Source organism: Alteribacillus persepolensis, assembly GCF_900099605.1.
Taxonomy (GTDB): Bacteria; Bacillota; Bacilli; order Bacillales; family Marinococcaceae; genus Alteribacillus; species Alteribacillus persepolensis.
In genome coordinates this window covers 1-43,598 of the sequence record NZ_FNDK01000024.1, presented here as the reverse complement: position 1 = coordinate 43,598, position 43,598 = coordinate 1, and the positions used below count along the sequence as shown (strand labels likewise).

Annotated in this window: 70 protein-coding genes; 11 read left to right on the top strand and 59 right to left on the bottom strand. The window is 39.8% G+C overall.

The window, feature by feature from the left end; translation table 11 throughout:
• Window positions 1-90: 90 nt before the first annotated feature.
• The 5 genes from BLT18_RS15115 to BLT18_RS15095 all read right to left on the bottom strand — a co-directional run bounded on the left by BLT18_RS15115 (window position 91) and on the right by BLT18_RS15095 (window position 3,343).
• Complete coding sequence (locus tag BLT18_RS15115) at window positions 91-765, bottom strand: DUF3862 domain-containing protein (protein WP_091275844.1); 675 nt, start codon at window positions 763-765, stop codon at window positions 91-93.
• Between the two features lie 144 nt (window positions 766-909).
• The gene (gene sda / locus BLT18_RS15110) at window positions 910-1,050 is read right to left on the bottom strand and encodes a sporulation histidine kinase inhibitor Sda (RefSeq protein ID WP_245705283.1); all 141 of its coding nucleotides are present in this window, start codon (window positions 1,048-1,050) and stop codon (window positions 910-912) included.
• 313 nt (window positions 1,051-1,363) lie between these two features.
• Window positions 1,364-1,960 carry a replication-relaxation family protein gene (locus BLT18_RS15105; RefSeq protein ID WP_091275840.1) on the bottom strand — a complete coding sequence of 199 codons (597 nt, stop codon included), beginning with the start codon at window positions 1,958-1,960 and terminating at the stop codon, window positions 1,364-1,366.
• Entirely contained in the window at window positions 1,957-3,090 is a 1,134-nt protein-coding gene (locus tag BLT18_RS15100; protein WP_091275838.1) for an FtsK/SpoIIIE domain-containing protein, read from the bottom strand. The genes BLT18_RS15105 and BLT18_RS15100 overlap by 4 nt, the downstream gene beginning before the upstream one ends.
• Window positions 3,091-3,100: 10 nt before the next feature.
• A complete protein-coding gene (locus BLT18_RS15095) occupies window positions 3,101-3,343 on the bottom strand; it encodes a hypothetical protein (RefSeq protein ID WP_091275836.1) in 243 nt (80 codons plus the stop codon).
• 357 nt (window positions 3,344-3,700) lie between these two features.
• Here BLT18_RS15095 and BLT18_RS15090 point away from each other — a divergent pair, with 357 nt between their 5' ends.
• Window positions 3,701-3,901, top strand: coding sequence for a helix-turn-helix transcriptional regulator (locus BLT18_RS15090; RefSeq protein ID WP_091275834.1), 201 nt, complete (start codon window positions 3,701-3,703; stop codon window positions 3,899-3,901).
• A 7-nt stretch (window positions 3,902-3,908) separates the two neighbouring features.
• Here the strand turns inward: BLT18_RS15090 and BLT18_RS15085 are convergent, their stop codons facing one another.
• From BLT18_RS15085 to BLT18_RS14870, 49 genes are all read right to left on the bottom strand, one after another.
• Window positions 3,909-4,697, bottom strand: coding sequence for an N-acetylmuramoyl-L-alanine amidase family protein (locus BLT18_RS15085; protein WP_091275831.1), 789 nt, complete (start codon window positions 4,695-4,697; stop codon window positions 3,909-3,911).
• A 2-nt stretch (window positions 4,698-4,699) separates the two neighbouring features.
• Window positions 4,700-5,134 carry a phage holin family protein gene (locus tag BLT18_RS15080; RefSeq protein WP_322787577.1) on the bottom strand — a complete coding sequence of 145 codons (435 nt, stop codon included), beginning with the start codon at window positions 5,132-5,134 and terminating at the stop codon, window positions 4,700-4,702.
• A gap of 11 nt (window positions 5,135-5,145) precedes the next feature.
• A complete protein-coding gene (locus BLT18_RS15075; protein WP_091275829.1) occupies window positions 5,146-5,424 on the bottom strand; it encodes a hypothetical protein in 279 nt (92 codons plus the stop codon).
• A complete protein-coding gene (locus BLT18_RS15070) occupies window positions 5,421-6,548 on the bottom strand; it encodes a hypothetical protein (protein WP_091275826.1) in 1,128 nt (375 codons plus the stop codon). Before BLT18_RS15070 ends, BLT18_RS15075 begins: the two co-directional genes overlap by 4 nt.
• Window positions 6,549-6,753: 205 nt before the next feature.
• Window positions 6,754-7,542 carry a GAF domain-containing protein gene (locus BLT18_RS15060; protein ID WP_091275820.1) on the bottom strand — a complete coding sequence of 263 codons (789 nt, stop codon included), beginning with the start codon at window positions 7,540-7,542 and terminating at the stop codon, window positions 6,754-6,756.
• A gap of 136 nt (window positions 7,543-7,678) precedes the next feature.
• Window positions 7,679-10,672 (bottom strand): fibronectin type III domain-containing protein, encoded by a 2,994-nt coding sequence (locus tag BLT18_RS15055; protein WP_407639934.1) that lies wholly within the window; start codon window positions 10,670-10,672, stop codon window positions 7,679-7,681.
• Window positions 10,669-15,744 (bottom strand): phage tail tape measure protein, encoded by a 5,076-nt coding sequence (locus BLT18_RS15050; protein ID WP_091275813.1) that lies wholly within the window; start codon window positions 15,742-15,744, stop codon window positions 10,669-10,671. The genes BLT18_RS15055 and BLT18_RS15050 overlap by 4 nt, the downstream gene beginning before the upstream one ends.
• 14 nt (window positions 15,745-15,758) lie before the next feature.
• Window positions 15,759-15,884, bottom strand: a complete 126-nt coding sequence (locus tag BLT18_RS18700; protein WP_281242365.1) for a hypothetical protein — start codon at window positions 15,882-15,884, stop codon at window positions 15,759-15,761.
• 38 nt (window positions 15,885-15,922) lie between these two features.
• Window positions 15,923-16,228: a phage tail assembly chaperone G gene (gene gpG / locus BLT18_RS15045; RefSeq protein ID WP_091275811.1), complete on the bottom strand. Its 306-nt coding sequence runs from the start codon at window positions 16,226-16,228 to the stop codon at window positions 15,923-15,925.
• 41 nt (window positions 16,229-16,269) lie between these two features.
• Window positions 16,270-16,668, bottom strand: coding sequence for a hypothetical protein (locus BLT18_RS15040; protein WP_091275808.1), 399 nt, complete (start codon window positions 16,666-16,668; stop codon window positions 16,270-16,272).
• A 94-nt stretch (window positions 16,669-16,762) separates the two neighbouring features.
• Window positions 16,763-17,338, bottom strand: coding sequence for a major tail protein (locus BLT18_RS15035; protein ID WP_091275805.1), 576 nt, complete (start codon window positions 17,336-17,338; stop codon window positions 16,763-16,765).
• A 40-nt stretch (window positions 17,339-17,378) separates the two neighbouring features.
• The gene (gene gp17 / locus BLT18_RS15030; RefSeq protein WP_091275801.1) at window positions 17,379-17,702 is read right to left on the bottom strand and encodes a tail completion protein gp17; all 324 of its coding nucleotides are present in this window, start codon (window positions 17,700-17,702) and stop codon (window positions 17,379-17,381) included.
• A complete protein-coding gene (locus BLT18_RS15025) occupies window positions 17,699-18,064 on the bottom strand; it encodes an HK97-gp10 family putative phage morphogenesis protein (protein WP_091275798.1) in 366 nt (121 codons plus the stop codon). Before BLT18_RS15025 ends, gp17 begins: the two co-directional genes overlap by 4 nt.
• A gap of 1 nt (window position 18,065) precedes the next feature.
• Complete coding sequence (locus tag BLT18_RS15020; RefSeq protein ID WP_091275797.1) at window positions 18,066-18,386, bottom strand: phage head closure protein; 321 nt, start codon at window positions 18,384-18,386, stop codon at window positions 18,066-18,068.
• Window positions 18,367-18,696, bottom strand: coding sequence for a hypothetical protein (locus BLT18_RS15015; RefSeq protein WP_091275794.1), 330 nt, complete (start codon window positions 18,694-18,696; stop codon window positions 18,367-18,369). Before BLT18_RS15015 ends, BLT18_RS15020 begins: the two co-directional genes overlap by 20 nt.
• 1 nt (window position 18,697) lies before the next feature.
• Window positions 18,698-18,970, bottom strand: a complete 273-nt coding sequence (locus tag BLT18_RS15010) for a head-tail connector protein (RefSeq protein ID WP_091275793.1) — start codon at window positions 18,968-18,970, stop codon at window positions 18,698-18,700.
• A 12-nt stretch (window positions 18,971-18,982) separates the two neighbouring features.
• Window positions 18,983-19,156 (bottom strand): hypothetical protein, encoded by a 174-nt coding sequence (locus BLT18_RS18410; protein WP_175487549.1) that lies wholly within the window; start codon window positions 19,154-19,156, stop codon window positions 18,983-18,985.
• A gap of 21 nt (window positions 19,157-19,177) precedes the next feature.
• Window positions 19,178-20,365 (bottom strand): phage major capsid protein, encoded by a 1,188-nt coding sequence (locus BLT18_RS15005; RefSeq protein ID WP_091275848.1) that lies wholly within the window; start codon window positions 20,363-20,365, stop codon window positions 19,178-19,180.
• 4 nt (window positions 20,366-20,369) lie between these two features.
• Window positions 20,370-21,119 (bottom strand): head maturation protease, ClpP-related, encoded by a 750-nt coding sequence (locus BLT18_RS15000; RefSeq protein ID WP_091275791.1) that lies wholly within the window; start codon window positions 21,117-21,119, stop codon window positions 20,370-20,372.
• 18 nt (window positions 21,120-21,137) lie between these two features.
• Window positions 21,138-22,367, bottom strand: a complete 1,230-nt coding sequence (locus BLT18_RS14995) for a phage portal protein (protein ID WP_456061445.1) — start codon at window positions 22,365-22,367, stop codon at window positions 21,138-21,140.
• A 4-nt stretch (window positions 22,368-22,371) separates the two neighbouring features.
• Window positions 22,372-24,129 carry a terminase large subunit gene (locus BLT18_RS14990; RefSeq protein ID WP_245705285.1) on the bottom strand — a complete coding sequence of 586 codons (1,758 nt, stop codon included), beginning with the start codon at window positions 24,127-24,129 and terminating at the stop codon, window positions 22,372-22,374.
• Window positions 24,092-24,415 carry a phage terminase small subunit P27 family gene (locus BLT18_RS14985; RefSeq protein WP_091275786.1) on the bottom strand — a complete coding sequence of 108 codons (324 nt, stop codon included), beginning with the start codon at window positions 24,413-24,415 and terminating at the stop codon, window positions 24,092-24,094. Before BLT18_RS14985 ends, BLT18_RS14990 begins: the two co-directional genes overlap by 38 nt.
• Before the next feature lie 124 nt (window positions 24,416-24,539).
• Complete coding sequence (locus BLT18_RS14980) at window positions 24,540-24,842, bottom strand: HNH endonuclease (RefSeq protein ID WP_245705284.1); 303 nt, start codon at window positions 24,840-24,842, stop codon at window positions 24,540-24,542.
• Window positions 24,829-25,092: a hypothetical protein gene (locus tag BLT18_RS14975; RefSeq protein WP_091275780.1), complete on the bottom strand. Its 264-nt coding sequence runs from the start codon at window positions 25,090-25,092 to the stop codon at window positions 24,829-24,831. The genes BLT18_RS14980 and BLT18_RS14975 overlap by 14 nt, the downstream gene beginning before the upstream one ends.
• Window positions 25,093-25,118: 26 nt before the next feature.
• Window positions 25,119-25,634: a hypothetical protein gene (locus BLT18_RS14970; RefSeq protein WP_245705282.1), complete on the bottom strand. Its 516-nt coding sequence runs from the start codon at window positions 25,632-25,634 to the stop codon at window positions 25,119-25,121.
• Between the two features lie 103 nt (window positions 25,635-25,737).
• Window positions 25,738-26,289 carry a site-specific integrase gene (locus tag BLT18_RS14965; RefSeq protein ID WP_091275774.1) on the bottom strand — a complete coding sequence of 184 codons (552 nt, stop codon included), beginning with the start codon at window positions 26,287-26,289 and terminating at the stop codon, window positions 25,738-25,740.
• A gap of 71 nt (window positions 26,290-26,360) precedes the next feature.
• Window positions 26,361-26,819: a helix-turn-helix domain-containing protein gene (locus BLT18_RS14960; protein WP_091275771.1), complete on the bottom strand. Its 459-nt coding sequence runs from the start codon at window positions 26,817-26,819 to the stop codon at window positions 26,361-26,363.
• Complete coding sequence (locus BLT18_RS14955; RefSeq protein ID WP_217635749.1) at window positions 26,812-27,351, bottom strand: HNH endonuclease; 540 nt, start codon at window positions 27,349-27,351, stop codon at window positions 26,812-26,814. The genes BLT18_RS14960 and BLT18_RS14955 overlap by 8 nt, the downstream gene beginning before the upstream one ends.
• A gap of 78 nt (window positions 27,352-27,429) precedes the next feature.
• Window positions 27,430-27,624, bottom strand: a complete 195-nt coding sequence (locus tag BLT18_RS14950; RefSeq protein ID WP_091275765.1) for a hypothetical protein — start codon at window positions 27,622-27,624, stop codon at window positions 27,430-27,432.
• 135 nt (window positions 27,625-27,759) lie between these two features.
• Window positions 27,760-27,945 carry a DUF3954 domain-containing protein gene (locus BLT18_RS14945; RefSeq protein WP_245705281.1) on the bottom strand — a complete coding sequence of 62 codons (186 nt, stop codon included), beginning with the start codon at window positions 27,943-27,945 and terminating at the stop codon, window positions 27,760-27,762.
• A 67-nt stretch (window positions 27,946-28,012) separates the two neighbouring features.
• Complete coding sequence (locus BLT18_RS18405) at window positions 28,013-28,186, bottom strand: hypothetical protein (protein WP_175487558.1); 174 nt, start codon at window positions 28,184-28,186, stop codon at window positions 28,013-28,015.
• Entirely contained in the window at window positions 28,173-28,370 is a 198-nt protein-coding gene (locus BLT18_RS14940; RefSeq protein ID WP_091275759.1) for a hypothetical protein, read from the bottom strand. Before BLT18_RS14940 ends, BLT18_RS18405 begins: the two co-directional genes overlap by 14 nt.
• Before the next feature lie 44 nt (window positions 28,371-28,414).
• Window positions 28,415-28,648 carry a hypothetical protein gene (locus BLT18_RS14935; protein ID WP_091275756.1) on the bottom strand — a complete coding sequence of 78 codons (234 nt, stop codon included), beginning with the start codon at window positions 28,646-28,648 and terminating at the stop codon, window positions 28,415-28,417.
• Between the two features lie 106 nt (window positions 28,649-28,754).
• Window positions 28,755-28,979 (bottom strand): hypothetical protein, encoded by a 225-nt coding sequence (locus BLT18_RS14930; RefSeq protein WP_091275752.1) that lies wholly within the window; start codon window positions 28,977-28,979, stop codon window positions 28,755-28,757.
• A gap of 9 nt (window positions 28,980-28,988) precedes the next feature.
• Entirely contained in the window at window positions 28,989-29,516 is a 528-nt protein-coding gene (locus BLT18_RS14925; protein ID WP_091275749.1) for a Holliday junction resolvase RecU, read from the bottom strand.
• Window positions 29,513-29,914 carry a hypothetical protein gene (locus tag BLT18_RS14920; protein ID WP_139184752.1) on the bottom strand — a complete coding sequence of 134 codons (402 nt, stop codon included), beginning with the start codon at window positions 29,912-29,914 and terminating at the stop codon, window positions 29,513-29,515. Before BLT18_RS14920 ends, BLT18_RS14925 begins: the two co-directional genes overlap by 4 nt.
• Window positions 29,865-30,104 carry a hypothetical protein gene (locus BLT18_RS14915; RefSeq protein WP_091275743.1) on the bottom strand — a complete coding sequence of 80 codons (240 nt, stop codon included), beginning with the start codon at window positions 30,102-30,104 and terminating at the stop codon, window positions 29,865-29,867. Before BLT18_RS14915 ends, BLT18_RS14920 begins: the two co-directional genes overlap by 50 nt.
• A gap of 4 nt (window positions 30,105-30,108) precedes the next feature.
• A complete protein-coding gene (locus tag BLT18_RS14910) occupies window positions 30,109-30,405 on the bottom strand; it encodes a hypothetical protein (protein WP_091275741.1) in 297 nt (98 codons plus the stop codon).
• Window positions 30,398-30,568: a hypothetical protein gene (locus tag BLT18_RS18400; protein ID WP_175487557.1), complete on the bottom strand. Its 171-nt coding sequence runs from the start codon at window positions 30,566-30,568 to the stop codon at window positions 30,398-30,400. Before BLT18_RS18400 ends, BLT18_RS14910 begins: the two co-directional genes overlap by 8 nt.
• A complete protein-coding gene (locus tag BLT18_RS14905) occupies window positions 30,565-30,885 on the bottom strand; it encodes an SANT/Myb-like DNA-binding domain-containing protein (RefSeq protein ID WP_091275739.1) in 321 nt (106 codons plus the stop codon). Before BLT18_RS14905 ends, BLT18_RS18400 begins: the two co-directional genes overlap by 4 nt.
• Window positions 30,885-31,034, bottom strand: coding sequence for a hypothetical protein (locus tag BLT18_RS18395; RefSeq protein ID WP_175487556.1), 150 nt, complete (start codon window positions 31,032-31,034; stop codon window positions 30,885-30,887). Before BLT18_RS18395 ends, BLT18_RS14905 begins: the two co-directional genes overlap by 1 nt.
• Window positions 31,035-31,094: 60 nt before the next feature.
• Entirely contained in the window at window positions 31,095-31,280 is a 186-nt protein-coding gene (locus tag BLT18_RS14900) for a hypothetical protein (RefSeq protein ID WP_091275736.1), read from the bottom strand.
• Entirely contained in the window at window positions 31,277-32,581 is a 1,305-nt protein-coding gene (gene dnaB / locus BLT18_RS14895; RefSeq protein ID WP_091275734.1) for a replicative DNA helicase, read from the bottom strand. Before dnaB ends, BLT18_RS14900 begins: the two co-directional genes overlap by 4 nt.
• On the bottom strand, window positions 32,568-32,903 hold the full coding sequence (locus BLT18_RS14890; RefSeq protein ID WP_175487555.1) for a hypothetical protein: 336 nt from the start codon (window positions 32,901-32,903) through the stop codon (window positions 32,568-32,570). Before BLT18_RS14890 ends, dnaB begins: the two co-directional genes overlap by 14 nt.
• Entirely contained in the window at window positions 32,893-33,624 is a 732-nt protein-coding gene (locus tag BLT18_RS14885) for a DnaD domain-containing protein (RefSeq protein WP_091275729.1), read from the bottom strand. The genes BLT18_RS14890 and BLT18_RS14885 overlap by 11 nt, the downstream gene beginning before the upstream one ends.
• A 316-nt stretch (window positions 33,625-33,940) precedes the next feature.
• Complete coding sequence (locus tag BLT18_RS18390) at window positions 33,941-34,105, bottom strand: hypothetical protein (RefSeq protein ID WP_175487554.1); 165 nt, start codon at window positions 34,103-34,105, stop codon at window positions 33,941-33,943.
• 53 nt (window positions 34,106-34,158) lie between these two features.
• Window positions 34,159-34,317, bottom strand: coding sequence for a hypothetical protein (locus tag BLT18_RS18385; RefSeq protein WP_175487553.1), 159 nt, complete (start codon window positions 34,315-34,317; stop codon window positions 34,159-34,161).
• A gap of 328 nt (window positions 34,318-34,645) precedes the next feature.
• Window positions 34,646-34,921: a helix-turn-helix domain-containing protein gene (locus BLT18_RS14875; protein ID WP_091275724.1), complete on the bottom strand. Its 276-nt coding sequence runs from the start codon at window positions 34,919-34,921 to the stop codon at window positions 34,646-34,648.
• 127 nt (window positions 34,922-35,048) lie between these two features.
• Window positions 35,049-35,291, bottom strand: a complete 243-nt coding sequence (locus tag BLT18_RS14870) for a hypothetical protein (protein ID WP_091275721.1) — start codon at window positions 35,289-35,291, stop codon at window positions 35,049-35,051.
• Window positions 35,292-35,349: 58 nt separating this feature from the next.
• Here BLT18_RS14870 and BLT18_RS14865 point away from each other — a divergent pair, with 58 nt between their 5' ends.
• Complete coding sequence (locus BLT18_RS14865; RefSeq protein WP_091275720.1) at window positions 35,350-35,604, top strand: helix-turn-helix domain-containing protein; 255 nt, start codon at window positions 35,350-35,352, stop codon at window positions 35,602-35,604.
• Between the two features lie 13 nt (window positions 35,605-35,617).
• On the opposite strand, the gene BLT18_RS18380 is transcribed toward BLT18_RS14865, so the two are convergent.
• Window positions 35,618-35,767, bottom strand: coding sequence for a hypothetical protein (locus tag BLT18_RS18380; protein ID WP_175487552.1), 150 nt, complete (start codon window positions 35,765-35,767; stop codon window positions 35,618-35,620).
• 80 nt (window positions 35,768-35,847) lie between these two features.
• On the opposite strand from BLT18_RS18380, the gene BLT18_RS14860 reads away from it, so the two are divergent.
• Window positions 35,848-36,063, top strand: coding sequence for a hypothetical protein (locus BLT18_RS14860; RefSeq protein ID WP_091275717.1), 216 nt, complete (start codon window positions 35,848-35,850; stop codon window positions 36,061-36,063).
• Here the strand turns inward: BLT18_RS14860 and BLT18_RS18375 are convergent.
• A complete protein-coding gene (locus tag BLT18_RS18375; protein WP_175487551.1) occupies window positions 36,056-36,229 on the bottom strand; it encodes a hypothetical protein in 174 nt (57 codons plus the stop codon). The two genes, BLT18_RS14860 and BLT18_RS18375, sit on opposite strands and share 8 nt — an antisense overlap.
• Window positions 36,222-36,494, bottom strand: a complete 273-nt coding sequence (locus BLT18_RS14855) for a hypothetical protein (protein WP_091275715.1) — start codon at window positions 36,492-36,494, stop codon at window positions 36,222-36,224. Before BLT18_RS14855 ends, BLT18_RS18375 begins: the two co-directional genes overlap by 8 nt.
• A gap of 79 nt (window positions 36,495-36,573) precedes the next feature.
• Here BLT18_RS14855 and BLT18_RS14850 point away from each other — a divergent pair, with 79 nt between their 5' ends.
• Complete coding sequence (locus tag BLT18_RS14850) at window positions 36,574-36,801, top strand: hypothetical protein (RefSeq protein WP_091275712.1); 228 nt, start codon at window positions 36,574-36,576, stop codon at window positions 36,799-36,801.
• On the opposite strand, the gene BLT18_RS18370 is transcribed toward BLT18_RS14850, so the two are convergent.
• Both BLT18_RS18370 and BLT18_RS14845 read right to left on the bottom strand, forming a co-directional pair.
• A complete protein-coding gene (locus BLT18_RS18370; RefSeq protein ID WP_175487550.1) occupies window positions 36,778-36,921 on the bottom strand; it encodes a hypothetical protein in 144 nt (47 codons plus the stop codon). The two genes, BLT18_RS14850 and BLT18_RS18370, sit on opposite strands and share 24 nt — an antisense overlap.
• Before the next feature lie 13 nt (window positions 36,922-36,934).
• A complete protein-coding gene (locus BLT18_RS14845; protein WP_091275709.1) occupies window positions 36,935-37,162 on the bottom strand; it encodes a helix-turn-helix transcriptional regulator in 228 nt (75 codons plus the stop codon).
• 156 nt (window positions 37,163-37,318) lie between these two features.
• Between BLT18_RS14845 and BLT18_RS14840 the strand changes: the two genes are divergently transcribed.
• The 7 genes from BLT18_RS14840 to BLT18_RS14800 all read left to right on the top strand — a co-directional run bounded on the left by BLT18_RS14840 (window position 37,319) and on the right by BLT18_RS14800 (window position 43,575).
• Window positions 37,319-37,777, top strand: a complete 459-nt coding sequence (locus BLT18_RS14840) for a helix-turn-helix domain-containing protein (RefSeq protein WP_091275706.1) — start codon at window positions 37,319-37,321, stop codon at window positions 37,775-37,777.
• 886 nt (window positions 37,778-38,663) lie between these two features.
• Window positions 38,664-38,930: a hypothetical protein gene (locus BLT18_RS14825; protein ID WP_091275700.1), complete on the top strand. Its 267-nt coding sequence runs from the start codon at window positions 38,664-38,666 to the stop codon at window positions 38,928-38,930.
• 26 nt (window positions 38,931-38,956) lie between these two features.
• Window positions 38,957-39,388 (top strand): ImmA/IrrE family metallo-endopeptidase, encoded by a 432-nt coding sequence (locus BLT18_RS14820; protein ID WP_091275697.1) that lies wholly within the window; start codon window positions 38,957-38,959, stop codon window positions 39,386-39,388.
• A gap of 155 nt (window positions 39,389-39,543) precedes the next feature.
• Window positions 39,544-40,788, top strand: a complete 1,245-nt coding sequence (locus BLT18_RS14815) for a hypothetical protein (RefSeq protein ID WP_091275696.1) — start codon at window positions 39,544-39,546, stop codon at window positions 40,786-40,788.
• Window positions 40,709-41,113, top strand: coding sequence for a hypothetical protein (locus BLT18_RS14810; protein ID WP_139184750.1), 405 nt, complete (start codon window positions 40,709-40,711; stop codon window positions 41,111-41,113). Before BLT18_RS14815 ends, BLT18_RS14810 begins: the two co-directional genes overlap by 80 nt.
• Before the next feature lie 8 nt (window positions 41,114-41,121).
• Window positions 41,122-41,877 (top strand): hypothetical protein, encoded by a 756-nt coding sequence (locus tag BLT18_RS14805; protein ID WP_091275691.1) that lies wholly within the window; start codon window positions 41,122-41,124, stop codon window positions 41,875-41,877.
• A 114-nt stretch (window positions 41,878-41,991) separates the two neighbouring features.
• Window positions 41,992-43,575, top strand: a complete 1,584-nt coding sequence (locus BLT18_RS14800) for a recombinase family protein (RefSeq protein WP_091275688.1) — start codon at window positions 41,992-41,994, stop codon at window positions 43,573-43,575.
• Window positions 43,576-43,598: the final 23 nt, after the last annotated feature.

Here is a 43,598-nt window from a genome sequence, read left to right as displayed (position 1 = left end):
TCATTCCCCATATGATGTTATACATAAAAAAGTTATGTTGTTTTTTGTCTATTAGAAAAGAGCAGAGGAGTACTCCCCTGCTCTATAATCTTATTCTAACCCCGTTTGCGACTTGCTCATAAGTTTTCCTCCTTGGAACATTAATGATGCATTTGCACCAAAGCCATTTTCTCCGTAATACGTATAGCTGACAGTATGAAACTCAGTACCTTCTTCCCCAGTTTCTGAAGAAAGCTCTCCTTCTCCCCCAACAATATCAAAAACCTCTTCTGTGGTCATTCCGTTCTCAAGTTGGTTAAATTCATCCAAGGTTATGGTAACTTCTGAAGAATCTCCAAGTCCTGCCTGTGCTTTACTAGTCAGTTCGCTACCTTGAAAGGTGAAGTTTGCGTTTCCTAGAACACTGTCAGTTGCATCCCACATGTACATTTCAGTGTGAAATTCAGTACCTTCCTCACCGGTTTCAGAGATTAATTCCCCTTCCGATCCGATAATTTCTACTACTTCATCGTATGTCATTCCGCTTTGAATCTGCTCAAACTTTTCTTCAGTTAACAGTCCTTTTTCTGTTTCCGCGGAATCCTCAGAGGTTGATTCCTCGTTCTCGCTGTTTTCGTTTCCATCTACGTCTTCTACTGACTCATCAGGCTCAGAGCCCGTCTCTTGATCTGTTCCTTCTCCGCCCCCTGCAAAAATAGCAATAATAATGATAAGTGCAACCACCGCTATGATAACGGTTAGACACCCTTTAAAAAGTTTCCCCACTATAAAACCTCCTACATAGTATATATGACCCAATTGTATATAATTTTCCAAGTGTGTACAATAATTGTGTACTTACTAATTCTTCAATAGTTCGTGTCTAACCAGCAAAAAAGCAGCGTAACCTACGCTGCATCGTCATAACTGTCATGCACTGCTGGATGCAATGACTGTACGTTCGCTAATAGCCTCTTCAAGAATATTAATAAAACCTTCGTCCAGACCTAAATCTTTAGCCTTCTGATATGCTTCCAAAAGTACATCAATTGATAGTTTTTCGAACAACACAATTCTTTCCTCCCATGCGATTTTGCCTACACATTATTTTAAACGAAATGCTCCAAAATCGAAAGAATAATTGGAATGATTTCACATTCCCGTAATTACTTTTAGATGACAAGGTTATAAAGTTAAATGTTTAATAATATTTAGTATCTGTTAAAAATGTAAAGCTTTGGTGTTCTTTCATCAAGACTATAGACCCTCATACAAAAGTAATGTAAGATTAATTTGTGCTCTTTTATAGAGCCTCTCCTGTATGATGTCGCAACACAAAAAAGCAGGTTCCCCCTGCTTTTTTGTATGTTTTTAGACGCTGAAGTTAACTTACCTTCTCCATTAACGCTTTCACATCTTCACTTTGCATGATACGAAATACATCGGAATTAACATCATATCTGTGTGGTGTGATAAACCATATGGTTGGAAAGAAAGGTTCTTTCGCTTGCCACGGTTCAATTTGCCACTCCCCACTCTCATAGTACGCATGATACCGATTCATTTTATCCTGCATCATTTTCGACGAATAGATATTGCGCTGAATCTCCACAAAGAAAGGTGCTCGTTTCCATATCATGAAAACATCCGGCTCCATTAATCCTTTTTCGTATTTTGGCTCTACAGTAAATATACGTGGTTTCTCATACTGACACAGCTGGTGATAAAAATCAGCAATAGCCAAATAATGCGGAATCTTTTGGCTGTCCTTGCGAATGGGAGGTGGATCAGCGAAATAAACATAAGGTTGTTGTAACGTATTAGCTGTAATATACCCTTGCAGCCGTAACCGTTTCAGCACGTTGTTTGCTGTGGCCACAGGGTATTTTAAATTCGAGAAATGTATGTGAACAATATCATCACGAGACAGGCAACGAAACTTTTGCAGGCTTTCTAAGATAGCTTTATCACGCTCTCTCATTCATCCAACACCCCGAATATTTGGTTTTTGTTCGTCTCTTCTCTTATCGACTCTTTCTCCTCTTTTCTCTCCACTTTATACCGTTCAAGCACTTTCTTTGCTTTGTCATCTTCTAAGAAAGGTGCCTGCACTTCTTGTAACTGTTCCAGTTTCATTATCATTCGTCCTGCCTCGGAAGCTAAAATATCCTCTGAACCCGGCGTTCCTACAATACGGCTGTTGTAATCATCCGCACAACGAAACCCCATTCTTACTGTTAGATTAATCTTTAACTTGCCGTCCAACACCTTAGCATCCGGACGCTGCATAGAAAGAATGAGAAAGATACCAAGCGCCCTCCCTATGGAGGACACCTCCTCCACAATGTTCATTATTTCTTTATCCTTTTTCAAAAGAGCCACTTCGTCAATGCACAACAATACATAAGGGAGCTTTCTCGGCAAATCATCCACATGCATCACTTCGTTTTCGTCTAATAAATCACCACGTTTTTGTGCCTCTCTCTTTAACTTCTGCAATATAACCATTAACTCAGACGGTTTTGTACATACCTTCTCTACATGTTCTACTCGTCTAAATAAGTGGAATTCAGAACGTTTCATGTCAGCAAGGTACATGTGCAGGTCATCAGGTGATAACGTCTTAATTAAAGTAGTAAGGATAGATCGAACCTGTGTAGATTTCCCGCTCCCTGTTTCTCCAGCTATAAGCAAATGCGGATGCTTTACCATATCATAAGACATCCACTCACCATTTTTGTCTTTACCGCATATAATAGGAAGTTTGTAATCATATACCACAGGCGCGATGTCATCATAACTCCATTGGAAAGCCTCTTGATACGCACCGTCGTAGACAATAAGTGTGAACTTCTTATTCTCCTGCAACACATCAACGCGTGGACCGAATTGTTGCTGGAACACCCATTTCTTTTTGTGTATCTCCTTTGGATCTAACCCTGTAGGGATAGAAAACACATAAACCATTTTGCTTCTTTTCTCTATAACGGCGTGGATTTTAGGCATAATAAAATACTCTGTTTTTCCATTTTTGTATGTCAGATGGAGCTTACCGCTTTTGAATGCCTGCATTAACTGCCCTTTTGCTTTTTGTTTCTTAAAAAAATTCATGGTTATCCCCTCACAGCAACGGATTGTGCCACACAAACAAAATCAATACAGCAATTAAAGCAATCGGCAGGACTCCTTTACATGTTTTATAAATTACTTTTGCAATATAAGTGTAGTTAGACACAGCCAAATACTTTTCAATTAAAGCAATACCAATTAAGACAACCCCGGCAACCACTACAACGCCATACGCTTCCCAAACAATCGGCGGTGGATTAAAGATACTTGTTTTCGACACAAACGCTAATTCCATTTTTCTCTCCTCCTCACTCTTGCTTTCAGCCGCCGGCCCACACGCCCGCTTCGCTCCCTCCCCTCGCTTCGCTTGCTGTTTAAACAAATTTCAAAATCTTTCTCTAGCAGCGTTTATAAAGCGATTAATGAATTAATGATACTTCATTAGCAAATGAATTAATGACTGCATTAACTACTTCATTCAATCGCAATCATTTCAAGTAATGTCGAAAGGATTTCTACTTCATTCGATAAGTCATTTCCTGATTCATTAGATACTTATGTAGTCCTGCTTGTCTGTTATATCTTGTCCTTCAAAATTAATGGAAAAGGGTTTTATTAATGAAAGGAGAATTATGTTCATGAGGTGAAACAAATGAAGTATAAGTGCAGGTTAAGAATTATTTTTGCAGAAAAGGAAATAAAGCAAAAGGAGTTCGCTGAAAAGGTGGGGATAAGTCCGGCGGGAATTAGTGCGCTGGTGAACAACAGGGCGCTTCCTTCTTTTGAGAACGCCTATAAAATATGCAAGGAGTTGGATATGCGGCTGGATGAGATATGGAAAGAGCAGGAATAAACCTGCTCTATTTTAAGCCGCGTAATCGTTCATGGCCTAACAATCGGATAATGTCTTTGCATTCTAATTCGTCGTTCTTGATTCGTTCCAGCCATACTTTGCCGATGGGATTGTGTTGTTTTTCTTCATCCGTCCAACGCTCAATGACTGGTTGCCATACTTCCTTTGTAGCTTTGTCCAGTTTTTCACTCATCCAGTCGTCCTCCTTATATACTGATTTCATATTTTGCTGATCGGCTTTCTTTTTCAATCCCAAGAACTCTGCCAAACCTTCCACTACCCCGCGGCAGTATGCTTCCGAGAACTCTTTCTTCTGCAAAAGGTTGTTATCTGCACGATTATCAATGAATGCTTCTTCCAGGAGAATAGCGCTCATTTTCGTGTTTCGTAGGACGCTAAAGTTGGCTTGCTTGGTTCCACGATCAGGGATGTCATATTTCTTTATTTTGTTATATACGCTTCTGTGAACGATATTTTGTAGGGAACGAGTAGCAGCACCCACACCGCCATTCCAGATAAACGATTCAAACCCTCTGGCTTTTCCATTGAATGCATTTTTGTGATCGGATATAAACACATCAGCTCCGGCCCGGTTAGCTATCTGGGCTCGCTCTCTAAGTTCAAGGAAAGTATCATCAGAACGGGTGAGAATGATTTTAACATTCTCATACTCGTTTTCCAGGATTATTTTCATGCGTTTCACTCGATCCTCGCACAAATCTTTTTCATATAAACCGAAGCCATTTGCACCATTGTCATGTCCTCCATGTCCAGCGTCAAATACGATAGTTTTCATTATTACGCACTCCTGTCTTTATCGTTCTTATCGTCACTTCTGCTTTTCAATACCTTAATAGCTTGTAAAAGTTTATCTGGAAGAGGCATGCTCATACGCCCAGCATTTTCGGTAATGCTAATTGCTTCATTCACAATGTAAAACACAATAGCAGCAGTAAATACAATCGGTTCATCTCTTGCACCCGTTTCCATCAAAGCCACATCAATGAGATTAGCGACGGCGATAATGACAAAAATAAAGACCTTCTTGGCTATTCCAAAAAGGCCGGCACTACTATTCAATTCACCGCTTTTCCATGCTGCGGATAATCCCGTGACGTAATCAATAATAACCAATGCTAACAATACATTTAGCAACATGGACCATTCCCCCCATAAAAAAGAAACGACTGCTGTTCCTCCAGCAGCCATGACCTTGACTCCATTCTCCATCATTTTATCTCTCCTTATTCAATCTTGTCTTCAACAATATATTTTCCTTTCGCTCCAGCTCTGGCCAAATAAACACGGTCGCCTGGAGATAAAGAAACAGACGCTGCTTTCGGAAACGGACCAATCGGCGTTCGGCTTGGGTCATCATCCATAATTATCATCGGCCGACCGCCTGTGTAATCAGGTGCAACTTCCCCTAATACGTGGGGACGCGGCACTCTCCTTCTCCTGCCTCCTGCCATTTGGTTTCTGATTTCTTGCCTTATCATCTGTACAAAATTACGGCTGCTCAAACATCAATCACCTCCTTAATAGTGTGGGACATAGTGCCTCCCGCTGAAAGAGGCATAGACCATGCCACTTCTTGAAACTTTGCATCTATTCCTAATTTGTCGTGTTTCACACGGATAATGTCATTGTAGGAGTGCATGGGCATGATCGCTGTATTGAGTTTCATTTCTGCTGCAATTTGGCTGTCTTGATAAGCTTGTTTTTGTACCGTTCCTTGAAGGGCCTCTAAGTCTACAGAATCCGTATCAATGTATTTCGTGATGGTCCTGCCTCGGCTGGGTATGGATGTTGGGCTGTCTTCCTTCGTATTTTCATAGGTGTATGTGAGAGGAACACGGTCCGGCTCTGATACAATCCCCACCCACTGGTTAGGAACGCTAAAGTAATCTTCTGTCGATGTAGCACCCGGTGTAATAACAGATAGATGATTCGTTTCATACGTGTATTCTGCTGAACGCTGTGCCGGTGTACGGTAGGGCCTTGATACAAAGTAGCCGTACTCATCTACATAAAGATTCTCATAGTTAATCACGTCCAGAAGCTCATTTATGACTTCCAACCTTGAAACATCAGGGTCCCATGATAACCAAGTAGGAAACGTTTTATCAGAGCGCTCAATGTTTATTTTAGTGATCCCTGCATCTTGTAACAAAGAAATGATGAAGTCGGTCACAAGCTCTCCTTCGTCTGCTACAACTCGTGCTGTGAACCCATCGTCTACAAGGATTTGAAGTTTATCGTAAGCATCGATATTTCGATAAATGTTATCTCCTTCGTACTCTTTTTGTGGCGTGGACAATAAAAAAACACCGAGTGGAAACTCGATGCTACCGTTTTTCATATGAAGTTCTGCAAAAGGTTGAATTCTTTCTTTGAGAAAGTCAATTTCTCCGGTGTCTCTTACTCTTAATTTAGCTGTACGATGTATTTCAGCTTCACTGTCCATGCTAACTTCGGATGAGTCCGCTATAACAAGATGCGTTATATCGCCAATGCTTCGATCGTTTTCATTTAAAAGGGCAAAAGAAAAGTTTAATTTACGACTTCCAAACCCACCATGGAGCATAGCTTGTACAATTTCTTTAGAAAAACCACGGTTAAGGGACTGTATGATAACCACCTCCATAAAAAAAGAGCCTCTTCTTTTGAGACTCTTTAAATAGAATTATTTTGATTAAGCTTTCTGGAGGGACTTTGTAGTTTTCGAGTTCTTCTCCTCTATTCTTTTTCTTTTTCTATCCGCGTCATTAGAATTGAAAAGTTTATCCAAGAATTCCTCTGCACTTAATTCGCCAGCCTCATATTGTCTACGTAACTTTAAGTCGTTCCTTTTAACTACTTTTTTCTTTTTCTTCATAATACACCTCCACCTGGGATAGGATTTCATTGTATTTTAACTCTTTATTCAAAAGAGGTGCTAAAGAATTTGCGAAGAATGTAAGATAATCTATGTCATCTTTGTTAAATGAGTTTTTTTTAACACCATCTATATTTAGAACCCCTAAAGACTGCTCGTTAAATACTATGGGTATGCACAAAAGTGAATTATATTCTTTTGATGACTCGATATTTCGATTAAATGAGGGATCTTGTGATAAATCTGGGTTATAATATGTTTCTCCTTTGGTAAAGCATTCTCCTGCTTTACTTTCACGAAAACCCAGTTTCAATTCTTCTCCCCCGTTTGGATAATATCCAAACCCATGGAGCACCTTTAAATATCCCCCGGCATCATGAAAAACAGCTATTCTGTGTGAATTATCTCTTTGCTTAGTTATTAAGGAAATTATTCCTGGTAAGAAGAAGTTATAAAAGCGTTGAACGTTTTTTTCGAATTCTTTTCCTTGTAAGTTTTCCCAAACTGAATACGTTATAATCGATTGATTAAGCAGTTTTAAGACTTGAGACTTTAACTGACTATGCTCATTTAACTCATCAAATTGGGTTTGAATTTTTTCTACTTCCCGATTGTTTTCCATTTTGAATCCCCAAAATGACACGTTCGATTTACCCGTGGCTACTCTTATAATTATTACTATAAGCAGTACTATGAGTAATGTTAATAAAATGTATTTTAAGAATGGCGGAAAATTAGATAGGAAATTGTTGATTTCTTCCATCAAAGCACCTGCCTATTAAACATAATTATTATTAGTCTACTAAATTTTACTATTTTAATCAATATAGACCAATGTCATGAAATATATGGCAAGCACTTATAAACTCCACTGTTTATTATTTTTATCTAACCTTCCATCACACTTCCTCCTCTCGGTAAACCGCTTGTATATCAAGAGGAACACTATAGCCCCACGGCTCATCTGTTTCAGACAATGCAAAAACAGCACAAAAAATACGCCGTCCTCTGGCGTCTCGATACAGTAAGGTGTTTCGTGATTGGATTAACCCCCGTAACTTCTCCATATCTCCACTATCCTTCTTGATTTGAAGCGTAACCTGCACATTCTGTTCTTCTCGTTCGCTGTATTCAGCCATCGGAAGAGAGCGCCCTTCAAATTGCATCATGGAACCGCCTAGTGTTTTACTCGCGCCTCTGCCTTGTTCGAAATACTTAAACTGGTGCAGCGTTTCTTCTGGATTGGCAACATCATGCAGCCATATTCCTTTTAAGGTAACCTCTCCTCTTACTTCATCTGAGTCCGAGTAAGTGCCGTTATCGCCTCTGGCTCGGATGTAATACTCATACTCTTGTCCAGAAGCCGGCGTGTAATCGGTATAACTTTCATTAGCTGGGATTTCAGTTGCTATGCGTGTCCAATCGCCGCCAGATACTCTTCGATAGATGTTGTTATGTGTGACCTCTGGCTCGGTATCGACAGGTGCAGGGTTGGTAATGTCTAAAACGATGATTCCTTCACTGTTACTTGCTAATACCTCTACTTCTGGAGTAGCAGGCGGTGTGTAAGATACAGTGATATTTATAGCATCAGAGTCAGACCACAATCCATCAGCGTTTTGTATTTGCAACTCTATGATGTATTCAGAGTTGTTCGCTAGATCATATTGAATGGTATGAGCTTTATTGGTGTTTCCTTCGTGCTCATATACTGCGGCACCACTATCATCTTTGACTGTAAGACGATAAGCCTCTTGACCACTCGATGACCATTGGACTGTTGGGTTGGCCACCGCTACTGTATCGCTTGGAGATGTAATGGTTGGCATAGATGGATGATTACCAGCTAAAAAGGTTTCTGTGCTGCTCCACGGGCTTGACAATCCTTCTTGGTCATAGGTTCTTATCTGCCATTCCACTTCACCGTGTGAGAATGTATCAGCAGGCATATCATAATATTCGTTCGGTGTGACTTGGTTGATTTCATTCCAAGATGTTGTTCCTTTCTCTCTCCATCTCAAATTGAATTTGGATTGTGTGTCTCCACTATTCGGGTCATTATACTGCCATAAAAAACGTTGTACCGAATTACGGTCAATAGGACTCCCTCCAGAAGGTGTTAACTGATTCGGCATATCTGGAGAAAGGTTATGCTGTATTGTAAAAACGCCGTCAGATTGATCCCATGGACCGTAATGACCTCCATCGTATGCTCTTATCCTTAACAGACAAGTAGAGGATTCCATCTCGTCCGAAAAGTCATATTCGTAACTTGTAGCCCCTCCATCGGTCTGACTGACCAATGTATTCCACGAATCTCCGTCATCCGTGGATAACTGAATCTGATAGGTGAGGTCGCTCTTATTGTCATCCTCGTCTGATGCAGCGTCCCACTCAATCATATGTTGCGTGTCCCATGTTTCCCCTCCATTTGGAGAAATGACAATCGGTGCAGTCGGTACATAATTATAAGTCACCTCAATGGATGCATCAGTTTGCCCCTCATCACAATAAAAGGTGCAGTTGTTTGTTCCAGTTTGTACGTTGTCTAATGATACAGTCTCTGATTCACCGTAGGGAATAACGCCGTAATAATCACCACTTGTCGTGCTATTAACTTGCAGACGAGGACGATCTAAATCAATGTAATAGTTTGTTGTTATACTTAGGAACGCCCTGTGTTCAAATGAAACATTGGTATATGGGGAATCATCTTCTGTCCATGGTCCAATTGCATAAGTGGAGCTGTTTCTTATAATCGAACCTCTAACTTCCCCTGTACTATCATCGACAATATCCATTTCAGAACGAGCTTCCCAGTTATCATTAAAATAAGACGAATCGGAAATAGTCCTAGTAACTCGAGAACTTTTTCTGTTATCATATGGGTCTATAATCTGCCCTCTGGCTTCAACTACTATATTTTTAATATGTTTTGTTTGGTCTGCCTGTAATACATCCGTATACGTCGTACTGTTCGTAGTTGCTTCCGTAAAACCTGTATCCTCATAAACAGAATTAGTAGTATCGGTAGGAGTATATTGCACGTTAGCTTCCAAAATTTCTACACCAGTGGGTACAGAAAAATTGAATGTATCACCGTTAGACAGGTTTGAATAATTTTTTGTGATGACAGTCGGGTCGATCTCAATTGGATACCCAAGGTCAGTGACATCAGCATTAAGGTCGAGATACACCTTGTTATCGTTATGCCTTACTACTTCCATACTTACGTCACGTTTTATACCGTTTGCATCAATCAACCAAGCTGGCTCTATGTTCAATCCTCCTGCCGTGAAGTTGTCTCCTATATCTTTTCCTTTAATTTCAAATCGAAACGAGGAGGGAGCACGGTCTGTTTTTAACGTAAGCGTTTCTTTGATTCCTTTTGACTGTACCTCCAAGCAAACATCTGTATCATTCCAGGCGTCCTGATACATCACACAATTGGTTTTATCAGCTTCTACATACCCTTTAGCCGGAGATCCATCTACAGGCTTAAACGTAATTTTATCTTTCCCTTTTCCAATTGTGTAACCTCTACGCCAATTTCTTGGCAGTCTCGCTTGAAAAGGAACTTTTAACGCTTGAAAATCAAGGTTATCTCGATTTAAAGTATTCTTTTTCTTCGCTGCTACACTCGCACCTTTAACCAATTGAAACTCCCCTGACACTTCCTTTGTGACAGGGGTATCCACTGTGTCGAAGTCCGCTTCGTCAAACAAGTCTGTATTGATATTGTGATAATTCCCGTATTCGTCTTGATAATGAATAGGTGAACGAGAAAAGACAGCTCGATAGGAGCCGTCTTGAAGAAGATACGTCTTACTACTTTCTGTCCGTTTTGACTGAATTTCCGCTACAATTTCTTTATTCGTCGGCAAGAGATTCACCCCTTTCTAAATTCCTGTTTGAGTTGCCCCGTTGCATGGTCCCAGGTATATCCTGCTATTTGTTCTCCGTCTAATTGTATGATGATGGGTTGTCTAGCCGTATTGACGGAAGATACATTATTCATGATATTACCTACACGTTGAATGGCAGAAACCATATCACGACTTAGGACGTACTCTCCCGCTTGGAGAATAGCAGGAACTTCATCTGCTTTGAGTGCCGGCATAGCACGTCCTACCCAACCACCTTCATGATACCTATTTGCTCTTGCCTCTTTTTGCCTTTCCTGGAGACGTTCTCTCACGCTGTCCAAATTATCACTGTAAGAGTCACTATCCGAAGATGAGCCAACAGGATCACTTAATTCTCCATCAGGTCCGATTGTTCTTCCACCGCCACGAGGAGCAGAAGAACCCCCTCCACCAGATGAACTCCCGCTTGAGAGAGAACTAGTCACGCTGCTTACCGCCGACTTCACATCACTCAACCGATCATTTAGTGTGCCTACTAACCCGTTGATCAAACCGTCACCAAACGACTTACCGATGTTCACGTATTCATCCACATATTCGTTGAGTGCTTCTTTTGTTTTTTCTTGGTTTTCAATTTGTTTCTCAACTTCTTTGTTCCCCAGGTCTTCTACTGCCTGCAACCATGCGGCATTTGCTTGCTCTTGTGTCATTTTACCGTCTGCTACATGTTGGGCTAACTGTTCACTTAATGCGGCAAAACGTTCTTGTTGTCGTTCGTATTCTCGTACAAAAGCTTCTTCTTCATCCTCATACTGTTGTTCAAGCGCTGCAAGTTGTTGCTCGCGTTCTGCTTCATATGCTTCTGCACGCTGTTCAAACTTTTGTTGAAGATGATCACGCTCATTGGCGCGTCTTTCTTGATAATCGGTCAGTTCTTCTTCTCTTTCTTCGATACGGAGCTCCGCTTGTTCTTTAATACGATCTTGTTCTTCTTTTAAAGCATCTCGTTTATCAGAACGTCTCCATTCACGCTCCTGATCTGCAATTTGACCTTCTAATTCTTGGATTTCTTGTTCTACTTCTCTGACCGTATTCGGGTCATCCATGAAATTTGCTATCTCTAGCCGGCGATTTAATGCAGCTCGTTCATCTCCCCATTCAGCACGTTGATCATCTCTGCTGCGCCGTTTTTCCTCTTCGTCCATTGCATCTAATTGATCTTGAATAGCCTGGACTTCCTTATCACGTCTGCGTTCAATGTTTTCAATCTGTCTGTTTATTGCTCGTTCTTGAGCTTCCGTCTGCTTATCAAACGTTTCAAGAGCAGCTTCTTCTTGCCTTTGTAAATCCTCTAAGTAAGCATTTGTTTCTTCGTTAAACGTTGCAATCGCATTCGCTGTTTTCTCTTGTAAATCAGCCAGTTGTTGTTCCATTGCCGTGTCATAGGCATTCATCTGATCATTAGAGATTGTTCGAAAAGCTTCTGCTGCTTCTTGAGCGTATTCTTTGAGCTTCTGCTGTTGTTCTTCCATGGCTCGTTCCGATTCACGAATGGCTTCTGCTTGTTCTTCACCGATAATACGATTAAGGTCGTTCGCTTCCATTTTCAAATCGTTGATATTGGTTGTTATTTCAGCCACCGCTTGGTTGTAATGGGATTGAATGATGTTGCCATCTTCATAAGCCTTTTCAAGTTCTTGAAGGATAGCTTGTTCATCCCTGATACGATTCTGGTATTCTTGCATCTTCTGTTCTCGTAATTGATCTAATTCATTTTGTTTTTCTTTGGCTTTGTTTAAATCCTCTTGAGAGGCTCCTTCTTGTGTGAGCAAATCAATTTCTTGTTCTAACAGTCGTATATTCGATTCTCTTACATCCCGAATACGCTGAATGTTTGACCGTGCTGGGCTTTCTTCCCACACTCGATTCCTAGCAGAAGAAAGCAGACTAGTAATGTTCACATTAGCCATATCTTCGGCTTCTTCAATACCTTGAACAATGGAATCAACGAAGTCTTTTCCCACTTTCGTACCGTCGTATTGTCGGGCGGTTTCTTCCGTTTCTTCCATCACATCAGCTATTGATGCTGTTGTGGAAGCAATACCGGACTGTAATCCGCTGGCTAATCCCTGGGTAACGCCTCGTCCAATCGCCGCAAAATCTCGAGGTGTATTTCTTAACAAATTTTCGGTCTCGTCTTTGGTGAATACTTGTGAACCACGTGGTAAATTGACAAGCTCTGGCCCTTCTTCACCGACGATCGCTGCTCCACCAGGATGAAAATCGGTACCTGAAGCATAACTAGGTATGTTCCCTAACGCTGCATTTAGACTATCTGTGGGATCAATATACCCCTGTCTTTCAATTTTCTGAGTGACTGTGATGGTTTTACTGATATCAGCACCTAATGCTTCGTTTAACTTATCCGATTCCCCTTGCAAATCGATAATATTGCTACGGACATTCTCTAATTCGGAAATCTGTCCCTCAATAGCCGCTATACCATCTTTATATTTTTGTGTATTCTTTTCAGCTTCCGAAGCATTCTCTTCTTTTACTTTTTTCGTTAACTCAAGATTTCGAATTTCTTCATTGATTGCTTCGACGCCTTCTCCACGTTTGGCGTTTATATTTGCTTGTTCAAGCTCAATTTCAATCAATCTGTTGATTACCTCATCAAGAGCACCAAGCTCTTCCATGGTAGTAGCAAGCTCTTCTTGTTTCTTGATGAGATTTTCATCAATAACTTTTTGTTCTTCTAGAAGTTCTTCGTATTTTCTTTCAGCTTTGTGTAAATTTCTTTCGGCCATTTCTAATTCTCGGCCTTCTGCTTCTGCTAACTCTTCTTTAGCTTGTTTCATATTTTCTTCTGCATCTAAAATTTCCTGCTGCAGCTCGCCTTCTCTTTCGCGAGCTTGGTTGATTTCGTCCATTAATTGTTGTTGACGTTCCAAGTCTTCGTTTAAGTTTTCTTGTGCTTTATCAAACTCGGTTTGCAGCCGAAGGCGCCTTCCCTCGCGCAAAGCTGCATTTTCTTCTCTAGCTGCATCAGCATTTCGCAACAGCATATCGCCATATTTCGTCAGCTCTCCTGTTGCTCCTGGCGTTTTTTCCACAATCTCATTATTGACTTCAATGAACTCTTGTAATTGTTCGTTACTCAAACTCGATTTGGCTTGCAGTTGGTCCTGTTCTTCCTTTAATTTTTCTAATGCCTGAGGGTCGGTAACAGCGTTCATTTCTTTTTGTATTTCCATAAAACGGACCATTTCATCATTAGTTAAATCATTAGCACTTTTTAATGATTCCCAACGTTCGATTTGATGATCCAATGTGTCGATTTCATTACTCATGGTTTCAACCGCTTCAAGGTTTACTTCCTTATTTTCTTTAAGTGCTTGGTTCACACCCCATGCTGCTGTTCCTAATCCTGTTACTGCTGTAGCTGCAATACCTACCGGTCCTGGAATCAATCGTGCGGCCCCAACAAGACCTGCTTTTCCGCCCATTCGTGGCAATAAACGTCCAAACAGATTCGTAAGAGCACCCACGCCGTTTGCCATTCCTCCTATTGCCATGAGCGCAGGGCCTGTAGCTGCAGCAACACCACCTGCTTTCACAATAAATTCCTGCGTTTCAGGGTTTAAATCTTGAAATGCTTGAGACCAATCTTTCAATGTTTCTGTCATATCTCGTGCCACAGGGAGCAGTGTTTCCGATAAAATAATGCCGGTTTCCTCTAAGTTGGAACGTAATTCTCGTAGTGCTCCTTTTGCATTGTCATTCATCGTATCAGCCATTTCAGAGGCAGCGCCTTCTGCTCCCTGTAACTGTTCCGTATTTGCTGCTAAGGCATCTGAGCCTTCATTAAGTAACACCGACCAGCTTCTATAAGCTTCTTGGCCAACAATCGTTGATAATGTAGCAGCCTGTGTTTTGTCGTCCATGTCTTCCATCGCTTCTTCAAACTCTGCGACCACAGCAGGCATGTCTTTCATCTGTCCTTCAGCATCAAAAAGCTCTATACCCAGCTCTTCAATTAAATCTGCTGCTTTCCCTGTTGGACTGGCTAAACGCGTGAGAGAGGTGGAGAACGTGGCACCCGCTTTACTCCCTTGAATACCTGCATCAGACAAAGCCATAACAGCAGCAGTAGCGTCTTCTACTTCCCACCCCATGGAATTAGCTGCTGGAGCAAGGTCTGTCATAGCTTGTCCTAATTGATTGACATCAGTATTTGCACTTGAAGCCGCTTCTGCTAATACATCGGACACACGTCCTGCTTGATCCGCTTCCATAGAGAATGAAGACATGATATTAGAGGTGATGTCAGCAGCTTGTCCTAATTCCATAGCTCCGGCTGTAGCAAGGTCTAACATCCCCGGCATAGCTTCCATTGTCTCGTTGACATCGAAGCCAGCCATACTTAAATACTGCATGCCTTCCGCCGCTTCCGTAGCCGAAAATCTAGTGGTAGATCCGAGTTCTCTTGCTTGTTCTTCTAATGCTTGAATTTCTTCTCCTGTAGCACCAGAAACAGCTTCAACTTGTGACATGCCTTCTTCAAAATCCATTCCCACTTTAAGCGCCGCTGCCCCTGCACCTGTCAATGGAGCCGTTACATACATAGAAAGAGAGCGACCTATCCCCTGGAGGTTCGCACCTACCGCTTGGAGGCGTTGGCCGCTCTTTTGCATCTGATCTCCTAGTTGTCTCCACGAATTGGTTTGTTCTTCAATTCGTTCATTCACTCTATCCAATTGTGATTCAGTGCTACGCATGGAAGTAACAGCTCTATTGTAACGAATCGCGAGGTTTTCCGTTTCTTTCGCATCTCTCCCCTTCGTCTCCACACTTTGGTCATATTGCCGTTTTAACTGCTGTACTCGTTTACGCTGAAGTTGTAACGTGTCATTCAAGTATTTGGATCGCGTTTGTAATCCTTCTAGTGACCTTTCGTAGTTTCTATTTCCAGCAGTGTTTGCTTTAAATTCGCTATTCAAACCACGCAATTTACGATTAATGTCCGTCATGCTACGTGAAAAATCAGCAGAATCAATTGATAAGTCAATTTTTAACGCTCCTACTTCTTCAGCCATGCGTCTCACCCCCTTTACAATACCTGGTCAATATATTTCAATTCCGGTTTCTGCTCTTCTTTTGCATCTTTCATCACTTCAAAATAAAAGTGTATATCCATTTCATCTATTTGTGTCATTGTCCAACCAGAACGAATCAAACCCCTATAAAGGTCTTTTATCACCTCATAGGGGTCTTTTAGTTTTTTCCTTGTGGTTCTTCGTCAATTTGTTTATTTAATCCCATAGCCTCTGCCATAACATCATCCATCTTTGTCAGTAATTCTCCACCAGGCAATCCTTCAAACACGTCTTCTCGTGAGAATTGATTTTTGAAAGCAAATACAAGAAAATCTGCAATTTTATCTAAATCTTCTTCATCAGTAATCGCCTTTGTAAAATCAATTTCCTTTTTAATTTCAAGCGTCTTTCTTAAAATAAGTGTATTCACAAATGGAATGGTAAATGTTTTGTCTTCACCGTTTAAGTGCAAAGTAATTTCCATGTTAATTCCTCCTATTAAAAAAGCACCCTCGAAAGGATGCTTCATTCATTTTCTATATCAACGCCATTCTCTAAAGCCTTTTCTGCTTGTTCATAGCGATCATTAAATTTATTCCATAATTCCTCGGGTGTATCCTCTCTCATTGTAATGACAGGATAAAAATCGGCAAAGGCTTCCACGCGCCACATCACGGCATAATTTTCAAAACCTCTATCTGACAAATTGCCTTTTTCCTCTTTTTCCTCTAATTCATTTATCTTTTCCTTAAACCTTCTGATTTCATTTCGTTCATTTTCTGTTAGTTCTCGTTCTTCTTCATAAGCTGTTTCAACCATATCAAATATTTCTTTTGATTCTTCATAAATGTCACTGTCAATCCCTGCTGGATTACTGCTACAACCAACCAGTAAAAGAATGAGTAACAATATTCCCTTTTTCATGATAACCCCCCTAAAGTTTTAACCATATTTTACTATAGTTGGGGGCTTTGTGTTTCATGATAAAGAAAAAAGACGGGACTAAGCCCGCCTCACTTTAGACCTGTTCTGTTTCTTCGTCATACACGGCATCAAACCATCCATCTATAACAGTTTGATCTGCAGTGTCATTCTCTACGATGCGGGAACGCCATTTTCCATCTTCACGCGCAATAAATTGACCGGTGATGGTTTGCGTTTGAAATTCAATAGAATCGTTTTTTGTATTATAGGATTCTTCTGGAACAGCGAAATCCCCTTTTAAATACCAGTTATATTCAAATGTGCCATCAGATCGTTCAGAACGAAATCCGAAGGCAACGTAAGGTGGTTTATCATCAATGGTCTCAACAATGGCTCCATCTGCATTCACTTCTTTTCCCAAAAGTAACGCATAATCCTCCAATTCTAAATAACCTACACCAAATGACACCTCTGTTTCAGCCAAAGATTGTGCATTTTCTGCTGGTCTGTCATCAGCATATAACGTAGCACGACTTGTATTAGGCGTCATTGTCGCTTCAATAGCCCCAGCAATCTTTTTCGGTGTGTCATACGTGATTGTTCCGTCTGCTTCCTCTGTGATTAGTGCTACATGAATATCTCTTAAACCTACGCGTGCATTTGTACCCATGAAAAATTCCTCCTTATTTTTGTATTAAAAAATAACACCCCTAAACCGGAGTGTTTGTTACAAACCTTAAAGCTCGATGAAAGGTTTTTGTATCTTCTTCATAAAATTCTCGTTCATCCCTACGCCTGAATCCCGCGCTTTTCATGGCGGTTCGTACTTCGTCCACCAATGAGGTATAATCCCCATTTGACCATACATCCACTTGATAATAGCGCTCAGACTGAACTTCTTCATCATCCGCCTCCATTCCTGGGCGATTGTTATATTCAAAGAATGTAACATAAGTGTTCTCGCTTCCAGAGTACGTTTGCAACTGTACCGGTACGTCTAAATTACTCAGCGCATGCATGATAACAGTGTTCATAGTCCTAACCTCGCTTTCAATACAGCAGACATGGTCTTTGCTACAACGACACGGTTATTCTCAAAGGTAGGCGCAGCAAAAGGGTATGGATTCATCTTGGAAGTTCCAAATTCCAGGAAGTGGGCATAAAAAAACTTAGAAGCAGGGCCGATTTCAAATCCATCTTTTGTTTCGGAAATGACGATATTATCCGCTAAGTGCTCCCGGTTCAATGTACTTCTTGGTGCATTTTTAGCCATCTCTTGACGGAAAATTTCAGCACCTGCTTTGGTCGCTTCTTGTTTTATCTTCCCATCTACTTGACTGGCTTTCATCTGCAATTGATTTAACACCTCTTGAACACCTGTCAATTCCATAGGCATATTAATCCACCGCTTTCACTCTGACATCCATTTCACGATTCATGCCATCTACATTTTCAATAGGAGCAGCCAATTCATGATCCTGACCATTCCAACGGACGCGCATTTTATCATTCAAATCTTTTCTATATCGAATAATAAAATGTCGGCTATTTTCTAATTGGTTTTGCGCCGCTTCATAAAAGGATCTACCTTTAAGTGTCCTTAATTCAGCCCAAACCGTGACATGTTCTGTCCACTCTTTGTTAGGAAATCCATTTTCGTCTGTTCCTTCTGGCGGGTTAAGAAAGGTGATTCTTTGCCTAGCTTTCGCTGGATTCATCGTTATCACCTAACAATGATTCAATGTGGCTGAGAACGGACTTCCTAGCTTTGTTATTGGATTCTTGGTCGTGTAGGTATGTTAGCTCACCTTCGCTTAAATCAGCCGTGATAGCATCTACAACGTCCTTTGCATTGCCTTCCAAGACGTTACTGTCTTTCTTTTCGTCCTGTTCCAGCAGTTCTCCTAAAAACCCTTTCTCTTGAAGTTCTCTGCCGCGTTCATCGTTTGTTTCATACACAGAACCTTGGGCATGAATTTTCCTTGTGAATTTATCTCGGAATCTTTTTTTTACATTATATTTATTCATATTATTCAACCCTCCAATCCTTCAACTGAAGGATAATACCCTCAATCGCTTTCTGAATCCGTTCTAGTTCTATATCTGTTAAAGGGTCATATTCTCGTTTTACATAAAGCATGATAGCTAAATGATACTGTTCTCTGCTTGGCCCGTCTTCGGGCTCTTGAACACCAGCGTTTTGCAAATGTCCTTCTGCTGCACTAACAAAAGAAGTGAGGAGATCATCATCCTCACTTCCATCAATTCGTAAATAGTTTTTTAACATTTCAATATCGAACATTATTCATGTCTCCTATGAAGCAATAATCCCGGCATGTCTGAGCGCTGCAAGAATTTCATTCTGTTTAACAGCGATATCTTCAGCCGTTGCAGCTGCAGTATCTGCATGATCTGCTATTGCCTCTGCTTGTTTACCTTCTCGAGCAATTTTTCCTTCTGGAGTAAGATTGACTTCATTCAAATACATCACACACCCCTCCTTATTTTATTAGGTTGTTGGCGTTACTTTTGCGATACGGAAAGCTGATTTCAACTTAATTTGGTGATCCATCCATGCTGTAATAACAAACTGTTCAATGCCAGTTTTCACATCTTTATCACGATCGTATAGCACGTTTAAGTCGTAATTATAATGAGAATAAGAGAAGTCACCAATGACTGGATGTACAGCAGAATCAGAGAATGTAACAGGCTTCCCTAGAATCTGCTCTGGTTGAGCGCTGTACAATGTCGCGTTTCCATTGGCCAATGTTTCAATAATATCTGAGTAATCTTTATAACTCATGACAATCTGAGCGTTTTCCCTGTAATCTTCGTGAAGATCAGCAATAGACCTTTTAATTGCCTGATACAGTGTGTCTTCTTCAACTACTGTAATATCATTTTGAGTAGAGTAAAAAGACATGTGTTCTTCACCAGTCTTAGGCGCTTCAGTAAATGCCACTTTCTTTTCTTTGGCTGCTACACCAGATTGAAGAGAACGATCAATATGAGATACCAAATTAGCATCAGAACCATTCAATACTGTTTCGGAAACACCAGCAAATACTTTAAATTTGTGACGTTCAAACGTAACAGTATCACCGGTAGCTTCCAATTCTTTCGCAGTCTCTTTATCCTGAATGAAATCATCATCATCAAGAGTGAAATTCAGCTTAGGGATTTCAAGGTTTGTAATTTGCGTAAAAGTAGAAAGATCACGCAATTGGTTCTTAGAATAAGGCTCAACGATGATGTCAGTAGAAACTGTCTTAGGCAAGAACTTGCCACCACCTGTTGTATCGTCGTCACCTAATGCTGCTTTTACATCACCAGAAAGTGGTTCTTGACGAATAACAGAACGAACAAGCTCTGCTTTGGCTTTGACTTTACGGGCATTAGGGTCTTCAATGGTTTTAACATCATTATTTTGTTCAAACTGCGCTCTTTGTTCAGCTTCCATTTCGTCATGTTGCTTTTTAATAACATCAAAGCGCATTTTTAAATCATCCCGAGATTTTTGTAACGCTTGAATATCTTCAGTTGTTTTGCTTGTATCAATGGCAGCAGAAGCTAAATCATTCTCAACCTTTTTTAACTGCTGACCTACGGTTGTCATGTTTTGCTTCAGTTCATACAATGTCTTCTCACTGAAATGTTGAAGGTTCATTTTTAATTGTTTTTTCTTATGTTTCATCATTTTATATTCCTCCTAAAATATCATTTATATATTCCGAATTAGCTTTTGCTTCGTCAGCAATACGCTGACGTTCAGCCAATTCCTCTGCTGACAATTGATTACTCTTTTCTTCTTTCATCAAATGGTCAGGTACGTTTTTGTACTGAGCAAAGAAGTCTTTATTAATCGATGCTGCCATTTGATTTTCTTCTTCCACGACATCAGCCAAACCATATTGATACGCTTCATCCGCTGACAGCCACGTTTCTTCGTCCAGCATTTCTTGAAGCTTTTCTTCTGTCAGTTTGTCACCTGCTTTTTGAAGATATGACTGAACCGCAGAGCCACCAATACGATCTAAATCATCCGCTGTTTTCCTTAATTCTTTTGCATTCCCCAATGCAATAGTCCAAGGATTATGGATCATCAACATGGAGTTTTTAGGCATATAAATAGTGTCACCCGCCATGGCGATGACACTTGCTATGGATGCAGCTAAAGCATCAATACGTACATTCACTTTTGCTTCGTGCCTTTTCAACATATTATGGATAGCTACCCCTTCAAAAACAGAACCACCTGGACTATTAATATATAGATTGATCGTTGATACATCACCTAAATTGTCCAAATCATCTCTAAAACTTGAGGCCGTTGTATCCTCTTCAATCCATTGGTACCTTTCAATGTCTCCATAAATAAAAATATCTCCTGATTCACCATCAGCAGACATCCTCATTTCCCAAAATTTTTTCTTTTTTTGTTTTTTCATTATCTCCACCTCCCTTCATTAATCATCATCGTCGGTCTCAGTGGAAGAAGCATTGGAATTACCTCCCTTTCTTAATGATGGATCCATGTCCAACGGATACATATCGCCGCTTACCCACAATTCATCTGCAGGTCCACCTCGAGGAGGCAAATCTTCCCATCGTCTTATCTCATCCCTGGATGCCCATCCATCTCTTAGTGCATTATGATAGAATGCCGTTCGAGCTTTCACATCACCACGAAGCAATCCTCCTACATTAAATTTAAAATAATAACCCTGTTTCCTTTCATCCGTTGTAAGCAACTTCCGATTAAATTCCTGCTCATACTGACGAACAACCGGAATCAATGTGAGCTGAACAAAGGTACGCATTAACTCCTCATTACTCGAAAAACTCTGTCCCTCTGTATCGTTCAACATGGTTACTGGTACGTTAAATACGTTAGCTACACGAGAGCGCGTGATTCGTTCAGATGTGAAAGTGTCAGCTGCTATATATTTTCTGTCCAGCGAGTTAATTTCTACCCCCGGCTCCTGAAATAATACTCCACCGTTTTCTTGGTAAAAACGTTTAAAGTCCTCAATCACTTTTTCACGTTTTTCCCTGTCGATATTAGCGTTATATTTCAAGACAAATGAATTGGGAGCACTTTGCATTTCCTTCAAGCTAAACTCACGAACGGCTTTATCATAATCACTTGTGTTTTTTAACACCTTAATTGGATTAATCCCCTTCATACCACCAGAACCAATAATATGCTTAACATGAATAACATCTAAGTTATGGAAGTAATATGTGTTCTGATTCCCAAGGACCTTGTACCACATCTCCTGGGTAGCAGCTTCAATAACTGGTTCCACGTACGTGGGATCTAAAGGCGTAATCCGTGATACTTGGCCACGAACATCCCTCTCTATTAATCCATAACCATTCCCTTCTTCATTCCGTGATGTTTCTAATCCTCTTATAACATCAAACGAAGTCTGATTTGGATTCGGGGAATTAATAAGCACATCGGCTGCCTGATTTATTGTCACATCATAGTTTTGATGAAGCTTTAGGGGTAAACCCCCTAGTATATTTGACATTCGAGAAACAACACTAAAAATGGTCTCGTTGGTTGCTAATTTGGAGTTATCTACACCCCAAAATGTACGACCATACCAATTTGTAAAGTCAAAGCCTTGCCCTGACCAGTTGGCAACCGCCATATAGACTTTAGATTTTAATTTTTGATACCATTTCAAACCATCACCTCCCCATCAAGTCAGACATCGTAATTGCTTCCACATTTCCATCACCTGATGGAGTAACTAACCTTCCCATCGTGTGTGTATGGGCATTTAAAACAGCCGCAAAACCATCTATTTTGCGGTACCTGTTCGTTTTTGTAGGCATTTTATTATTATTACGATCTTTTACTAACTCTACATTGTTAATGTACCAGCGTAATAAAGGGTTTTTGTTGAAGATAACTTTCCCATCTAAAAACAGATGTTTTAAATCATCCATAGCTGGACCAAGTGTTAAAAAACCCTGCCGTACCACTTCTGTTTGAAACCCATCTTCTTCTAATGCTTTATTTAATCGAAAGGCTTTTGCCGGGTCATACGTAATCAATTCAATGAAAAACCGCTCTCTTTGCTTTCTAAACCACTCCAATACCCGCTCTTCATTGATGTATTCCTCATCAACAATGGTTAAGAGTCCAGCCTGTGCCCACTCCATATAAGGAATTTTTTCACTTCCCTCTAGTACTTTCTTTCGAGGAATCCAGGAATGAGACAATACAAAAACTTCACCGGTATCAATAAGAGGAAACTCCAAACAGGCGCTTGTGAAGTCCTCTGTGTCCGATAAATCATACCCACCAATGGCCGGTACACCCTGCAAGTGTGAGAAATCTTCCAGCTGTTTGTCGTTTCTTTTCAGAGTCTCAAAGTCAATAAAAGGCATCTTACTGGCATTAACAAAAATGTTAAATTGCTTCGTGATAAAATCGGTTCGTTCTTCTGGGACGCGCTTATCCTTTTCCCAATCCTCTTTTAAGGTCTCTAAATCAAGAGAAACCCCCATATTCGGGTTTGCTTTCACCCACATTTCGGGCTGATCAAACTCATCTTCGCTATCTAATTCAGCCATGTAATAGAAAGTACGTTCATCTTGTATGGCTCCTTCTAATACATCAGAACCTTGTTCATAGTAATTAACCAATGGGCCATCGAGCTGATAACCAGCTGTTGTAATGTATAAAATAAGTGGCTGTTTCCTGGAACCACGCGATTTTTTGATAATATTAATCAGTTTATAGTCTTTAAACTCGTGAATTTCATCAAAAACACCCAGATGAGTGTTCAATCCATCTAATTTTTCACTGTCAGAGGCCCTGGCTTCAATTTTAGAAAACGACTTTGGATGTTTAATTTCATAACGCAAAGGAGTGTAATGTTTTCTTAGCAGAGGAGATTTTTTAACCATCGCCTTTGCTTCTTCAAAGATGATACTTGCCTGTTGTTTACTGTTGGCCAGAAGGTAAATATCCGCCCCATTTTCCCCATCTTTTGCGATAGCATAGTTTGACAATCCAGAAATCATGGTGGATTTCCCGTTTTTTCTGCCAATAAAAATAAGACCCTCTCGAAAGCGTCTTATACCTGTGTCTTTATGGACCCAACCATACAGCGAACCAATAATAAAATGCTGCCATGGCTGAAGAATTAACTGGTCAAAGTCACCTTTTGATGGTTTACAAAACTTCTCTATAAACCTAATCGGACGATGGCCTTTTTCTTCATCGAATATCCAAGGGAAATCACCCAGCCCTTGCCTTTCTAAGTCTGTTAAATGCCTTTTTGCAGCTAGAATATTCTTTTTACTGGCGATGATGTTTCCGCTTGCTACCTGTTCAGCATACCAGGTGGATAAAAGGTGCGATGAAGGTTTAGCAAGCACATTAATAATCCCGGTTGACTTAGAAGCGTTCAAAGTCATCTTCTTCGTCATTTCCATCACCATTCATTCTCTTCCGCTGCGCTGGCGTTAAACCCATCGACTTCAAAAGGTTGTTCAGAGTTTGAACTGTTTTGGCCAATTCGACCACGAGTGGGTTTTTTGTCAGATTCGTTGCACCTGCTTTATTAGTGTATTCATACATCAAGTCTTGATTATTGATTTCTTTCTTCAGCTTCCGATAAAATTTATGCGTTTCAAGATAAAGAGAAATCAATTCCTCATCCGATTCTTTGTATGAGTCACCTAAATATTCGATGAGTTTTTTTCTCGTTGGAACTCCCATCAAAAAACCTCCTTTCTATTCCAAATTGGTACCCCCCTTTCATGAAAATTCCATCCGCGGTAAAAACGAAGGACCGCCGCCGGTCCTTGGAGAAAGCCTTTCTCAACTTTTTTTGAGGGGGAGGCTATATCATTTCTGGATTTCCTTTCTCTTCCACTAATTTTATTTTCTTACTCACTGGCCTCTTGTTGTTTCCCTTCTCTGTATGCTCTTTGTTATGGCAAGTCGGACAGATGCTCTCCAAGTTGCTTAGTGTCAGCTCCAGTTCAGAATACTCACGCCTTGGCTTGATATGATGCACCGTGTTTGCTGTAGTAAGTTTCCCCGCTCGAAGACACGACTGACACAAGTAATTGTCTCGGATCAGTGCTTGTTCTCTGCATCGTACCCAGGCACCGCTTTTATAAAAGGGATCAGCTGTTTTCATGTTGTCCTTCATGTACACAAACTCCACATTCGTGACACTGTTTAGTTTCGTATTCAAGTTTTCCGTCTACATACACCTTATTCACATCCATCCGTTCTCCACATTCAGGGCATACGCTTCGATCAATCTCATCTAATTCATCAGCCAATGCTTTCGAATGTTTAGCAACAGCTCTTAGTTTAAGCTGCAGTACAATTGTATTGATATCAACTCTTAACTGACTGGCTTTCATTTCCACTTCGCCTCCCATAAGAAAAAGCACCCTCGAAAGGATGCTTATTTTGTCTCTACTCTTAAATTTTTCCAATCTGTTGTTAATTCACCATCCCTCACGTCAGAGGATGTAATACAAAATATCTTATACTCTTTTACTTCCTCAGCAAATGCATTAGAAACCTCAAACAACCAATCATGTACATTTTTCTCGTTTAACCCACATGGTTCATTGAATAATGTCGTCCTAGACACTCTTAATTCAAAGAGATATTTTTCGCCATCCTTAACAAATATGCCTTCGTAATCAGATAACCTTGGAGAGACTTCCCATTTAAGTTCTTGTCGCGAACCATCTTTCTTTTTTTGGGATTCTTCTCTCCTTCTTTTGTCTGCCTCGTCTCGTTTCCTCACAATTGCCTGTTGTTGAGAACTTTTGTTCTGCATGTCAAATCTAAATCCCATCTTATACCCTCTCCTTCCACCACACACTAGTTCGACAAAAGGAGATATTTTCCTTCTATTCTTCCACCCAATGAACCATATCTTATAATGTGTTTCTTTTCCTAAACCTCTCAATCTGTTGTCTCTCAAGAGTTTAACAACATCTCTTTTTTGAATGAATCACAAACTTAAATATGATTCATTTACGGCATAAAAAAAGATTTATGTTCGACCCTTTTTATCCTACTCCAATCTTAAATTTACTCATCGCTTTGTCCATAGCATCTTGATTCACTCCTATATAACGGAGCGTGATATGCGGTGATGAGTGGTTAAACAGTTCCTGGAGCATAGCAATATCTTTTGTCTGCATATAAAAATGGTACCCAAATGTTTTTCTTAGCGTGTGGGTACCAATCTCATTAAGTCCAGCGTATTCCGCTGCTTCTCGTAAAACTTTGTATGCAGCTGAACGTTGGATAGGCATGTTATTCCCTTTTCTGCTTTGGAACAAATACTCATCATCGTTCATGTGCCGGATATAGTTTTTTAACTCACGATGAAGATCCGGCGTGATGCGAAGACGCTTTTGCTTCGTTGTTTTCTTCTCACGCAAGCTGATATAGTGTCCACGTACATGTTTTGCTTTCAGTTGCAAGATATCACTAATACGTAATCCTGTATTGATACCAAGCACAAACAGCAAGTAATCACGTTCATTTTTGGCCTTTAAATATTCTTGTATGACTTGTATTTTGGCAGGGTTCCGTATCGGCTGTACAAAATTCACATATAACCACTCTCCCTTATTTTTGTTGTCACACTGCTCATTGAACCTTCGTTCTTGTCCTATGTCACATTTTAACCACTCGAAACTTCTTTTTTCAAACCTGTTTGCTTTGGAAAGTTTGCGCTTTTTGGAAACTCCGTAAATTGAGATACAATAGAGTCTCGAATATTCCTCACATGAGTATGAGACAATCCCATCTGACGAGAAACCGCCCGTAAGCTCATTCCATCTAATATGCGATTGAGCACAGCTCTTTCTTTATCATTATGAATACAGGAAATACGCTCTTGAACAAAAACAACTTTCTTTTTGAGTTTTTCAATATCTTGCCATTCGTCCTCGCGGCGCAGATATTCTTGAAGAATGGGATCTGACTGGTTTCCTTGAGGTTTTGGCATAGCTGCTTCAAGCCCATACATTGCTGTAATGTTGTCTCCTATATCTTGTCGCATCTCTCTCCTTTTTAAGGCTATTGTTTGGATCATCCAATGATAATTGTGTAAAGCTGATTTAACCTGTTTCTTATCCACGGTGCTCACCTCTTTCGGCGGCGCTCTTTAACATGTGGTATGAAACATCGTTTTTATGAGTATCAGCATGACATGAGGGACACAACAAAACTAGATTATCTAGTTCATTTAAACCACCCTCAGAATACTTTTTAACGTGATGAATGTGTAAATTGTCTTCAGCACGGCAAACTACACATCTGTTTTTACATTTTTTATATACATCTTTTTTTAATTTTGATCCAATTGTACGGCTTTCCTTAAAGTCCTTTTTATCCCCACCAACAATTTTCCGAAACTGGTAAACATGATTCATATTACAAGATAGATACATCATATAAATTCCAGCTACTGGAGGAGGTGCAGGAAATTCACCCATCGTTTTTTCAATAGTATTTATATCGCCAATGTCTTCTCCTGTTACTCGAGCCATTTCTTTGACGGATTTTTTTCGTAATAGCCTCATTCCCAGTAGTTCATTGCCGTAAATTTCATTTTTCCACCAAGGCATTGCTTTATTGTATATAGACTCTCGACTGATTTTTTTTGCCATCGAATTCACCCCCTTTCTCATCTACATTTTACCATTTCGTTAACAAACATTAAGAATTTCCTCATTCCCAATCCCCCCTTATTTCTGCCTAATCGCGCCGCCTCTGCCTCGTCCATACGTTCTCCTATTCATGCCCATAAGCTCCTTGATTTCACTCTCTGAATACTGTTCGGTGCTTTTCTTCTTTCCCTTTTTCCGTTTTCGTTTCCTTTTCGGCTCTAAATTAAGCTGTTTGGCGGCAACAGCTAGTTGTTCTTGAAATGAAGGCTTCATGACTTCCTCCTTTGGCTGCAAATATGAGGTGACAATTGTAGATTGGTTGCATTTGGGTTCCTTGCTATGAAAAAGGGCACTAACAGACACAGCTTCAGCTGTCATCCATTAGTGCCCTGGTTGTTCCAGTAGCGTTTATTTTTTTGTATACGTAATTTCATAATGAGATGGTTTACCGTTTTGCCAAGTGATGATTTGTTTTCCGAATCCTTCTCCAGGAGTGTCCACTTTTTCGATATTACCGTCACGAATTCTATAAACAGCATTCTCATTCAAGTCGATTTCAGCTTTATTCGTACCTATGTTTACTGGGATTTTCACCATGACCCCTCCCTGTGGTATACTCGTATCACGGCCTGTATGAGTCGCCTTGAGAGGGGCGGCTTTTTTACTTCTTAAATGTACGTGCTTGTGAACAAGTCGCCCAATGCGGAGTGAAACCTTTCACCACATCTCCATGCTTCGTGACAACTGTTTGCTCTTGTGTATCGGCCGGCATCGCTTTTCCTTTCGGCGTCTTAATCCATTGAATGGAAGCTCCACACCCTTTACACGTTGGCATGTTTGTTCTCCTTTCTTTGTTTTGGCCAAGTAGGATTTACTTTTCTTCTGGGTCCCCGTCTAAACTTTCGTTGCTCCTGGATCTGCTCCATCCAAGCTATTTCTTCTGGAGTCATTTTCCGTTCCTTCACATCACTGGAAAGCTCCTCACGCACCACATGTTTCTGCCAGTCAATTTGATTCATCTTCCTCATCCTTTCGATTTTTTGGTTTTTCGTCGGAATGTGTGTTAATCCCAATGTGAAACGGTCCCTCTACTCCATGACCAAACACCTTTATTCATAGATTCAATTTCAATTTTTACAGGCACATATTGAATACTTAACTCATCGTCAATAATTTGTTGAGCCATTTCCTGCGTTGGTAAAAAGCACGTTGAACGCAAGTCCAAGCTGTCTTCTTTCTTTTCTAAGTCGTACCAAACATCTTCTTGATATAAAAAACCTATTGCCCAAAAATTCACGTTAATTTCCTCCTTTTTATTTCACATCATCGGTCTGCTATTCACTTATCAGCAGCCCATGTGATCAATGCCAGCACTGCCATCATTACCAGTGCTTCCCCACAGCTCATTGTTCTTCCTTTTCTTGACCTAGCAGCTTCCCTTGTCTGGCGTGGATTTGTCGTAATATAGTATCCACATCATGTTTTAGTTCGCTCTCCTTGTAGTGCTTCATGTGCCCTTTTCGCCCTGACTCAACGAGCACCCGTCCATTGACAGTGTTTATTACCGTTCCCTTGTTTCCGTTCTCCAATATAATGACTGGCGTGTTATCATCAAATTTTTTCACCATGCTCTCACCTCACCCTGAGAGTGCTTTGATATGCTTGTCCACCACAGCCAAATAATCTAATACAATGCCTCTGTTTTGCTGAACCACATCCGCATACACTTCTAACTCATCAAGAGGGATGGATTTTCGTCCGCCTTTCTGAGCGTTTCGAGTGTATTTCTGAACCATATTATTCGGAATAAGAAATACGCTCTGAATCGGTCTAATTTCAACAAGCACAAAGCTTATAGCCCCTTGTTTCTCCGCTTGGTCGAGAAAGGAAATCTGTCCTGGTGTCAGCATGTCCAAATCAAACCGTTTCTTGTTTGTTGTCTTCGCTTCAAATTGAATGGAGCGCCCTTTCCAAATACCGTCATAATCCACTGTGCTCTTCGATTCCCAAACAGCTTTTAGAATGTGCACTCCTTTTGTTTTCAGCACCTTTATAGGTGTCGGTCGTTTGTTTATAAGAGCAATACCTCTGTTTTTATACTGAAAGTTGGCAGTATTCAAAACCTCTTCAAAGCCTTTCCCTCTATTGCCTTGGTGTACTTTCAAGTGCTCACCTCCACTTTTAAATACTCATCCACCTTTGTGCAGGCAAATTCATCCGCTTCTTCTTTGTATACTTTCATAAGAACAGCCTTTTCTTGATCACGAGCATGGGAGAGCTCTTTGGCCGCTTCGTCTATGTCAATATTTTTAGCCCTCATAATAGCGTCACGATGACACGCCCATGTGTGAAAAACTAATTCTTTTGTTTCTCCTTTTCTTGGTGAGTAGCTTTCAAAAGGAGCATGAGCGTTAAAAGGTACAAATGCTCTCACATAACAATATTCAGGCTCATTTTGATTCGTTATCCAATAGGCATTCATGATGTTGAAATAATGTAAACTCTCGATGATATCAAGTTGAACCATCCACCGCTTTTCCGCCTTGTACGTCGCTGTGCTCATGCCTTGCCCCCATTCCAGTTTCACAGTTATAAACACCAGCAATATTTTTATAGTACGGATACTCCATGCCCCATCTTCGTTTCCATTCTTTCTTGCACATGTCCACGTTCTTGCCTTTCTGAATCATCTTCTGAAGCTGATAGTTTGCTAACCTCTCAATACTGTGCCGCTCCATCCACGTTTTTCTCATTCGTTCACCCCACATCACTCCAAATCTGGTTCCATGTAATTTTCAGTTTGCCGTTGTGCTTTCTAGCCCGATCAAACATAAGCAAGAAAACTTCATCAGGATCTCTCTTGAACATTTCCGCAATCCTCACCAGAGAGTATCCTTGTTTCCAATACTCATCGAACCGTTTATCCTCATCCTTAGTGAAACTGTGGTCTAAATCTTCGTTAACGATATAAGCGCTGCCCGCTTCGTTTTTTAAATAACGATTTTCCAGCTTCGCAATGGTTTGTTTCTGGGCTTTCAGCTGTTGATCAATCACCGTTTCCCTCCATATGCTTTTTAATGTCTAACGCTTCCGCTACTTTTGAGACGGTTTTCTCTCCGATACCAGGGTGATGTTTTATTTCATTGAACCGCTCGCAAAAATCATGAATCACTTGGCGACGAGCATCGTGCCAGCCTTGCCAGTAATCCTTATTCATGACAAGACCCCCTTGCTTTGTAACTGCTGCACTCTTCTCCTAACAGCTTGAGGACTTCGATACATAAGACCGTCAGCAATTTCTCGAAAAGAGCACCCTTTTTGAAATCCATAAATAAGCGCCGTATCTTCATCTTCTGTCCAATGCTTCTTTTTGTAATAAAGCTTGTCTATCCATAATTTATCTGCCACTTCCAAAGCTACATTTTCACCACATAACGCACAGAAATATTTCCTGATGTGCTTTTTGGCAGCAACAAGTGTTTCTTCTCTACAATCAGAACAGTACAAGAGGACGTATTTCTTTTTTGCCGGCATTAAGCTTTCGCCTCCATGATCTCTGGAAGTCGCACTCTCTCCGTTTCCAGTTCCTCTAGAGACAATTCACGGAGTAATCGTCCGTCATGAGCTACATAAAAGCTTTGTTTTTGTAGTTCCTGCAGCAATACTTGCCGACGTAGTTCCATTCGCTACACCCTCTTCCATTATTTTCTTTACATTCCAGTGGTTTCAGTCTTACCGTGTTGCTATTTACCTCTTATCATGGTAATTGGGGAAATAGAATCTAAATACTGATCAAAGAGCTTAATTCCATTCACCAGTTCGTGATAGTCATAACTTGTACATTTCTGCATAAATTCAACTTGAGACATGATTTCACCGTTTTGTTGGTAATGTTCTTTCAAAGCTTGACAGATTTGTTCAGCCGTCATATGCCTACCTCCTCATGTCTGCGGTCAAGATTCACAAATTTTTGATATTCCTTGATAAATGCCATTTCAGCAGTGCCTGTTGGACCGTTCCTTTGCTTACGAATAATGATTTCTGTGATGTTCTGATTTTCAGCTTCTGCATCGTAGTAATCTTCCCGGTACAAAAACGAGACAATATCAGCGTCCTGCTCGATGTTTCCTGACTCTCGAAGGTCTGACATCATCGGTCGTTTATCTTGTCGAGATTCAACGCCCCTAGACAGCTGAGAAAGAAGTACAACCGGCACTTTTAACTCACGTGCCATCATCTTCAAGTCCCTTGTGATTTCACCAATTTCCAAAACTCGATTTTCGTAACGCCTGCTGGCACTCATAAGTTGCAGATAATCGATGACAACCAGATGATTGTCGTCTGGATACTCATTTACTTTCTTCTTCACAGTTGCTCGAATATCACTGACCATGCGCTTTGTCTCATAGATCGAGAGGTTCCAGTCATAAACCTTTCCAGAGGCAGACGTTGCCTTGTCGTAATCATCATCATCAAACATTTGAAAGGGCTGTTTCCATTTCGTGAGATCAATGCTACCTTCTGCAGATAAGATTCGATGAAGTAAGCTTTTTGCTCCCATTTCCAGTGAAAACACATGAGAGGAACCGCCATTTTTACAGTGCCCTCCTGCAAGATTAAGTGCAAATGCTGTCTTCCCCATGGAAGGTCTTGCAGCAACAATAATTAAATCTTCTGGCTGTAGTCCGCCTGTCATATAGTCAAACTCACTCAATCCTGTTTCATAGCCACCTGCTGCACCAGATTCGTCTTCTGACATCGTCATATCCATAGCAATCTCGGAAAGCCAGTCTCTTACGGTTCTTTCTTCGTTAATCTGACCGACTTCACTTAGCTGAGACAACTTTTCTTGCAGTTCCAGCATGTTTTCTTCTGTTGCATTCTCTGTAAAAGCTAATGCTTGTTCTCTTGCTTGTCGTAGCTTATACGCCTCAAACACAAGACGCTGATGATGTTGAAACGAATGAACAGAAGCTACAGAGCCTGCCAAATCGGAGAGGTAACTTATGCCACCAACTTCACTTGCTGCATCCCTCAAATAGCTGAATACGGTTACCATGTCTGGTGGCTCATCCTTCTGTTGTGCCGTTTTCATAGCTTTTAAGATTGCTTTATGTTTCGGATGAATGACATGTTTCGCTTGCAAAGTGCATTCTTGAATAAGATCCGGCTCCAGAAGAATGGCACCCAGTACCGCTTGTTCTGCTTCCGCGTTTTCAAGTCTCGTCATCCGCTTTCACCTTTTCCAGAAGGTTGTTCCAATACTGCCGAAATTTCTTCTTTTTCTCTGGGTTGACTTTTTCTCCGTTCTTACGGAATTCTTTGACTTTCTCCCATTCTTCATTTCTTGTTTTGGGATATGATGCAATTTCTGCGATAGTTGGGGGGAAAGGTTTTTCAGCAGCGTAGGACGATAAGTTTTTTATAACACCGTCATAATCCATTTTTTTCAAAGCAGGTATTAGTATTTCAGCCTTCCGTTTTGTAATCTCGAATTTGGGATAAATTTCCTTAATCGTTTCTAGTACATCAACAGCCTGTTCATACTTCATTGGAGCCCTCCTCTCGCAACTCATCAAAGATAGATTTCCCTTGTTTTTCACGCGGGAAAGGAATGGTATTGTTGTTTCTACGCATCTTGCCTTTTTCATATCTTCTCGCCTGTTGTACATCATCAATCCCTTGTTCTTCCCACTCGTTTAAAATGCTTTCGATGGACGCAAAAGAACGCCATCCCTTTTTAGCTGCAAATTTAATTGCGCTACTAACCAAACCCGGGCTTAGATCATCACACCACATCCCAATTGATTGGAGAATGGCTGGCCTTGCCATGCCAAAGTTCTCTTGAAATACATCAAAAGGATTTTCCTCACGCGCGCCCTCTCCCTCTCTCTTTTGTTTTGTTTCGTTTTGTTTAGTAACGGTCGCGGTTGTTGTCTGGGTACTTGTCTGTTCTGTTGTCTCTGTTGTTGTCTGGGTACTTGTCTGTTTAACAGACGAAAAGGGAATAAGTTCAAATGCTGTTGCTTTTGTTCCCCTTTCTTTAAAATCAATTAGTCCAGCTTGTTTAAGCTGATTCCTTGCTTTATAGTAAGCATCTTTCTTCAATCCTGTTTTTGCTTCTATTACTGATCTGGCTACCGTAAATGTTTGCTGCCAACCAGACTTGTTATTAAGGTGCATAAGCGCATGCCATAATAATACTGCTGATTTGGACAACTCATTTAGTTCGAGCCAATCATAAAAAGCATTAATTTCCTTAATATAGTTCAACGATGCTCACCACCGAGGTTTCTCCAATCAATGACCGTTATGTCATGCTTCAAATTCATCCCCTCCTCTCACAAACTGCACACATCCCTTCCGTTTTGATTAATTTCATATCAGGATAGGTTCTTTTTAGATAACCTTGGACATACTTTCTAAATAACCGTCCCCGGTTTGTGCTTCCTTTTGTCAGTCCAACATAGATGCTGGGGATTGGTATCCTGTAACGAATCATTACATCAAAACTCCAGCTCTTGCATTTTTGTAGGGAATTCGCATACAATAAAAGCAGTGATACTTTTAGTGCGAACCCCCTTGCTCATCAGACCGCCATCTGATGGGCCTTTCTTTTTTCGTTGAAATAAATTTCTAAAACGTAGTCCCGATCAAAAGCTAGTCGATGTGAAACTTGTTCTACTCCTTTTTCCATCCCCAACGTATCCAAATGGTTGACGATGTAAAAAACAATGTCTTTTGTCGGTGTCATAATCTCCCCCCGCTTTCGTTGTGTATTTTCGAATGCCATCACCGATAACTGCGCTACCCTGCCTTTTTCCTCCCTTTTTCATCCTGATACACCCAGCGAATGATATCTTTTTCGATACCTAATCGTTTGGACAGTACCTTTACTGCCTCCGCATGTCCCAGTGCTTCAATATGCTGCACAATGTAATACTTCAGCTCAGGATCAAGTCTCACTGTTTCACCCCTTTCTGGTGCCAGCACACCGCCGGGCCCATGACTACGGAGGGGGGATAAACCATCGAGGGGATGTATGTCCAGTCATAGACCCGGCGGCAAGCAGCACCGCAAAGCTGACTTGCCACATACCAACCTAAGTGCTACAATGTAGCTAATAACGGTTCCTAAAAGTGCTTGCTGTTGCCGCAGCAGGCATTTTTTATTTTTATTTCCTCCATACTTAGCACCTCACAGGTTAATTTCTGCCACTCTAAGAGCTATTAAAAACACTGCAATAAACGTAATAAGGATACTCCACTCTAATCTAGTTATGTTTTTAAACATGTTAAGCCCCCATTAAAATCATTCCTATTGCACTTCCAAATGTCATCATGATTTGCTGCATCATGGTAACTCCATCTATCCCTAAGAGAAAGGCAGCCATCACTTCTGGTGACTGTGTATTTTCTGTCCATGCTTTAAAGAGGGAAATGGTTGGCTCTTGCTTGTCCGACTCATACCGAGATATATCGGACTGCCCCATGTGTAATCTTTCCGCTAGTTCTTCTTGCGTCATTCCAGCGCGTTTTCTACATGCTTTCAAAATCGCTCCGTACTCCACGTTATTCACCTCCTTCAAATATGCACGTGATGCATATGCAGGATGTACATGGAACCATTGCCGTTATTGGATATAAAATGAAATTAGATTAAATAAATGCGGCACAACTCGTCCATCAACGCAGGCTTTAATCAGCCCGCTTTGCGTATTTCTCGTTGAGTTCTTTCTGTTTCTCTGGAGAAAGATCGCACCATATGGACCAGCCGATTTGGTGGGCTTCCTTTAAAATTCGGTCCACTTTTTCCTTTGGTACTTCACCTGGATCTACGATACGCACTTTGGTGTTACCGCTGGTGTATTCCATAGACATATCTTCATGATTGTCAGTCATCGGTACATCACCTCGTGACATTTTATGCGCGTCAATCATATGGACTGCCCTCCTTCTTAATATGTTTTTTCTACCTTTAATAAAAGGAGTTGATTTAATGGCTGTTGATCAAGCATTAAAAAGAGAACTGCTTCTTTTGATAAATGATGTTTCAGATGATTTATTAAGTTTTGACGGAGAAGAAATGGCTCACATATATTTGCCAGAGCTTCATACAAAGGATGTTCTTTTCCACCTAATAAATCTTGCTGATGATGGTTTATTAGCGACTCACCCCAACAACAAAACGAGATTGTATGGGCTAACCCCAAAAGGCCGACAATACGTATCAAATGGATACAAACCATCGTGATATTGATGTGGTTTTAATCCAGACAGAGGAAAGTAAGCATTTCCATTAATTCTTGTGCAGCATTTTCTTTTGTGTATAAAGGATCGGTACAGAGTTCATTTGCAATTCTAAGAACCATACATTTCAACTCTGCTCTAAAAAGCTTTTCATCGAGGTTATTCATGATGAAGCTCCTCCTTTAAGATGCTGATATGGTTTTTCCTTCCTTTTCTAGTAAACTAGTACTAGAAAGGAGGTGTGAACATGGACGTTAGTAAATTGTTCAAGGGACAAACAGTTGATATAACTTGTGTAAACCCTGAATGTGAACAAACAATTAAGGTTGATGGAAACAAATTGTTTCAAAAAAACCAAACAGTGACTTGCCCTCACTGTGATGGGAACATTGCTTTAGAAAACAATGAGTCTATCAAAAAAATGGAAAATGAAATTAAAGAACTTAAAAACAAATTCAAGTAGTACCTGACATGGAGTAAAGGAGACTCAGAGCCTCAAAAAGCTCTTCTTTACTCCAACCTTTTTCTTCGGCAAATTCGAAAATTTCCTTGGAGTGATTGATGGTTCGTTGGAATCGCTCTAAATGGCCGTTTGTAACAGTGAGAGTGAAATCACAATTTTTACCCATTATCCGTCCTCCTATATTCAGTATCACTGGTTAGGCTGTTGATTTTTTCATTTAATCGGTTGATCGACATCTTCATCTCACGAACTTCATGGCATAGGTCGATCAGCCTTTTTGATTGAATTAATAACTCCTTTCCAGTCCAGCTATCCGGCTCAACAATAACCGTATCGATGTTTTTGTGTTCTTCAATGACTTTTTCTATAGCTTTTATGGCATCAGGAGAGTTTTCCATTAAAATTGAAAGTTCTTTTTTGTCGTTGTTCATTCAGCTCGCCTCCTCAAGATGCTGATGTGGCTTTTTCTCCCTTTTCTAGTAAACTCGTACTAGAAAGGAGGTGTACATTATGGAAGATTTAAAAATAGAAAAAATCGTTGAAGTTTCATCAGGAAAAGAAGCAACCCATTATCTTGATGAAGGTTGGGTTCTCTTATCAACTGGTTTTGTCAAAGGAGAAGTCCCTGGTTACGACTACCACTCGTATTCTTTGGGATACCCCAAGACAAAAGCTGTTCTTAATCAGTTACGTGATGAAACCAAAAACAAAGCTTTAGATGAAGATGGTATTTTTTAATTTCTTAAGCACATACACAAATCCATAACCACTTGGGGTGGAGTTTCTTACGTCCACAAGGCTCCATCCCTCTTTTAATAAAAGGTTCACTTGCTTATAGTCACTGCAATGCAAATTCATCCATTTCACCTCCTCAAGATGCTGATGTGGTATTTTGTTTCGTTTCGTTACGTTTATTTTCAAAAAAAATAGTCCAATCAAAACCAAGAGCACTACCTATTGCCTTTGCTGCAGAAACACTCGGATTCCTGTTTCCAGACTCAATCATTGTATAGTAAGCTCTTTGGATATTTGATAATTCGGCAACTTTCTCTTGAGTGTAACCTCTTTGTCGTCTTATTTCCTTCAGCCAGTCCCTCATTCCCTCACCTCCTGTATCGTTTCGTTACATTAATTTTAGTATCGTTTCGTTACATAGTCAAGAGGTTATTTTAAAAAAGTTTCCTTTTGTTACAAATAGTTTAAAGTAACTATTTGTTACAGTAAAATAAGTGGTATTGGAGGGTGGTGTTTCCGATTGTTAAAGGAACAACTCGTTAAACTAAGGAAAAATAATAAAAAAACACAACAGGACATGGCTGATATTTTAGGAATTACCAGACCCGCTTATACAGCATATGAGAGAGGCACAAGAAACCCTGATTATGAAACCCTGCAAAAGATAGCAGATTTTTTTGATGTGTCTACGGATTACCTGTTAGGTAGAACCGACAAAAACCAATCCGACTGGAATGCAAAACTCCCTGAGCTTACCGATAAAGACGAGCGCGATATCCAAAAAGAGCTGCAAGAAATGATTGACGGGTTAAACAGCAAAGATGGTTATGCATCGTTTGACGGACGGGATATGAGTGACATGGATGAAGAGGATAAAGAATTACTGATAAACTCTCTTGAAACTTCTTTACGACTAGCAAAACGTATGGCAAAACAAAAGTTCACTCCGAAAAAGTATCGGAATGAGGATATTGATTGAAGTATTAAATAAATTATAATTTAAAACAGAAACAAGCGTTTTATAAATAAAATTAAACATTATACCGTATTATAGATTGCCGCCCTAGAAAGTGATTTCTAGGTGAAAACCGGATGAATTCATGGAAAGCCTAAGTCTATTGATAAGGTAACCGTGAGCCAAGCCAGAGGACCCCTACTCCGTACCCTGGAAGGTGCAACGCATAGACAGTGAGGTAAGGGGACCAATAACCTGTCCACGAGCGTCCGGCATCCCATGTGGATGAACAGGTATGCTGAACTTTGTGGAAACACAAAGAAGCACGGGATAAAAAACCCGTGCGATAACAATATGATATTGTCAGAGAGTGCTTCAACCACTCAATCCATGCTACCAGGGCAAGAGAAACTAACTGACATTGGGGTTGATAGTTCAATAATGAAATCCATGCAAGACTCCATAGGAATTGCATCCCAGATTGAACTACCTGCATTACCAGAATTTCCAAAAGTTGAACTTCCTGACATCGGTAATCTAATTATATCATGAGGGCCAAGAAAAAATGCTTTTAAATAAATATAAAAAATAGATGAGCATGAGCGCATTACGTAGGAAGCATCGACGATGAGTGGAAAAATGAAAGAAGACATCCTCATTAATTCAGAATTTCCAGAACTAACCAAGAAAGATGAACGCGAAATTTAAAATAAGTTTCAAAATAGTATTAAAGAGTTAAATGGCGATAATGGAAAACCTACGCTTAACGGACAAGATATGAGCGACTTAGATGAAGAGGATAAAGAATTACTGATAAACTCTCTTGAAACTTCTTTACGACTAGCAAAACGTATGGCAAAACAAAAATTCACGCCGAAAAAATATCGGAAATAAGGAAAGGGTGATTAAAATGACCGATCGAGAATTACTGGAGCAGCTTCTTCAAACAGTGACGAACATCGACTCTAAAGTCACAGATATGGAAACAGAATTAAAAACAGTAAACACGGACCTATCCGAGTTAAAAGAAAATCAGAGACAAGTCCAACAAGCAGTCCTGGAAACAAATGAGACAACAAAAAGAATGGAAGCCAACCAAGAAAAACATGAACGCATCCTTGATTTACTTTCTCGCCGATCTATCGAACAAGAAGCTGAGATGAAACGAATCAAATAAAATAATGTGTTATGGTGGGGCGCTAAATGATCAAAGATATCGTTCAACGTTTAATTGCAAAATACCAAACCAACGACCCCTTCGAAATCGCAGCACAGAAAAACATTTTGGTTCTTTATGAAAACCTGGGATCTACTCTCGGTTATTTCCAAACGTCACGACGGATCCGCTTTATTCACGTTAACCATTGTTTAGACGAAGGCATGCAAAGGTTTGTTTGCGCACACGAACTAGGTCATGCCTGCCTTCACCCAGATGTGAACACTCCTTTCCTAAAAAACAACACCTTTTTTTCTGTCGGTAAAGTTGAAATAGAAGCTAACACGTTCGCTGTGGAATTGTTGTTACAAGACGAAGATATTTATTCGTATCAAGACACAAGTCTGAGTATTCAAGAGATTAGCGCGATTTATGGGATTCCAAAAGAAGTATCTCACCTGAAAAAGGGATTTTTTTAACCTTTTTATAGGTATATTTTCGCGCGTCTATCTATTCACCTCGCTCTTAATATGAGGTCCCTGAAGAAGTCGCTTATTTAAAAAGTTTCTAATTTTGGTGCAAATATTAATAGCGCGAAGTGGCCTGAGCGAATAATCATAAGGGAGGGTAAAACATGAAAAAGGAATACCATGAATTAAATGATATCCAGCAGAAGAACATTGCCTTCTTATTGGATAAAACAGATACAAATCACTTAGACAAGTTAAAAGTGAATTATGGGGTGGCTTCCGGAAAAAGACTCGAAGATTATCGACAAAACGTGCTTTCTTCATTGGTAACAGGTGTAATTCCCTTTAAAGACTTTCTTCACTGGCTATCCCATGTACACTTGGAAGGTAATAATTCTATATTTATTTATGAACCAACTAACCCTGACTTTTTCAAAAAAAAGCAGAAAATCAAACTGCTGAAGAATTGTAGATCCAAAATATCACCTATTTATAACATCAACAAAGAAGACCTAAATCAGATTAAACTTGTTAGCATTGAAGAGAATCAGCAAAAATGTCAAATAATACTTACTTTCGCAGCTCCAGCTCAATTACAAGTTAAAGAAGATGGTGCTAATTCATTCAAATTAGAAAACGACTTATACCTTAGTTACTTCATAATAGATTATGATAAAAAACACATCGTTCTTTCTATGCACCCTACTGTTAATTTGATATCTGTTGCTGGTGAAAAAAAGAGGCGAGAATGGGATGACTTAACATGGATACATTTACGCGCCTTCAAATTAATTACAGAAATGAATTTTGAATTAAAAGATCCAGAATGGGTTGTGGATGCTTTATTTGAAATAACCGAAGAATATTTCCATCATAATAATAAAAAAATAACGAATATAATAGAAGAAGTAAATCAAACCAAGCTCGAAGAAATCACTAAGTCGATACAGGAAATAGATCCGTTATTTAAGAAAAAGGATTATAAACTACGTATTCAAAGATCGCTATCCAATTTGCTCGAAAGCGAATTAACTACTGCTTATGGTCGAATTGACATTGGTACTCCATTTAGTGTATTTTTACATCAATCAGATAAAGGTGTTACAGAATTTAAAGCCAACTCTAGAGGTAAGGCTTTAAATCGCACGGAAGCTGCGGATATTGTTAAATTAATGTGGGATAATGGTGACATCACGTCACTGGGTATTATCTACACTTTTACAAATGAGAATGCAATAAAAAAAGAACATCCTTATAAAGTATTAAAAACCAATAAATATTATTCTTTAAAGAAATTTAATACGTCAGTTACTAAAAAGGAGGTGGTGGATGATGTTCTTGAAGCACTTGATAGCTATAAACAAAGAGTTCAACCTTCCACCAACGCGCCTTCGTATACTCGACGATGAATTGACATTGTTAAAACCCGGCACTAATATTTCGCCGCATTATCTTTATCGCAAGACAAAAATCAATACAGAAATTATCAAAATTATCCTGATAGAACTTTCTTTTGTATCTCCCTATATAAAAGAGAACTTTATTATATTTTGTGAAAATGAAGACAGAGAAATGGTTCATGGTTTTGAATTTTCCACTAAGAAAGAATTGAAAAATTTCATACTTAAGAATGGGCATCTTTGCCCAGAGTGTGATTATTCATTAAAAACCTCTGATATCAGAGTTTCGTTCAAAAAAATAAATTCAGAAGTTATACCTGATAAGGTTTTGTAGGTGATATTATGGAAAACAACACCGTTTCCTACAATCAATACATCGATCGTTCTCCGGATTGGAATGTTTGGACTCCTGTCTCAGAAGAAGAAAAACCATTATTTAATGAATTAATTGACAATGTTAAAAAAGCAATAGAATATGGCACCAGAAAAGAAAAAGGGGATTCACTCGAGAAATTAATGACTTTTATTTATGACCGCTTTGAAAGTGCTAAAGTCATACCTAATTACAATATTGGAGATAACCAAATTGATCATTTTATTGAATTTATAGACGGATTAACACCGACTTTTATTCACGAAAATATTGGTACAAGAATAATTGCTGAAAGTAAAAATCACAAAGACTCTATTGGCGTGAGAGAAGTTGCTGACCTATATGAGTTATTACGATCCAAAAAATCGAAATTAGGTATATTTTCTTCATATAAAACTTTTAGTCACGGAAAAACAATGTGGACTCTATCTGAAGGGAAAAGGAGAAAACTAGCACTATCAAATGAGAGATATATCATTGGATTCACTTTAAGAGAATTGGAATCACTTACTGAAAACAATTTTTACACTTTACTAAAGCAAAAGTATTGGAATCTTATTGATGAGCTAGAAGATGACTATATAGATGAAGAAGTTTCAATACCGTACCACGAAAGATTAAGCTTTTCACTAAAGCGATTGCGAGATATTGGCATTTTAGAACATAGTGTGGTGCAAGATGCTTTACAAAAAATCGAAATTAAATATGGCAAACTTACTAACTGATAGGCCTTAATTTAAAGGCTTTTCTTTTTTACCACATACGAACGTACATTCCTTTTTTGTTGTATAGAAACAAGAGACCGGTCTTATATACATAATTATAAATGAGGTGATACTATGCAAACTTGTATGTACCTTAGAAAATCCCGCGCAGACCTGGAAGCAGAAGCCCGGGGCGAAGGTGAAACTTTAAGCAAACACAAACGAGCTCTCTTAAAAATAGCTAAGAAGATGAACCTTAATATAGTAAAGATTCGTCAGGAAATCGTTTCAGGTGAAAGCTTGGTACATCGGCCTGAAATGCTGGAACTGCTTAAAGAAGTGGAAGCTAACGAGTACGATGCTGTATTAGTTATGGATATTGATCGTCTCGGACGTGGGAATATGCAGGAACAAGGCTTGATTTTGGATGCTTTTCGTAACTCCAATACAAAAATTATTACCACACGAAAAACATATGATCTTTCCGATGAATGGGATGAGGAATACACAGAGTTTGAGACATTCATGTCCAGGAAAGAACTTAAAATTATCAACCGCCGGCTGCAAGGTGGTCGTGTTCGTTCTATTGAAGAAGGGAATTATATTGCAACGAATCCTCCATACGGTTACACCATTAAAAAAGATGGAAAATCACGTACTCTTGAACCTCATCCAGACCAGGCTCCCATCGTGAAAAAGATTTTCGAATGGTACACAGATGACAATCCCAAAAAACGAATTGGAACCGGTGAAATATCTAATCGATTGAACAATATGGGAGTTACCAGTTATCGGGGACAACAATGGGGGCCTAGTGTTGTTCGTGCGATTATCAAAAACGCTGTATACGCTGGCCGTATTCAATGGAAACGAAAAGATATAAAGAAATCTACAACACCTGGTAAGAAAAAAGACTCCAAAACTCGTCCAAAGGAAGAATGGATTGATGTGAAAGGCAAGCATGAACCTCTTGTTTCCCCTGATTTATTCGCAAAAGCACAGGACATATTGGAAAGCAGATATCATGTCCCCTACAATATAGGAAGTAAAGTCACCAATCCACTTGCCGGTTTAATTTATTGTGGGTTTTGTGGAAAAAGTATGGTTCGAAGACCTTATACTGACAATAAAGTCTTTATCATATGTCATAATGGAAAAAACTGTGGATGCAGAAGCTCGAAATTAGAATATGTAGAAACACGGTTATTGGAAGGCCTACAAAAGTGGCTGGATCAATACAAAGCGAACTGGGAAGAAGTATCGAGCTCTCAGGAAAATCATGAATCTGACGAAGTTGATGAAGCCGATATTATTAAGAAAACTATTCAGCAGCAAAAAAATGAATTAAAGGAATTAAACAAACAAAAAATGAAGCTGTTCGACTTACTCGAAAGAGACATATATAATGAAGAAACTTTTCTGGAACGTAGCCAACATATTACGGAACGCATCAAAGAGACAGAGAACCAAATGGAAGAAAATAAAAAAGAGCTGGAACTTCTTCAGGATCAAGAAGCTGCACAAGAACAAATCATTCCTCATGTAGAAAACGTCCTTCACTTATACCCACAGACTGAGGATATAAAAAAGAAAAACACCCTCCTCAAATCAGTTGTCGAGAAAGCTGTTTATAAAAAGACAAAACAACAAAGACTGGATAACTTTGAACTGACAATTTTCCCCCGTTTGCCAAAGAAGAATTCCCCTTATTACGTATAGCATGGGAAGGGGAATTCATTCCC

What these genes read in the sequence shown, in the direction of transcription:
- BLT18_RS14950 (WP_091275765.1), bottom strand. Translation starts at nt 27,624, where the DNA reads ATGAAGCCTTCATTTCAAGAACAACTAGCTGTTGCCGCCAAACAGCTT.
- BLT18_RS15005 (WP_091275848.1), bottom strand. Translation starts at nt 20,365, where the DNA reads ATGAAACATAAGAAAAAACAATTAAAAATGAACCTTCAACATTTCAGT.
- BLT18_RS14865 (WP_091275720.1), top strand. Translation starts at nt 35,350, where the DNA reads ATGGCTGTTGATCAAGCATTAAAAAGAGAACTGCTTCTTTTGATAAAT.
- BLT18_RS18390 (WP_175487554.1), bottom strand. Translation starts at nt 34,105, where the DNA reads ATGACACCGACAAAAGACATTGTTTTTTACATCGTCAACCATTTGGAT.
- BLT18_RS18405 (WP_175487558.1), bottom strand. Translation starts at nt 28,186, where the DNA reads ATGCCAACGTGTAAAGGGTGTGGAGCTTCCATTCAATGGATTAAGACG.
- BLT18_RS14905 (WP_091275739.1), bottom strand. Translation starts at nt 30,885, where the DNA reads ATGCCGGCAAAAAAGAAATACGTCCTCTTGTACTGTTCTGATTGTAGA.
- BLT18_RS15000 (WP_091275791.1), bottom strand. Translation starts at nt 21,119, where the DNA reads ATGAAAAAACAAAAAAAGAAAAAATTTTGGGAAATGAGGATGTCTGCT.
- BLT18_RS15040 (WP_091275808.1), bottom strand. Translation starts at nt 16,668, where the DNA reads ATGAAAAAGGGAATATTGTTACTCATTCTTTTACTGGTTGGTTGTAGC.
- BLT18_RS18410 (WP_175487549.1), bottom strand. Translation starts at nt 19,156, where the DNA reads ATGTATTTGAATGAAGTCAATCTTACTCCAGAAGGAAAAATTGCTCGA.
- BLT18_RS15025 (WP_091275798.1), bottom strand. Translation starts at nt 18,064, where the DNA reads ATGCCTATGGAATTGACAGGTGTTCAAGAGGTGTTAAATCAATTGCAG.
- BLT18_RS14920 (WP_139184752.1), bottom strand. Translation starts at nt 29,914, where the DNA reads ATGAGCACAGCGACGTACAAGGCGGAAAAGCGGTGGATGGTTCAACTT.
- BLT18_RS14825 (WP_091275700.1), top strand. Translation starts at nt 38,664, where the DNA reads ATGACCGATCGAGAATTACTGGAGCAGCTTCTTCAAACAGTGACGAAC.
- gp17 (WP_091275801.1), bottom strand. Translation starts at nt 17,702, where the DNA reads ATGAACACTGTTATCATGCATGCGCTGAGTAATTTAGACGTACCGGTA.
- BLT18_RS14810 (WP_139184750.1), top strand. Translation starts at nt 40,709, where the DNA reads ATGATGTTCTTGAAGCACTTGATAGCTATAAACAAAGAGTTCAACCTT.
- dnaB (WP_091275734.1), bottom strand. Translation starts at nt 32,581, where the DNA reads ATGACGAGACTTGAAAACGCGGAAGCAGAACAAGCGGTACTGGGTGCC.
- BLT18_RS15060 (WP_091275820.1), bottom strand. Translation starts at nt 7,542, where the DNA reads ATGGAAGAAATCAACAATTTCCTATCTAATTTTCCGCCATTCTTAAAA.
- BLT18_RS14855 (WP_091275715.1), bottom strand. Translation starts at nt 36,494, where the DNA reads ATGAACAACGACAAAAAAGAACTTTCAATTTTAATGGAAAACTCTCCT.
- BLT18_RS14870 (WP_091275721.1), bottom strand. Translation starts at nt 35,291, where the DNA reads ATGATTGACGCGCATAAAATGTCACGAGGTGATGTACCGATGACTGAC.
- BLT18_RS14990 (WP_245705285.1), bottom strand. Translation starts at nt 24,129, where the DNA reads ATGGAAATGACGAAGAAGATGACTTTGAACGCTTCTAAGTCAACCGGG.
- BLT18_RS15015 (WP_091275794.1), bottom strand. Translation starts at nt 18,696, where the DNA reads ATGAATAAATATAATGTAAAAAAAAGATTCCGAGATAAATTCACAAGG.
- BLT18_RS14800 (WP_091275688.1), top strand. Translation starts at nt 41,992, where the DNA reads ATGCAAACTTGTATGTACCTTAGAAAATCCCGCGCAGACCTGGAAGCA.
- BLT18_RS18380 (WP_175487552.1), bottom strand. Translation starts at nt 35,767, where the DNA reads ATGAATAACCTCGATGAAAAGCTTTTTAGAGCAGAGTTGAAATGTATG.
- BLT18_RS14975 (WP_091275780.1), bottom strand. Translation starts at nt 25,092, where the DNA reads ATGGGAGGCGAAGTGGAAATGAAAGCCAGTCAGTTAAGAGTTGATATC.
- BLT18_RS15010 (WP_091275793.1), bottom strand. Translation starts at nt 18,970, where the DNA reads ATGTTCGATATTGAAATGTTAAAAAACTATTTACGAATTGATGGAAGT.
- BLT18_RS14985 (WP_091275786.1), bottom strand. Translation starts at nt 24,415, where the DNA reads ATGGGAGTTCCAACGAGAAAAAAACTCATCGAATATTTAGGTGACTCA.
- BLT18_RS14820 (WP_091275697.1), top strand. Translation starts at nt 38,957, where the DNA reads ATGATCAAAGATATCGTTCAACGTTTAATTGCAAAATACCAAACCAAC.
- BLT18_RS14940 (WP_091275759.1), bottom strand. Translation starts at nt 28,370, where the DNA reads ATGAATCAAATTGACTGGCAGAAACATGTGGTGCGTGAGGAGCTTTCC.
- BLT18_RS18370 (WP_175487550.1), bottom strand. Translation starts at nt 36,921, where the DNA reads ATGAATTTGCATTGCAGTGACTATAAGCAAGTGAACCTTTTATTAAAA.
- BLT18_RS18400 (WP_175487557.1), bottom strand. Translation starts at nt 30,568, where the DNA reads ATGAATAAGGATTACTGGCAAGGCTGGCACGATGCTCGTCGCCAAGTG.
- BLT18_RS14815 (WP_091275696.1), top strand. Translation starts at nt 39,544, where the DNA reads ATGAAAAAGGAATACCATGAATTAAATGATATCCAGCAGAAGAACATT.
- BLT18_RS14930 (WP_091275752.1), bottom strand. Translation starts at nt 28,979, where the DNA reads ATGGTGAAAAAATTTGATGATAACACGCCAGTCATTATATTGGAGAAC.
- BLT18_RS14980 (WP_245705284.1), bottom strand. Translation starts at nt 24,842, where the DNA reads ATGAAAACAGCTGATCCCTTTTATAAAAGCGGTGCCTGGGTACGATGC.
- BLT18_RS15070 (WP_091275826.1), bottom strand. Translation starts at nt 6,548, where the DNA reads ATGGAGGTGGTTATCATACAGTCCCTTAACCGTGGTTTTTCTAAAGAA.
- BLT18_RS15095 (WP_091275836.1), bottom strand. Translation starts at nt 3,343, where the DNA reads ATGGAATTAGCGTTTGTGTCGAAAACAAGTATCTTTAATCCACCGCCG.
- BLT18_RS15085 (WP_091275831.1), bottom strand. Translation starts at nt 4,697, where the DNA reads ATGAAAACTATCGTATTTGACGCTGGACATGGAGGACATGACAATGGT.
- BLT18_RS15020 (WP_091275797.1), bottom strand. Translation starts at nt 18,386, where the DNA reads ATGAATCCAGCGAAAGCTAGGCAAAGAATCACCTTTCTTAACCCGCCA.
- BLT18_RS15090 (WP_091275834.1), top strand. Translation starts at nt 3,701, where the DNA reads ATGAAGTATAAGTGCAGGTTAAGAATTATTTTTGCAGAAAAGGAAATA.
- BLT18_RS15050 (WP_091275813.1), bottom strand. Translation starts at nt 15,744, where the DNA reads ATGGCTGAAGAAGTAGGAGCGTTAAAAATTGACTTATCAATTGATTCT.
- BLT18_RS15035 (WP_091275805.1), bottom strand. Translation starts at nt 17,338, where the DNA reads ATGGGTACAAATGCACGCGTAGGTTTAAGAGATATTCATGTAGCACTA.
- BLT18_RS15080 (WP_322787577.1), bottom strand. Translation starts at nt 5,134, where the DNA reads ATGATGGAGAATGGAGTCAAGGTCATGGCTGCTGGAGGAACAGCAGTC.
- BLT18_RS15100 (WP_091275838.1), bottom strand. Translation starts at nt 3,090, where the DNA reads ATGAATTTTTTTAAGAAACAAAAAGCAAAAGGGCAGTTAATGCAGGCA.
- BLT18_RS14900 (WP_091275736.1), bottom strand. Translation starts at nt 31,280, where the DNA reads ATGACGGCTGAACAAATCTGTCAAGCTTTGAAAGAACATTACCAACAA.
- BLT18_RS14915 (WP_091275743.1), bottom strand. Translation starts at nt 30,104, where the DNA reads ATGAGAAAAACGTGGATGGAGCGGCACAGTATTGAGAGGTTAGCAAAC.
- gpG (WP_091275811.1), bottom strand. Translation starts at nt 16,228, where the DNA reads ATGGAAATTACTTTGCACTTAAACGGTGAAGACAAAACATTTACCATT.
- BLT18_RS14955 (WP_217635749.1), bottom strand. Translation starts at nt 27,351, where the DNA reads ATGGCAAAAAAAATCAGTCGAGAGTCTATATACAATAAAGCAATGCCT.
- BLT18_RS15105 (WP_091275840.1), bottom strand. Translation starts at nt 1,960, where the DNA reads ATGAGAGAGCGTGATAAAGCTATCTTAGAAAGCCTGCAAAAGTTTCGT.
- BLT18_RS14860 (WP_091275717.1), top strand. Translation starts at nt 35,848, where the DNA reads ATGGACGTTAGTAAATTGTTCAAGGGACAAACAGTTGATATAACTTGT.
- BLT18_RS14845 (WP_091275709.1), bottom strand. Translation starts at nt 37,162, where the DNA reads ATGAGGGACTGGCTGAAGGAAATAAGACGACAAAGAGGTTACACTCAA.
- BLT18_RS14805 (WP_091275691.1), top strand. Translation starts at nt 41,122, where the DNA reads ATGGAAAACAACACCGTTTCCTACAATCAATACATCGATCGTTCTCCG.
- BLT18_RS18395 (WP_175487556.1), bottom strand. Translation starts at nt 31,034, where the DNA reads ATGGAACTACGTCGGCAAGTATTGCTGCAGGAACTACAAAAACAAAGC.
- BLT18_RS14850 (WP_091275712.1), top strand. Translation starts at nt 36,574, where the DNA reads ATGGAAGATTTAAAAATAGAAAAAATCGTTGAAGTTTCATCAGGAAAA.
- BLT18_RS14890 (WP_175487555.1), bottom strand. Translation starts at nt 32,903, where the DNA reads ATGAAGTATGAACAGGCTGTTGATGTACTAGAAACGATTAAGGAAATT.
- BLT18_RS18375 (WP_175487551.1), bottom strand. Translation starts at nt 36,229, where the DNA reads ATGGGTAAAAATTGTGATTTCACTCTCACTGTTACAAACGGCCATTTA.